Genomic DNA, 55,768 nt, shown 5'->3' on the forward strand with positions numbered 1-55,768 from the left:
TACGCGGGTGTTGTACATCAGCAGGTTCGGCCCCCACTGATACGGCGTGCCATAGACTTTACCGCCGACGTTAAACCACGCCCCCTTCGCAATACGCGGATCAAGGGAGCCCCAGCCGGCAATCAGCGCCGTGTTGATCGGCTGCACGCGTTTGCCCATGATCAGGCGCAGCGAAGCATCACCCGAGGCGGTGACCAGATCGTAGCCGCCTTTGGCCATCAGACTGACCATCTCGTCAGAGGTGGCAGCGGTTTTGACATTAACCTGGCAACCGGTGTCCTTTTCGAACTGACTCACCCAGTCGTACTGTTTGTCGGTCTGCCCGCGTTCGATATATCCCGGCCAGGCAATAATATCGAGCCGCCCTTCCGGTTTATCCAGCGAGGTGAGCGGCTCTGCCGCCTGAACGGTCAAACAAGCCATACCCAGCACATAAAGGCTGCAACGGGCAATTTTTTTGCTCATCAGGTGTTACTCCTGTCACAAAGGAATTAGCGGCAGCCGTGCCGTAAAAATATCTCCTGAAATAAGGGTAGTCAGCGGATTAACGCCCCCAGGGGAATTTATTCAGGTTGTGACCCGGGACGCATTACGTAAAAATCGCCAACACAAGCAGGACTTTATGGATTATAGACAACGAGTTAGGGAATGAGGAGGGGTATGCATATTTCCTATGGTGAGCGCCGGTAAAATAATGACCGGCCTCGATAAAAATCCTCTTTCGCTTATTTTCGCAGAATGTTTATGATGAGAAAAATAAACGACAGGGTCAGGCAAGCTGTTCGCGAATAAGCTCCCCCAGGCGCTTCACCCCCTGCTCTTCGCGTTCCCCCCAGCCCCAGGCGGTATTAAAACGGAAAAACGAGGTCCAGCTGTCGGAGGTGGAGAACATTTTCCCTGGGGCAATGCTGATGTGCGACGCCAGCGCCCGGGCGCTAAGTGCGCTAGCGTCGGCCCCTTCCGGTAGTTCGATCCACAGAAAGTAGCCGCTGTCGCTGTGGTGGACGATGACCTCCGGCGGCAGATGGCGCAGCAGCGCCTGCCAGGCCTGCTGTTTACGCTCCGCCAGCTGACGACGTAGACGGCGCAGGTGGGCGTCATAGCGCTTGGTGGACAGGTAATCCACCAGGGCTAACTGCATCGGCGAACTGGTGGAAAGCGTACTCATCAGCTGGAGCTGCTGGATCCGCCGCGCCTGTTTGCCGGCCGCCACCCAGCCGATACGAAAGCCGGGTACCAGACATTTTGAGAACGAGCTGCAGTGCAGCGTCATCTCCTGGCGATCCCAGAACTTAGCCGGTAACGGCTTTTCGCGGCCAAAATAGAGCTCGCTGTAGACATCATCTTCGATCAACATCACGTTATAGCGCGCCAGCAGCGCCACCAGCGCCGCTTTTTTTTCAGCGCTGAGTGTGAAGCCGAGCGGATTCTGGCCGTTGGTCATCAGCCAGCAGGCCTTCACCGGATAGTTTTGCAGGGCCGCCTCCAGCGCCGTCAGATCAATGCCTTCCCTGACGTCAGTGGCCACCGACAATGCTTTCAAACGCAGCCTCTCCAGCGCCTGCAGGGCGCCGTAGAAGCAGGGGTTTTCCACCACCACCCAGTCTCCCGGCTCGGTCACCGCCTGCAGGCTGAGGTTAAGCGCCTCCAGCGCCCCGGCGGTGATGACGATCTCGTCCGGCGAGACGTTCATCCCCTGCAGGGCATAGCGACGGGCAATGGCATGCCGAAGTTCTGCATTGCCCGGCGGCAGATTCTCAATGACGCTCATGGCGGTGGCGGTTTTACTCACCTGCGCCAGCGAGCGGTTGAGCTGCTGCAGCGGGAAGAGACGCGGGTCCGGAAAGGCCGAGGCAAAGGGCAGCATCGACGCCTGGCGGCTGGCCTGGAGCACCTCAAAGATATAGGTATTGATATCGACGGCTTCATCGCGAGTGACCTGGGCAGGCGGCGCCGGCTGGCGGAGCTTCACCGGCTGGGGGGCAACATAATAACCCGACTGCGGACGGGCGACGATGCGCCCCTGGCTTTCCAGCAGCTGATAGGCATGGCTGACGGTCATAAAGCTCATGCCGCTGCTGATCACCTGCTCGCGCAGCGACGGCAGCCGATCGCCAGGCAACCAGACGCCAAGGGCGATCTGCTCGGTCAGTTGCTGCGCTAACTGTTGATACTTTTTCATTGCGGCCGTCCCCGTACGATAACGTCCCATTATCATATATCAGTTATAAAAAAATCATAGTTTCCTGTAACTGTTATATCTGCAGCGGCGGCCGCGTCGCCGTGATAGCACGGGATGGGTTTAAAATATCACCACCCAGAATAGCGAGATTAAAACAAACCAGAAGATAATCATTACGCCAAGCGTAATGCACAGACTCTGTAATCCTTTTTCAGACATTGGCATTCCCTTTTATTTATTCCCGAGCTCATACAGTACAAATTAGCCGCGGAGCCGACAATTTATTATTATTTAATTTACGATTAACCGGCTCAGCGTTTTTACTTATTCTCATACTAATGAGTGACAATAAATCATAGTAAAAATCCGTGGCGGATTTCGTAAGCCAAAATATGAGCTACGGCGGGTGGTAAGGATATATTATGCCGACCAGGTGACTACGCCATACCGGCGGCAGGGCCGCGTAGCCAGCCGTTAGCAATAATATGACAGACAGCGGAATAGACGCCTAATCACCTTCCGCAGGGATTAATCAAGGTTGCGCAAGGATATTTTCTCGCCTTGGCAACAGCTGAAAAATCATAACAGCGGCCAACTGTTATGATAAAAAATGGCGTGACTGCCTCTGCCCCTCAGTCGTCACTCCACCTAAAATTGCGCTGAATCAATTTTGTTGTGGAGTCCTGCATGTTCGGTCTTGATGCATTCCATCTGGCGCGAGTTCAATTCGCTTTTACGGTCTCATTTCATATTATCTTCCCCGCCATTACCATCGGACTGGCCAGCTATCTGGCGGTGCTCGAAGGCTTATGGCTAAAAACAAAAAATCCCGTCTGGCGCTCGCTGTACCATTTCTGGTCGAAGATTTTCGCCGTCAACTTCGGTATGGGGGTCGTTTCCGGGCTGGTGATGGCCTACCAGTTCGGCACCAACTGGAGCGGTTTCTCACAGTTTGCAGGCAGCATAACCGGCCCTCTGCTGACCTATGAAGTCCTGACGGCATTTTTTCTGGAAGCGGGCTTCCTCGGGGTGATGCTTTTCGGCTGGAACCGCGTTGGGCCGGGGCTGCACTTTTTCGCCACCTGCATGGTGGCGCTGGGTACTATCATCTCCACCTTCTGGATCCTCGCCTCTAACAGCTGGATGCAGACCCCGCAGGGGTTTGAGATCGTTGATGGCCAAGTCGTGCCCGTCGACTGGCTGGCGGTGATCTTTAATCCGTCGTTCCCCTACCGATTATTGCATATGACAGTAGCGGCGTTTCTCAGTAGCGCGCTGTTTGTCGGCGCCTCGGCGGCCTGGCATCTGCTGCGCGGCAATCAGTCGCCGGCGATCCGTAAGATGTTCTCGATGGCGCTATGGATGACGCTGCTGGTCGCCCCCGTCCAGGCGCTGATCGGCGATATGCATGGCCTGAATACCCTGCAGCACCAGCCGGCGAAAATCGCCGCCATTGAGGGGCACTGGGAAAATCCGCCGGGTGAGCCAACGCCGTTGCTGCTGTTTGGCTGGCCCGATATGGACCAGGAGCGCACCCGCTACGGGCTTGAGATACCGGCCCTGGGCAGTCTGATCCTCACCCACAGTCTTGATAAACAGGTGCCGGCGTTGAAAGAGTTCGCTCCTGAGGAGCGCCCGAATTCTACTGTGGTGTTCTGGTCATTTCGCCTGATGGCCGGGCTGGGCATGTTGATGCTGCTGCTGGGCGTGCTGGCCCTGTGGCTGCGTCGCGGCGACCGGCTATACCACTCGCGGCCGTTTCTGCGTTTTGCCCTGTGGATGGGGCCATCCGGCCTGATCGCTATTCTCGCCGGCTGGGTGACCACCGAGGTGGGCCGCCAACCCTGGGTGGTGTATGGCGTTCAGCGCACCGCCGATGCCGTTTCCGCTCATGGCGATCTGCATATGTCGGTCAGTTTATTGACCTTTATCGTAGTGTACAGCGCCGTCTTCGGCGTCGGCTACAGCTATATGCTGCGCCTGATCCGCAAGGGGCCGCAGGAGATGCTCCCGGCGACAACCGGTACGCCCGCCCGCTGTCCGCCGCCACTGAAGGTTATCTGCAGAAGGAGTCCCGCTAATGGGTATCGAATTATCGGTGATCTGGTTCGTGATTATCGTCTTTGCCACGCTGATGTACATCGTCATGGATGGCTTTGATCTGGGCATCGGCCTGCTGTTCAGCACGGTGCGGGGCGGCGGGGATCGCGACGTAATGGTCAACAGCGTCGCGCCGGTATGGTATGGGATGGCAATGAAACCTGGCTGGTGCTCGGCGGCGCCGGCCTGTTTGGCGCCTTTCCCCTCGCCTACGCGGTGATCATCGACGCCCTGTCGATCCCCCTGACCCTGATGCTGATCGGCCTGATTTTTCGCGGCGTCGCCTTTGAGTTTCGCTTCCAGGCTACGCCGTCGCACCGGCCATTCTGGGATCGCGCCTTTTTTGGCGGCTCCCTGCTGGCAACCTTCAGCCAGGGCGTGGTGGTCGGGTCGGTGATCAACGGTTTCACCGTCAGCGGTCGCGCCTTCAGCGGCGGCATGTTTGACTGGCTGACCCCGTTCAGCCTGTTCTGCGGACTCGGACTATGCGTGGCCTATGCGCTGCTCGGCGCCACCTGGCTGGTGATGAAAAGTGAAGGCGCGCTGCAGCAGAGAATGCGCAGCGCATCGCGGCAGTTGCTGAGTGCCCTGCTGGCGGTGTTTGCCGTCATCAGCCTGTGGACTCCGCTGGCGCACCCGGCGATTGCTGCCCGCTGGTTCAGCCTGCCGAATCTCTATTTCCTGCTGCCGGTGCCGCTGCTGGTGATCCTCGTTAGCGGCTGGCTGTGGCGCACGCTGCATCAGCGCGACCGCCATGTTTCGCCCTTCACGCTGACGCTGGGCCTGGTCTTTCTCGGCTTCAGCGGACTGGGGATCAGCATCTGGCCGCATATTATCCCGCCGGCCATCACGCTGTGGCAGGCTGCCGCTCCCCCGCAAAGCCAGGGCTTTATGCTGGTGGGCGCCCTGCTGATTATTCCGGTCATTCTTGGCTACACCTGCTGGAGCTATTACGTGTTCCGCGGCAAAGTTCAGCCTGGGGAGGGATATCACTGATGCGTACTGCCTGGCCTAAACGTCTGCTGTGGCTGATCGCGCTCTGGGGAGGCAGCGTACTGACGCTGGCCGCCATAAGCCTGCTGTTTCGCCTGCTGATGACCGCCGCAGGGCTAAAAGTCTGAGTGGGATGCAGAGAGGTCCGAAAAGGGACTTCTCCATCTTATCTTCACTTTTGCCTGATGAAATACGGCGATACATCTGAAGAAAGGATATTGCTATGAAGAAGTTAGCTTTACTCTCCGCCGTAATGACGCTGGGAATGTCGTCATGGGCTTTTGCTGCCGACAACCCGCCGCCGCCGCCGGAAAAAGGCGCGCAGCATCAGGGTAAACCGCCGGTGAAAAACGGCCAACACGAAGGTAAGCAAGCGCAATACAACAGCAAACAGCCACAACGAGACGGCAAACAGCCGCAGCACGACGGTAAACAGCCGCAGCACGACGGTAAACAGCCGCAGCACAACGGCAAGCAGCCGCCAAAAGGGAGCGAGCACAGCGGGAAACCGCTGCCGCCGAAAGCGTAACACTCTGGCCTGGCTTCCGCGTCAGGCCTTTTTTCATCCTTCGTCAGCCATCGTTGACAAACTCTTGCCGTTCTTTGAGATGCCCGAAAAAAAGCCTGCATTGCGCCTGACATAGTATGTCCACGCCATTGTTCCGTCGAGAAAAGGTATGTTAAAGAGAAGCATAAGCGCCCTGCTGTTGCTGTGCGCATTATTTTCCGGGCATCTGTTGGCCCATCGTCAGGGACACGAGTACTTTCCGGTGCAAAGTCTCGAACAGCAGCTGCTGCACGAAGCGGATAGCGATGAGCTTCGCAGCCAGCACGAGGAGGCCGCCGCAGACCTGCGCGAACATCACCGCTGGCAGGACGACCGTAAACCGCGGGCATCCTGCCAATAGCATCGACTCGAATCAGGCCCCTTTGCGCTTCGGCAGCGTCTTCATCAGATCGTCCGGGCTGACGGAGGCCACAATGCTGCCCGGGTGCGGCATTTTGAGGATATGGTTTTTGATCTTGCCGACCACGTGCATTTCGCACGGACGGCAGTCAAACTTCAGGGTCAGGACCTCATCGCCATGGATCAGCTGCATCGGCGTGGCTTTCCAGCTCTTGATGGAGCCTTTCGCCTGCTTCGGGCAGAGGTTGAAGGCGAACCGCAAACAATGCTTAGTGATCATCACCGGCACATCGCCCTTCTCTTCGTGCGCTTCATAGGCGGCGTCGATCAGCTGTACGCCATAGCGCTGGTAGAACGCCCGCGCCTTGTGGTTATAGACGTTGGCGAGGAAGGAGAGATGGGTCTCAGGGTAGACCGGCGGCGGTACGGAGACCGGCTTGCGGGTGCCGCGCTGCCAGGCGTTGAGGCGCGCTTCATCCAGCATCTCCGCAGTTTCCCGACGCAGCTGGTTGAGCAGGCTGTTGGGCACAAACAGCGGCGGCAGATTAACCTGCACCTCGCGCGCATAGTAAATGGTTTGCCCCAGTTTTGTGACACCGTCACGCAGGTTGGTCAGCGCTTTCTCCGCCTGGTTAGCTTCGGCGAACTCCCCGTCAAGGGTGTGGGTCACGCTGACGCCATCTTCACAGGTCATGGTGAGAACCAGCTGCTCCTGCCAGCCGCTCAACGTCACATCTACCGCGATGCGGCGTTCGCTGGAGGTCTTTAGCAGCGCCTGTTGCCAGTTATGATCGAGGTTGCGGTTGAGCGGCTGATGGGGGCGCACTTTATGCAGATCCGCTGGCATCTCGTTCGGCCATACCCGATAACGGTTTTCGCCGGTTTTTTCCACGGTATTAGCACGGAAGCCCACCACTTCGCGCTTAATCATCACGTTGAGACCATCGCCGTTGGTTAACGGTTCACTGACTTCAACGTCGAGATGGTCTTTGCCTACCTTCAGAACTTCACCCACCGGCAGGCCGATAAATTTCGGCGAATCAAAGGCGCCGATATCGCCTTTGCGGGCATTAACAAAGTAGTCAGTGCTGCCGCGGTGGAAGGTTTTATCCGTGGACGGGATAAAGAAATGCTCGGTGCGTCCAGCCGAGGCGCGCGCCAGGTCGCCGCGATCTTCAATAATGGCATCCAGCATTTGACGGTAGTGCGCAGTGATGTTTTTCACATAACTCATGTCTTTGTAACGGCCTTCAATTTTGAAGGAGCGTACGCCAGCGTCGATCAGCGCCGCCAGGTTGGCGGTCTGATCGTTATCCTTCATCGACAGGAGATGTTTCTCATAGGCCACCACCCGCCCCTGATCGTCCTTCAGGGTATACGGCAAGCGGCAAGCCTGCGAGCAGTCGCCGCGGTTGGCGCTGCGTCCGGTCTGGGCGTGCGAAATGTAACACTGCCCGGAATAGGCCACGCACAGCGCGCCATGGATAAAGAATTCGATAGTGGCGTCAGTGTGGTCGTAAATGGCTTTGATTTGACTGAGGTTCAGTTCGCGCGCCAGCACGATCTGACTGAAGCCGGCGTCGGAGAGAAACTTCGCTTTTTCCACACTGCGAATATCGCACTGGGTGCTGGCGTGCAGCTCAATCGGCGGCAGATCCAGCTCCATGATCCCCATATCCTGGACGATCAGCGCATCGACGCCTGCGTCGTAGAGATCGGTAATCAGCCGCTGCGCCGGCTCCAGTTCATCGTCATGCAGAATGGTGTTCAGCGTCACAAATACCTTTGCGCCAAAGCGATGAGCGAAAGGCACCAGCCCGGCGATATCGCTCAGACTGTTGCTGGCGTTGTGGCGGGCGCCAAAGCCAGGTCCACCGATGTAAACGGCATCGGCGCCGTGAAGGATCGCTTCGCGAGCGATACCGGCGTCGCGGGCAGGACTAAGAAGTTCAAGACGATGATTGTGCAGGCGCATACGCGTGTTGTTATCCAGTATAAGGGGGTCGAAATGGCGGCTATTGTAGTCAGAACCGGGCGCAGACGAAAACCTTTTCCGCCGTCGCTGGACGACGAATTTTCACTTTTCAACAAAGTATTGACGGAAAAGATATTTCCCTCAAATCACGGCGAAGAGTACTGTCATCACGTATTCCGGATTTTCCTCGTCACGTTGTGAGTGGTTATCATCAGTCATCTTGTCTGGCCGCGGGTTCGCTCGCGGTTTTTTCTTTTGGATAATGGATAAGAGAATGGAAATGGGCCGCCTGGGCGCCGCGGTTACGATACGCATGCGTCGCGTCGCCGGCGAAACGCCTACCCTCACCCGCTTGCAGCGAGTGCCACTCCCCTTGTAAGCACAAATCCAGCGTACCACTTATCACTACCACATGCTCAATCACCCCTTTCTCATGCGGCGTTGATTCGCTCAGCGCGCCGGGGGCAAGGGTTATCGAAAAATGGTCAAAGCGCAGCTCGGGATCCCACGGGAATACTGGCGTCACCACCATCGCCTGCTGCTGCGGATCAAACGCGGAGGGCGCGGCGCTGGCGTCCGGGACGATGAACGCCGAAAACGGTACGTTCAGCCCGGTGGCAATCTTCCACAGCGTCGCCACCGTTGGACTTGATTCATTCCGCTCAATCTGCCCGAGCATGGCTTTCGACACCCCGGTCTCTTCCGCCAGTCGCGACAGGCTCCAGCCTCGCTGCTGGCGCAGGGTTTTAAGCGTTGCCGCCAGATGTTGCGCAATATTCATCCTTCCTCCCGTTTTTACTGCGCAAAGTATACCGCCATTTGTCTGATTTTTTCAGGACGTTTAACGGCATCGTACGCCACTGGCGGCGAGTTTTTCTCCCAGGGTAGCTGCGCGAACCACCGCTTGTGCGTTATAACGCACAATGATACAGTGAATGGATGTTATAACGCACATGAGAATCATCGATGCGCTCGTTTAGTCTTCCGCTTCCCACTCTGTTCGCTGGCTTCGTCGCCGTGTTGGTGGGGTACGCCAGCTCCGCCGCCATCATCTGGCAGGCCGCCGCCGCGGCCGGCGCTACCCCCGGGCAGATCGCCGGCTGGATGACGGCTCTTGGCCTCGCCATGGGCATCAGTACTCTCGCGCTGAGCGCCTGGCGGAAAGTTCCTGTGCTCACCGCCTGGTCAACGCCGGGCGCTGCGCTGTTAGTTAGCGGCCTGCAGGGGGTGACCCTCGCCGAGGCCGTGGGGATCTTTATTTTCGCCAACGCGCTGATCGTTATCTGCGGCGCCACCGGCCTGTTTGCCCGGCTGATGAAGATCATTCCCCATTCGCTGGCCGCCGCGATGCTGGCTGGGATCCTGCTACGGTTTGGTTTGCAGGCCTTCGCCGGCTTACAGGATCATCTGCCGCTGTGCGGCGGGATGCTCGCCGCCTGGCTGCTGTGTAAAGCGCTGTGGCCCCGCTTCGCCGTGGTGGCCGCGCTGGTGATTGGAGCGCTGATTGCGGCGGCGTCCGGGGACGTGGCTAGCGCCGCCGTGCCGCTGGCATTTGTGACGCCGGAATGGGTCGCCCCGCAGTTTACTCCGGCGCTTTTGCTCAGCGTCGGTCTGCCGTTCTTCCTCGTCACCATGGCCTCGCAGAACGCTCCAGGGTTCGCCACCCTGCAGGCATCAGGCTATACCGTACCGGTCTCCGCACTGATCGTCGTTTGCGGGGGGTTGGCACTACTGCTGGCGCCGTTTGGGGTTTATTCCATCTGCATCGCGGCGATCACCGCCGCCATATGCCAGAGCCCGGAGGCGCACCCGGATCCGAACCAGCGCTGGCTGGCGGCCATAGCCGCGGGCGGTTTTTATCTGCTGGCCGGTCTGTTCGGCGGGTCAATCACCGCCCTGATGTCGGCCCTGCCGCCGGCGTGGGTCCAGATGCTGGCGGGTCTGGCGCTGCTCGGCACCATCGGCGGGAGTCTGTTTCAGGCAGTGCATCAGGCCAGTGAGCGCGATGCGGCAGTGCTAACCTTCCTGGTCACCGCCAGCGGGGTGACGCTGGCGGGAATTGGCTCCGCCTTCTGGGGCGTGGTGCTCGGCGGGGTGAGTTACGGCGTGCTATCCGCGCTGCGCCGCCCGTAGCTGGGAGGGCGTCAGGCCGGTGGCGGCTTTGACCCGATGGCTGAAATGGCTGGGGGAGCTAAAACCACAGGCCAGCGCTATCTCGGTTAACGGCAGCGCGCTATGGCAGATCAGGTTTTGCGCCTTCGCCATTCGCTGCTGCATGACGTACTGATGCGGAGCCATATTTAGCGACTGACGAAACATACGAGCAAAATGAAACTCACTCAGACCCGCCTGCTGCGCCAGGTCGGCCAGGGTCAAGGGCTGATCGAGATGAGCATCGATCCAGGCCAGTACGTGACGCTTTACGCCTGGCGCCAGCCCGCCGGTGACCGTCGGCAAACGCCACTGCACGGTGGAATAGGGCTGGATCAGATGGGTAAGCAGTAAGCTGCTGGCGGCGCTGAGGGTCAGCTGGTTCGCCGGCTGCCGCCAGTCGTTAGCCAGCAAAAACTGACGATACACTGCGGTGATTTTATCATCGCTGGCGAAGGTCTTTTCCTGCAGGGTGAAGTTCGCCGGGCTGCGGTCCCACACCTCCTCGCCGACGCGACGCAGGTGCGCATCGGTACAGTAAAGATGCACAAACGACAGATCGCCGCGGATATCCCATACGCTTTCATCGCCTTTCGGCATCAGACAAAAACGATCCGGGCCGCCGCCATTTTTCCAGCCGTGCGGCGTCTTTTGATAGCTTTCGTAGCCATCAGCCACGTACAGACTTAAAGTATGATGGTCGCTGCGCACCGTCACGGTATCGCAATTGTTATACCAGGCGGCCAGTTGAATACCGGAATTCAGCTCCACGGTTCCCTTCAGCACCGCGTTCTGTCGCCGTAATGTTTCAAATGTCCCGTAACCCATCGTCTTCACACATTGTCTGTAAAAGCCCTAGTCTAGGGAGACTACGGCGCGGTTTCCAGTCCTCACCGCCAGCGGATAGCAAATAAGCGCAAGAATTTGCAAGCCGACAACAAACCGGTGAAAGCCGCAGCAGGCGGCAGCCGGCATACTCCTCCCATCAACAGGTAGAGGAGAACCAGGGTGAACGCATTACTCTATGCACTCGTTGTCGTGATCTGGGGTACAACGTGGATCGCGATTTTTTTACAACAGGGACCGGTGGCCGCGCCGGTATCGATTTTCTGGCGTTTCGCCGTAGCTAGCGTCACGATGCTGGCGATTCTGCTCGTCACACGACGCCTGCGGCCGCTGGGCGCGAAAGATCATCTCTGCTGCCTGCTGCAGGGCTGCTGCGTCTTCTGCTTTAATTTCTGGTGTTTTTATACCGCCGCCGCCTGGATCAATACCGGTCTGGAATCGGTGATCTTTTCGATGGCGGTACTGTTTAACGCCATCAACAGCTTTCTCTTTTTTCGCCAGCAGCCGCCGGGCCGCTTCTGGGCCGCCGCCGCGCTGGGTCTCGCCGGTATCGTCATCCTGTTCTGGGACGACCTGCTGGCCAACGGACTGAACGCCTCGCTGCTGTGGGGGATCGGGCTGAGCGCCCTGGGCACCTACGGTTTTTCGCTCGGCAATATGTTCAGTATTCGCCACCAGCGCCGCGGGCTGGAAACGCTGACCACCAACAGCTGGGCGATGCTCTACGGCACGCTGGTGATGGGGGCGATCGCTCTGCTGCGCGGCGATAACTTTATGCCAGAATGGACCGTCAGCTATCTGGGCGCCCTGCTTTACCTGGCGCTGTTCGGCTCGGTCATCGCCTTTGGCGCCTATTTCACTCTCGTGGGGCGCATCGGCGCCAGCAAAGCCGCCTACAGTACGCTGCTGTTTCCGCTGGTCGCCTTATCCATTTCCACCGTCTATGAAGGGTATGTCTGGCACAGCAGCGCCGTGATCGGGCTGGCGCTGATCCTGCTGGGTAACCTGGTGATGTTTGCCAAACCGGAACAGCTATTGCTGCGCCGAAGGCTGGCCTGAGGAGGCTGAAGAAAACCAGCGCCGTCGTCAGACGGCGCTGGCACGATTAACGCTGAGAGGGATCGAATTTAACGGCGTCGACCGCCATATCATCGATAACCTGCTTCAGGGTATCGACGGTCAGCGGTGTATTCTCATTCGCCAGGGTTTTGCCTTCCCCTTTACGTACGACCTTGATGACCGGCTTATTGGTGCTGGCGTCAATGACCTCCGCCTCAAAGTACAGATCGGTGTCCATGGTACGATGGCCGGTGGCGGCCTGGGTGCCGGCGACAATCATAGCGACCGGGATCACTTCATAGAACTGCAGCCCCTCTTTGCTGGAGTCCACCCCGGTGATCGCCCCGCGGAAGATGAGGCTGCGCTTGCCGGCGGTAGTGGCCAGCGGTTTACGCTCGGAAATAGCCTGTTTCAGCTCTTTGTTGGTGTAGTTAAGAATATCCTGCAGCGCCTTCTCCCCTACCTGGGTGGTCGGCTTCGGTACCGGATAGTAGGTCACCGGGTGATAAACGATATTGTCATAGTTGGCCGGATTGAAGTTCGGATCGATCCAGCGCAGCTCCGGCTTGCCGGAGGCAGAGGTCGTTTCTTTCAAACTGGAATAATCTTTTAAGAAGCCCGAATACTGATCCGGTTGCGCCACTTTCGCCGCGCAGCCGGTCAACGCCAATATTCCCGCCAGAGCGGCGACTTTCAGTAAAACGCGAGTACGCATAGAGAGATCCCTGTAAATGCAGTTTTTTTTCGGCAGACGTTATAGCAAATAGGACCCACTAGTTTTGTGACAAAAAAAGGGCTTCGTCAAGGAAGATTTATAAATATTGATGGCCTGAACATTACTTTAATAAATAATCACTTAAAAGGGGTATCGCGCGGTTTTCCAGGCTCATTTTCGCCGCAACGGGTCTCTGTCTTGCCCAGGCTCTGGCGGGGAATGCGGCGCGGGCCATGCTCAGCTTCCCACGCCGCGGCGAATCAGGCAGGCTTGCGCGCCAACAGGGTGGCGAAGCGCAATTTGATGCGATTGCCGTTGGCGTCGGTGCGATGCAGCTCGCCGACGTCCTCATTGTATTTCAGCAGCTCCCAGCCCTGGTAATAATCACGAAGCTCATCAGGTTTAAAGGCAAACGGGAAGCCGACGGTGCAGGGATAGTCTTCGGTATCCATCGCCGCCACAATCAGGTTATAGCCGCCGGCGGCGGTGCAGCGCTGCATATTGGCGATCAGGCCCGGGATGGTGTCAGGCTCGAGGAACATCATCACTACGGTGGAGAGGATCAGGTCATACTCGCCGTCAAAGCTCAGGCTGTTGAGGTCTTTCACCGCCGTTTGCAGATTATCCAGTCGCTCGGCGGCGCGAATACTTTCCAGATTGTTGACGCTCATCGGATTTTTATCCCACGCCGTCACCGCGAAGCCGTTCGCCGCCAGATAAAGGCTGTTACGCCCGTTGCCGCAGCCCAGATCCAGCGCCCGCCCCGGCGGCACAATCGTCGCGGCATGCAGCACCTCGGAATGGGTGCGGGTCAGGCTGTATTTTTGACTAAAATAATCCGCGTCACGCTTTGTCATGATCCTTCCTTCTTATTCAGGAGTGTTTCCCGGTCGACCTGGAGCAACAGTTTCCCGCTGACCAACAGCAACGCTGTACGCAGCAGCAGCAGGCCGACAACCAGATTGCTAAAAATAAATAGCGGCATCGCCAGATGATGAAAAAAGCCGTCTCCCCTGGCCTGGCCGAGATGCAGACCGGTGGTGGCCAGCGCGGAAATGCCGAACGAAAAGCTCCAGAAAGAAGCATTGAACGGCTGACGAAGATACCAGGGCATCAGACGGAGCATAAACAGCAGCTGCAGCAGGCCGTAACCAAACAGCAGCTTAGCGAAGGTATCGGCCTCCCCGCCGTTGACGCTGAGCCAGGCGCTGCAGGCCACCAGCGCAGGCGCCAGCTGGATCCCCAGCGAGGTGCGCAGCGGCGTCGGCAGCTCGCCTGCGCTGCGCAGACGCTGGAGGATCGCCGGCTCGAGGCTCAGCCAGGAGAAGACCCCGGCGCCGAGGAACACCAGTCCGGCATCGGAAAATCCCAGCGCGCCGCAGGCCATCGCGCTGATAAAATTATTGGCTACTGTCGGCAGATACAACCCCGGCGTGGTGGCCTCGCGAGGATGGTTCCCCCGCCATAGCCCACCGCTTTGCCAGGCGGCATAGGCGAGCTGCAGCGCCACGCCCGGCACAAACAGCCCGATCGCCAGCGGCCTGCACCAGGGAGCCAAACCAATCGCCACCAACAGCGTGGTGGCCGGAAACAGGCTGACGAAGCTGCTGCTCACCGGATGACGCATCTCCCGCAGCACGCTCGCCGGAAAGCGGATCGCCCGGCTGATAAACGCCATGCTGAGCAGGACCCACATCGCCATCGCCAGCGTCACCAGCCCATCACCAATGCTGCGGCTGACCGGCCAGAGGGTGCTGGCGTAACGCCAGGCGAAGCCCATTCCGATAGTGCCGAGCACCATGCCAAAATAACCCGCCGGCAGGTTTAGCACCTGCCGCGGCGTTTGCGTTTTATTCATTTTATTGATGATATCAATTTAATTTGAAGTTGCATTCTAAAGGAACCTTATCCCGCGCGCTATGGCGATCTTTGCTATGTTTATGTTAACCATAAGTAATAAGGATCGGCCATGCGTAAATACCGTCTCAGCGAACAGACCCGGCAGTATTGTTATGAGGAAGAGCATGGCAAACAAAGCGTCACCCTGCGCCAGATCGTGGCGCTTATTGATTTCGCTGACGTTAAAGCGGGCAGCGAAGGCGGCTGGGTGGATGAGGAATGCGCTCTCAGCCAGCAGGGGGAGTGCTGGATCTACGATGTCAACAGCGTGGTCTTCGCCGGGGCGCGCATCCGCGACGACGCCCGCTTAACCGGGTTCTGCGTGGTCAGCCATGAGGCCACCATCGGCGGACGGGCCTGCATTCACACCTCGCAGATCAGCCATCACGCGCAGATCAGTGACAACGTCACGGTTACGCAGAGCCAGGTGCGCGGTTATTGTCGCCTTGCCGACGAGGCGCGTCTTCTCCCCCACTGCCAGGTGATTGCCGCGCGCGGGTTAACCGCCGATCGCGACAAAGTCCTGCAGATCTATCAGCGAGCCACCGTCAGCGCCTCGCGCATTCTCCACCAGGCGCAAATCTACGGCGATGCCTTCGTTGAGCATGCGTTTGTCGAACATCGGGCGGAAGTGTTTGACCAGGCAAGACTTGAAGGGAACGAAGAAAACGACGTCTGGGTGTGCGATAACGCCCGGGTATACGGGAACGCGCGCCTGATCGCCGGTCGCGGAGAGGATGCCATTCCCACCGTACGCTACAGTTCGCAGGTGGCAGAGAATGCGGTGATTGAAGGCAACTGCCTGCTGAAGCATCGGGCGATGGTCGGCGGCGAGGCGCAGCTGCGAGGTGGTCCGATTCTGCTCGACGACGATGTGCTGATCCAGGGGCGGACAGTCATCATCGGCGATGTGATCGTTGAGCACCAGGTCTCCATCAATGACGAGGTGCAGATTGCCGCACAGGAGGGAGAGGCCATTCATCTGCGCGGCCCGAAAACGCTTGACGGCCAGCAGCACATCACCCGCACGCCGCTGTTAGGCGCGCTTTAATGCCTCATCGCGGTCAATAATGCGGGCGTAGATATTCTGATCGTCATAGCTACCGTTCAGATACTCGGCTTGTCGGAGACAGCCTTCCAGAACAAACCCGTTGCGCAACGCTACCTGGTTGCTGCGGGTGTTCGCCACCCGGCATTTGATCACAAACCGGCGCACCAGCCCGCTGGCGGCATAATGGCGGATAAAGGCCTGTAATGAACGGGAAAGCAGCCCTTGCCCCTGGTGCTCTTCATCGATCCAGTAGCCAATATAGGCCGTTTTATTCTGCGGCTCGATCTGATTGAACGACAGGACCCCGACTAGCTGCTTATCGAGAAACAGCAAAAACATTTTGGCGTAATCCCGCTGATGCAGCATCACGTTGCCCTGCACATGGCGGCGGGTCTCGTCTTCGCTGCGCACCTCGGCGGGCCAACTGAGCGACTGCTGTAGCCAGCGCTGGTTTTTGACCACCAGCTGGTGCAGGTCGCTAACGTAGCGCTCATCAATGGCGATTAGCGTCAGCGCGTCGGTTACCGGGATCGACTCAGGTACTGCTGGGATATCTGCGGTCATAGCGCTCTCTTCTGGCCCGCAGGGACTGCCTGCGGGCGTCGGGTGACTCAGGGTTATTTCATGATCCGATCGTCAACGTAGTTTCGTTTATCTGCTGCCGGCGGGAAATACTGATAGAGCCAGGTTTCGCTGATGGCTTCTCCCTGACAGCGCAGGAACAGACGCATCTCCACCGGGTCGGTTGAGTCGGTGGTCGGATACCAGTCGAAAAGGATCCGGTAGCCATCGAACGGCTCGACGTAGAGGATCTCAATCTGCTTCGCTTCCCCGCTGGAGAGGGTGATCACCGGTTCAATACCGCGCGGCGCGGCCGCCTTCAAATCGCCGCCGACAAAGTCGATGGCAAAACGACGCGCCCACTTATCCGGGTAGTGTTCACCCGGCGCCCATCCCTCGGGGAAGCCCCCCATCCCGGTGCGGGTGGCCAGAACGCGCGCCAGCGGAGTGCTCACCGGCGGCTGCGCGCTCCAGTAAAGACGGTAGCGGAAGTCCAGTTCGTCGCCCGCTTTCACCGCCTTTTCCGGCTGCCAGAAGCAGACGATATTATCCAGCGTTTCGCCGGTAGTTGGGATCTCCATCAGGCTGACCGCCCCTTTGCCCCACTGGTTACGCGGCTCAACCCACAGGCTGGGACGCTTGTTATACCAGCCCATCACATCCTGGTAGTGGGAGAAATCACGGTCCAGCTGCAACAGACCAAAGCCGCGCGGGTTCTTGTCCTGGAAGGCATTGAACTGCAGCTTCTGCGGGTTATTCAGCGGCCGGCAGACCCATTCCCCGTTGCCCAACCACATTGACAGCCGATCGGAGTCGTGGATTTGCGGATGGATGGTGTCGCACATCCGCCGCTCATTATTGCCGCAGCTGAACATACTGGTCATCGGCGCGATACCCAGCTGTTTGATATCCTTGCGGGCGTAAAGGTGGTTTTCCACGTCCATGATAACCTGGGTATCCTGGCAGTGGATGGTGAACTTGTAGGCGCCAGTGATGCTCGGGCTGTCCAGCAGCGCGTAAACGGTAAACACCGTGGCGTCCCCTTTGACCGTTTCGAACCAGAACGACGTAAAGTCGGGAAACTCTTCCGGGGTATCGGTAAAGGTATCCACCGCCAGACCGCGGGCCGACAAGCCATACTGATAGGTGCTGTCTACCGCGCGGAAGTAGCTGGCGCCGAGGAACGCCACGATATCGCGGCGCGCCAGCTCCGGCGCTTTAAACACCCGGAACCCGGCGAAGCCGAGGTCAGACTGTCCTTCCAGCTGACGGGTATCCACACCGGCGTCATTGTACTTAAACAGCTCCGGACGGAAGTGGATCTCGCGCGCCTGCTGGGTGCTGGCGTCTAAAGAGAACATCCGCACGCGGCGACGGAACCCCATCCCGACGTGGAAAAACTGGATGTCCAGCTTACGCTCTTCAATATTGTTCCACAGCGAGTGGTTGGCATCGTACTGGATGCTGTTATAGGCCTGCGGGGTGAGATTGGCGAGCGTCGGCGGCAGATCGCGCGGGGCGCCGCCCCATGGCTGGCGCGCCAGATCGTGAGCCATCGCCTGCAGAACAGCATAATCAAAACGACGCGTTTGCCCGTCGGCAATGCCCGCGTCTTCGGCAAAAGCGGCCTGACTGAATAAGGAAGCGACTCCTGACGTTCCGCATACGGCGGCAACAGCCATGGAAGATTTAAGAAAACGTCTGCGGTTCATGCCTGAGAAAGCGTCCTTCTGCACGGGTGAATTGATTCGCAACGCGTCATCACGCTGCGTGATAATTTCCGCCCACTCTAAACAAAAACGATTAATAATCCAATTGTTGCCAGCAGAAAAAAGGTAAAAAAGCCCTGTCCAGAGGAACAGCCTGTTTTTTTCATTTCCTCTGACGTGTAGCCTGGGCATACACGCTGCCTGCCGCTTTTTACCCCTGACTATTCAAGGGAAATCTATTCTCCAGTGCTGAATATTCACCCCATGTATCGCTCCTCGCCGCGCGCGTTTTTTCGGCACGATTCGCGCAAATTTCCATCGCGCCTGGTGCTAACTTTTCCCCGATAACCGCTATCTTTCTTCACGTTAGCGGCCAACAGGGGAGAGCCGTTCGGGCTGTCCCGCCACGCTCTCCAGGGAATTCATTCAGGAGTCATGCCATGCAAGTGAAAGCAGCCGTCACGCTGGGCTACCAGCAGCCTTTTGTCATCAAAGACGTCGAGGTCGCCCCGCCGGGGAAGGACGAGATATTAGTGAAAATTGTCGCCACCGGCGTCTGCCATACCGACGCCGTGATGCGCGACAACCCCGGGGTGGTGCCTATGCCGGCGATCCTCGGCCATGAAGGCGCCGGGATCGTTGCCAGCGTCGGCGAGGCGGTTAGCGGCATCAGAGTAGGAGACCACGTGGTGCTCAGCTACGCCGCCTGCCACCACTGCGAAAATTGTTTAAGCAACCACCCTTCGGCTTGCGAAGATTTTAATACGCTTAATTTTGGCGGCCGACGCGAGGATGGCACCACCCCCTACCGGCTGGGAGACCAGGATCTGTCCCTGTTCTTTGGCCAGTCGTCTTTCAGCCAGTATGTGGTCACCCGCGCCAGCAACGCGGTCGTGGTCGACCCGGAGGTTGATCTCACCCTGCTCGGCCCGCTGGGCTGCGGTATCCAGACCGGTAGCGGGACGGTGCTCAACCGCCTGAAACCGGTGGTCGGCGAATCGCTGGTGGTGTTTGGCTGCGGCGCGGTGGGGCTCAGCGCCATCATGGCAGCGAAATTAACCGGCTGTTCACAGATTATCGCGGTGGATATCCATGCCAGCCGCCTCGCCCTGGCGGGCGAACTGGGCGCCACCCATCAGATCAACGGCAAGGAACAGGATGCCGTCGCCGTGATTAAACAAATCACCGGTAAAGGCGCCCACTACGCGGTGGAAACGACCGGCGTCTCCGCTATCGTTCTGCAGGCCGTACACGCGGTGAAACCGCTGGGAACGGTGGCGATTGTAGGCTTTACCGGAGATATCACCCTTAACGTGCAGAACGACCTGATGGCGGAGGGAAAATCGCTGGTCGGGGTGATTGAAGGCGACGCCGTGCCGGCGCTGTTTATTCCGCTGTTGGTGCAACTCTATAAACAGGGAAAATTCCCTATCGATAAGCTTATCGCCCGCTATCCGTTGGCCGATATCAACCAGGCCTTCGCCGATTCGGCGTCCGGCAAGGTGATCAAGCCGGTGGTGGTCATGTGAGATAACGTCGCCACCGGTCGGTGGCGACAGTTGCGCATTATGGGATTTATTCCAGCGTCACGTGATGCTTCATCACCCGGCGAAACAGCGCCAGTCTGGCGCGCATAAAGCGGTTCTCCACTTTAAACCCGGCGCGCTTATGCAAGCCAATGCGCAACAGGCGATCCCGCCCGCGCAGGCACGCCGGCCAGCGCACCGCGCCGGAAAGCGTCTGCTCGCCGCTGGCGAGGCGGGCAAACTGCGTCCAGTAGTCAGCGACCTGAGCGGCGAAGGCCAGATCCGCTTCGCTGGCGTACTGCCGCACCGGGTCGGTCAACCGCAGGTTATCAAACACGTAGGGCACCTCGTTGCCATGCCAGGCCCCATGCGGGTAGGCGTCATGCTCCGCTTCCGCGACATAATCAAACCAGTAGCGCCAGCACGGCTGACCCACGCGCTGTTGCGCCTGCATCACTACATAACCAAGGGTGGTGAAGGCCATGTCGCGGCATACTTCCCGCCCCAGCGCTTCATCGCCCTTCACGCCGGGATAGAGGAGTTTGATCAGCCCCAGCCCCAGACGGCGCTCTCGGCGCAGCTTCTGGATCTGCCCGGCAATATCGACGCCGAACACGGCCATCACGCTGGCTTCATCGCTATTGGAGCCGATCATCACCGGTATCGGATGCTGGCGGCCGGCAAAGAAGGTCTCCAGCATCTGCTGCGGCAGCACCGCGTCTCCGGCAATAGGCGCTGGCCCGGTATTCAGCGGCGCGGTGAGCGACCAGAAGGCCTCCGCGGGGATCGCCCGCAATTCCTCAGCGCTGGCTTGCGGTAAGGCGAAGTGTTCCGCCAGCAGGCGCCCTTTGTCCAGCGCTTTTTCCCGCGGCAGATCGGGTAGCGTATACCCGCTCTGAATAATCGCTTTATGAAACAGCCCTTTCGCTTTCGGGGAGGCCATTAGCGACAGCACGCTGCGCGCCCCGGCGGATTCGCCAAACAGCGTGACGTTGGCGGCATCCCCGCCGAAGGCGTGGATATTCTCCTGAACCCACTGCAGAGCGGCAATCTGATCGAGCAACGCGAAATTATAGAGACGTTCGCCCGCCTCTTCTTCCAGCGCCGGATGGGCGAAAAAACCGAGATGGCCCAGCCGGTAGTTAACTGTCACCACCACCACGTCGCGGCTGGCAAGCGCTTTGCCATCGTAAGGCGGCAGGCTGCCGGCGCCGATGGTAAACCCGCCGCCGTGCAGCCAGACCATCACCGGCAGCGGCTGCGGCTGCGCTGCGCTGGCCGGGGCCCAGACGTTGAGATATAAGCAGTCTTCGCTGAAGGCGCCAGGATCGCCGCCGCCGAGCTCGCGGCAGTAGTCAATGTCCTGCCAGCTGGCGGCGGAAAAGGTCTCGGCTGGACGTACCCCCTGCCAGCGGGCGGCTGGCTGCGGCGCGCGCCAGCGCAGCGGGCCCACGGGCGGCGCGGCGTACGGAATGCCGCGCCAGATATGAATCCCCTGTTCTGCGCTCCCGGCCAGCGTTCCCTGACGGGTTTTCGCCAACGGTTTCGACGGATGTTGCATAACCTGCTCCCTGTAAGGCTGATGCCAGCAGGGTACTGATTTTACAGCAGACCGCAACGTCGTTTGCTGCGCTCCTCCGCCTGTCGGTATAGTTCAAACTCATCCTGCACCGGGCAGCCCAGAGCTGCCTCAAACGCCTCGCGACTGGCGTTCCCGTGGCTGCGCGCCTGGGTTTCGTTGCCCAGATTGGACTGAAAAATGCCCGCCGCGCTGACCGGTAAAAAATCTTCATAAATAATCGGCTGGGCGACCACCCACCCGCGCTCAATCAGCGGCTGCGGATCGTCGCCCGGGCGAAACGCCTGGCGATGTGCCTCACCCGTGGGCGTCAGGCGGTAGCGAAACCAGGCCAGCCCCTGCTGACGGAGCAGAAATTCGCTGTCGGGAAATTCGCTAAACACCTCCTGTAGATGCTGCTGGTGGCTGAGATTGTCTTTCCCGGTTCCTGCCGCCTGCAGCAGCCGATCGTACAGCGCGCGCCCTTTCGGCGTCAGCGCCACGCCCCGCTGCTCAATTTCGCCAAAGCGGGCGCTATGGGTGCCTCGGTGTTCTCCGGCGAACATCACCGGCTCCTCAAGCGCCTTAAAGCTGGTCTGCCGCAGGAGGATCGGGACCTCCCGGCGCGGTGGCCCTTCAATCAACGCTTTGGGTTCAATACCGCACTCCGGCATCAGGGACTGGACGCGGTCAATATCCAGCGTCCGCGGCGTGAGATGGTTGATATGACACCCCGGGAAACAGACCACATCGGCAATCAGGCGGTGCTCGCGATGCAGAGCATGGTAAGTCTCCTCATCGACGGTGGCTTGCCGGTGCCAGCGGAACGTCTCCAGCGCCTCCTGGACAAACTCGCGCGCGTCGGCAGAGGTGAATTCGCCCTCTGCTTCATACTGCGCAATCAGCGCCAGGCAGCGGGGGGTGAAGATTTTGCGCCGCGCGAGGATCGCCTCGGCCCGCTCGCGCAGGGCGCGATTTTCAATCAGCTCCAGGCGCAGCAGCGAGGTGAAAATCCGAAATGGATTGCGCGCCAGCGCGGCATCGTCGATGGGACGAAACGCCGTGGAGTGGACCGGCACGCCGGCCTGCGAGAGATCGTAATAGCTAACGGGATACATTCCCATGATGGCAAACATGCGACGGAGCGTCGCCAGTTCTTCCGCTGTGCCCACGCGAATCGCGCCGTGGCGCTCCACGTTTAAGCGCGCCAGCTCGTCAGCGTTAGCGAGCTGTTCATGCAGCTGCGGATTATTTTCCAGTACCGCCAGGTTGACGTCAGCCACCAGATCCAGCAGCGTTCCGTACTGCGGAACTTCCTGCTGGTACATGGCCGACATGGCCTGCGAAAAGTGCTCCCGAATCTCATCAGCCGTGATGGTGTTCGCCATGATGTGTTACCTCCAGTGAATACTTCCTGGAGTGTAGGAAAGCTGCCTCGCGGCGGGGGGAAGAATTTACAAACTGTGATGGCGATAACCTGCCGCCGGCCCAGGTCATTGCGCAAAACATAACCCATAGTTATGAAAAACACCCGGTAATTTCACTTTAAATTAACAATGCATTTACACACACTGCTTCTGGCGACATTACAACAATATGCCCCTCTACCGTCTACACGGAGTACCCTATGAACGACAAATGGTCCCCACGTGAGGTTGTCCATCGCGATTACAGTAGCCACCCGCCCGCTTACGCGCCGGGCTATAAAACCAGCGTCCTGCGCTCGCCAAAAAACGCCCTCATCTCTCTGCAGAACTCGCTGTCAGAGATCACCGGCCCGGTATTTAGCCGCGACGACCTCGGCCCTCTGGATAATGACCTAATCCTGAACTATGCCAAAGAAGGCCTGCCGATCGGCGAGCGGATCATCGTCCACGGTTACGTGCGCGATGGATTCGGCCGACCGATGAAAAATACGCTGGTGGAAGTCTGGCAAGCCAATGCTGGCGGTCGCTACCGGCATAAAAAAGATCAGTATCTGGCGCCGATTGACCCGAACTTTGGCGGCTGCGGCCGGGTGCTTACCGATGAAAACGGCTATTACTGTTTTCGCACCATCAAACCTGGCCCCTACCCCTGGCGCAACCAGGCCAGCGACTGGCGTCCGGCGCATATCCATTTTTCTCTCTCAGGCGACGCCTGGGCCCAGCGCCTGATCACCCAGATGTATTTTGAAGGCGACCCGCTGATTAAGCAGTGCCCGATCGTCAGGACTATTAATAATGACGACGCCGTGCGCACGCTGATCGCCGAGCTGGACGTGCACGCCGCCGTACCGCTGGATTGTCTGGCCTACCGCTTCGACCTTGTTCTGCGCGGCCACCGCGCCACGCTGTTTGAAAATCGCACTCAGGGGGCCGCCCGATGAAAGAGTATCTGCCTGAAACCGCCTCGCAGACGGCGGGACCCTATGTTCATATCGGCCTGGCGCCGGACGCCGCAGGCTTTCATATTTTTGAGAAAAATTTTGGCCCGGTCCTTGCTACCGCCGATACCGCCGGGGAGCGCATCACCATTGAAGGCCGGGTTATCGACGGCTCCGGGACGCCGGTCCGCGATGTGCTGCTGGAGATCTGGCAGGCCAACGCCGCGGGTCGCTATAACCATCCTGACGATCGTCAACAGCAGAAAGCCGTCGACCCGGCCTTCCGCGGCTGGGGGCGTACCTGCTCTGATTTCACCTCCGGCATTTGGCGCTTTGAAACCATCAAGCCGGGCCCGGTGGTCGGTCGCGATGGCCGGCTGATGGCGCCGCACGTCAACCTGTGGGTGGTGGCGCGGGGGATCAATATTGGCCTGAATACGCGGATGTACTTTGCCGATGAACACGAGGCTAACGCCAGCGACCCGGTGCTGAATCTCATCGAGTGGGAGGTGAGACGCAAAACCTTAATCGCCGAGCGCGAGGTTCGCGGTACGGAAGTGGTCTATCGTTTTGACATTCATCTGCAGGGCGAGAACGAAACCGTCTTTTTCGATATTTAGCCGTCGCGGTGACCACCACCTTCGCCCCGTTTCTGCGGGGCGAAGGCGTTTTCAACCACAGGGAAAGATCTTGTCATGTAACCAACTCAAATGTTAATAATATTTTGCTATCTGGTTATCAAATTTAAACAAGTTCGCTTGTCTCTTTCACCGCTGTGTTTTTAACATCATCTTACTATGGAAAAAAATGGTCTCTTCAGTCAGCGCATTCGCTTGCGCCATCTACACACCTTCGTGGCCGTCGCTCAACAGGGAACGCTGGGGCGCGCGGCTGAAACATTAAATCTGAGCCAGCCAGCACTCTCGAAAACGCTTAACGAGCTAGAACAGCTGACCGGTACCCGGCTGTTCGAGCGGGGTCGTCTTGGGGCGCAGCTAACCCTGGTCGGCGAACAGTTTCTGACGCATGCCGTTAAGGTGCTTGACGCCCTTAATTCGGCCGGCCAGGCGCTGAACCGCAAAGAGGGCCTGAATAACGATATCGTGCGCATCGGCGCGCTGCCCACCGCCGCGCTGGGGATCCTACCGACGGTGATCGGCCAGTTTCACAAGCAGCAAAAAGATATCACGCTGCAGGTCGCCACTATGAACAACACCATGCTGCTCGCCGGCTTAAAATCCGGGGAGATCGACATCGGCATTGGACGTATGTCCGACCCGGAGCTGATGAGCGGGCTGCATTACGAACTGTTGTTCCTTGAATCCCTGAAGCTGGTGGTTCGCCCGGGACATCCTCTGCTTCAGGAGACGGTGACCCTTAGTCGGGTGATGGAGTGGCCGGTGGTGGTCTCACCTAAAGGCACCGTGCCGCGGCAAAACGCCGAAGCGCTGCTCCAGAGCCAGGGCTGTAAGATGCCCGCCGGCTGCATCGAGACCCTTTCCGCCTCCCTGTCGCGCCAGCTGACGGTGGATTTTGACTATGTCTGGTTTGTCCCTTCCGGGGCGGTAAAAGACGATCTTCGCCGTGGCGTGCTAACCGCCCTGCCGATCGCCACCCAGGGCGCCGGAGAGCCCATCGGCATTTTAACCCGCGTCGATGCGACACTGACCCCGGGTACGCAGACGCTGCTCAGCGCTATCCGTAAGTCCATGCCTGCCTGACCCCCTTTCTCCCCGGCCCGCAGCGGCCGGGGAACCTGCAAACGCGCCGACGCCGCTCCCCATGACGTTAGACATATTCGGCAAAATAATCATTTAGTGCGAAATTATTTATTAACATTTGCGCAAACTTCTTTAACAGATCTATCATGTCTCGATTTCACCAAATGGTTCACTCGAAATCTAATCAAGCAACAAATACAGTTTTATGAAGGTTAAAACCACTTCATTCAAAAATGATTCAAAAGCAACATGTTTCATTTGGTTCGCAGTGAGGTGGCTGGTGTGGTTAAGGAGATTACATGGCAACTGGCAACGCGCCGCGCGGATTCCCCCGGATCCTGCAGTGGCTTCTCGCCGGACTGATGCTCATCATCGGTCTGGCTGTGGGTATTCTTGGGGCAAAACTGGCCCTCGTCGGCGGTACACTGTACTTCGCGCTGATGGGCGTGGTCATGGTCATCGCGGCGGTGTTGATTTTCCGCAACCGCCGCGGCGGTATTCTGTTATACGCCGTGGCGTTTATCGCCTCGGTGATCTGGGCGATTAGTGACGCTGGCTGGAACTACTGGCCGCTCTTCTCGCGCCTGTTTGCGCTCGGCGTACTGGCCTTCCTGGCCGCCCTGGTCTGGCCTTTCCTCGCCAGCCCACCGGCGAAAAAAGGCCCGGCCTATGGCGTCGCCGCCGTTCTCGCCGTGGCGCTGGCGGTGAGCTTTGGCTGGATGTTCAAATCCGCACCGCTGGTCAGCGCGACTGAAGCGGTACCAGTCAAGCCCGTCGCGCCAGGCGAACAGCAGAAAAACTGGGCGCACTGGGGCAACACCACCCACGGCGACCGTTTCGCCGCCCTCGACCAAATCAACAAACAAAACGTCAACCAGCTGCAGGTTGCCTGGGTAGCGCATACTGGCGATATCCCACAGAGCAACGGCTCGGGCGCAGAAGATCAGAACACCCCGCTGCAGATTGGCGATACTCTCTATGTCTGTACCCCTTACAGTAAAGTGCTGGCGCTGGATGTGGACAGCGGAAAAGAGAAATGGCGCTATGACTCCAAATCCTCTTCACCCAACTGGCAGCGCTGCCGCGGCTTAGGGTATTACGAAGATAGCCAGGCGCAAACCGCGCCAGCGTCAGGCACGCAGCCGGCCGCCTGTTCCCGTCGTCTGTTCCTGCCGACCATCGACGCCCGCCTGATCGCCATTGATGCCGATACCGGCAAACTGTGCGAAAACTTCGGCGATGGCGGTATTGTCGACCTCAGCGTCGGCATGGGTGAAGTGAAAGCGGGTTACTATCAGCAGACCTCCACCCCGCTGGTGGCGGGCAATGTGGTGGTGGTGGGCGGCCGCGTCGCGGATAACTACTCCACTGGCGAACCGCCGGGCGTGGTCCGCGCGTTTGATGTCCACACCGGCAAACTGGCATGGGCGTGGGATCCGGGCAATCCAGCGCTGACCGGTGTTCCGCCGGAAGGCCAGACCTACACGCGCGGTACGCCAAACGTCTGGTCGGCGATGTCCTACGACGCGAAGCTGAATCTGATCTATCTGCCCACCGGCAACGCCACGCCAGATTTCTTTGGCGGCGAACGTACCGCGCTGGACGATAAATACAGCTCCTCTATCGTGGCTGTGGATGCCACCACCGGCCAGGTGCGCTGGCACTTCCAGACCACACACCACGATCTGTGGGACTTTGACCTGCCTTCTCAGCCGCTGCTGTACGATCTGCCTGACGGCAAGGGCGGCACCACCCCGGTGCTGGTGCAGACCAGCAAGCAGGGCATGATCTTTATGCTCAACCGCGAGACCGGCGAGCCGGTGGCCAAAGTGGAAGAGCGTCCGGTGCCGGCGGGCAACGTCAAAGGTGAACGCTACTCGCCGACGCAACCTTACTCGGTAGGGATGCCGATGATCGGCAACCAGACGTTGACCGAGTCCGATATGTGGGGAGCGACACCGATCGACCTGCTGCTGTGCCGTATTCAGTTCAAAGAGATGCGCCATCAGGGCGTCTTTACCCCGCCAGGTGAAGACCGTTCCCTGCAGTTCCCGGGCTCGCTCGGCGGCATGAACTGGGGCAGTGTTTCGCTGGATCCAAACAACAGCCTGATGTTTGTCAACGATATGCGTCTGGGCCTGGCCAACTATATGGTGCCGCGCGCGAAGGTGGCGAAAGACGCCAGCGGGATCGAGATGGGCATCGTGCCGATGGAAGGCACGCCGTTTGGCGCGATGCGCGAACGTTTCCTGTCGCCGCTGGGCATTCCGTGCCAGAAGCCGCCGTTCGGCACCATGTCCGCGGTGGATCTGAAAACCGGGAAACTGGTGTGGCAGGTGCCGGTTGGCACCGTAGAAGACACCGGGCCGCTGGGCATACGTATGCACATGCCAATTCCAATCGGCATGCCGACCCTTGGCGCATCGCTGGCAACGCAGTCCGGACTGCTGTTCTTCGCCGGCACCCAGGATTTCTACCTGCGCGCCTTTGATACCGCGAACGGCAAAGAGATCTGGAAATCGCGTCTGCCGGTCGGCAGCCAGTCCGGCCCGATGACCTACGTCTCACCGAAAACCGGTAAGCAGTACATCATTATCAATGCCGGCGGCGCCCGCCAGTCACCGGTTCGCGGCGATTACATCATCGCCTACGCGCTCCCAGACCATCACTGATCGACATACACAAAAGGGCCCATCCGGGCCCTTTTTTATGGGTGACGATTCGCCTTCAGCGTCGGCGATTACTGGTCGCCAAAGTGGATCACGGTGCGAATCGATTTACCTTCATGCATCAGATCAAAGGCCTCGTTAATCTGCTCCAGCGGCAGGCGATGGGTAATAAACGGATCGAGGCGAATTTTACCCGCCATGGCGTCTTCCACCATGCCCGGCAGCTGACTGCGCCCTTTTACGCCGCCGAAGGCGGAACCGCGCCACACGCGGCCGGTCACCAGCTGGAACGGACGGGTCTTGATCTCCTGCCCGGCGCCGGCTACACCGATGATCACGCTCTCACCCCAGCCTTTATGGCAGCACTCCAGCGCCGCGCGCATCACATTTACATTGCCGATGCACTCGAAGCTGAAATCCACCCCGCCGTCGGTCAGCTCAACAATCACATCCTGAATCGGCTTATCGTAGTCGTTCGGATTGATAAAATCGGTCGCGCCCATCTCTTTAGCAAGAGTGAATTTATCCGGGTTGGTATCAACCGCCAGAATGCGCCCGGCCTGCGCCTGCACCGCGCCCTGGATCACCGCCAGACCAATGCCGCCCAGACCAAAGACCGCGACGCTATCCCCGGCCTTGACCTTCGCCGTGTTATGCACCGCGCCGATACCGGTGGTTACGCCGCAGCCCAGCAGGCACACTTTATCCAAAGGCGCCTGCGGATTGACTTTCGCCAGCGAAATCTCGGCGCAAACCGTATATTCGCTGAAAGTGCTGGTGCCCATATAGTGATAGATCGGTTCGCCATTGTACGAGAAACGAGTGGTGCCGTCCGGCATCAGTCCTTTACCCTGGGTGGCACGCACCGCCTGACAGAGGTTGGTTTTACCCGACTTACAGAATTTGCACTCGCCACATTCGGCGGTATACAGCGGAATGACGTGATCGCCCGGCTTAAGGCTGGTGACGCCCTCGCCTACTTCCACGACAATCCCGCCGCCCTCATGGCCCAGCACCGCCAGGAAGACACCTTCCGGATCGTCACCGGAGAGGGTGAAGGCATCGGTATGACACACCCCGGTGTGGGTGATTTTCACCAGAACTTCGCCTTTTTTCGGCGGCGCGACGTCAATCTCAACGATTTTTAACGGCTGACCGGGGCCGAAGGCCACTGCTGCGCGTGATTTCATAACTGTCTCTTCCTCGTCGTGATGTTATTTTAAATAGGATCGTAGCAGATGACCGACCTCTGCCATTCTCGCGGCCCGCTGCTCAGGGGTGGTGTCGCCGCTGACCAGCTCGTCCTGCAGGTGGATCTCCACCATTTCGCCCATCAGGCCGTTCGCCGCCCCGCGAATCGAGGCGATCTGCTGCAGAATAGTCATACAGGGCTCGCCGGACTCCAGCGCGCGCTCAAGGGCTTCGACCTGGCCGCGGATGCGTCTTACGCGGCTGAGCGCCCGTTTTTTATCTTCAGGTGAATGTGGCACGATTACGCCTCCGTATCATATAGGGGGGTATACTATATTCTATTAACGGTGAAGGCAAAAAAAAACCCCGTCGCGGGACGGGGTCAGGAAGTGAAAGAGGATGATTTAGCGCTTACGAGGCATCATTCGCAGCAGAGTATTATCCTTCCACCAGTAATGATGGAGCAGCGCGGCGAGAGCATGCAGGCCAATCACAAAGTACCCGGCATTGGCCAACCATTCATGGATCGCCTTCAGGGTATCCACCCGCTCAAAATCGCTCTGCGGGGCATACGGCATGGTCAGACCAAAGGCATACCAGGGGTTACCGCGCCAGTACATCATCACCATGCCGATCAACGGCAAGGCAATGAACAGCAAATAGATCGCCAGGTGACCAAGATGGGCGAAACCGGTCATCATCGGCGATGGTTTCGGTACGATCGGCGGCGCCGGCGATTTCAGCCGCACCAGCAGACGCGCCACCATCAGCACGAAAATGGTGATCCCGCAGGAAACATGCACCATATTAATCAATGGCCGTTCACTGCGGGGAAAAAACCCGCGCAGCTCCATCGCCGCATAGGCTACTACTACCAGCAAAAAAACCAGCCAGTGAATCCCAATCTGCAGGCCGGAATATTTATCGCGCATGGCATATCCTTTATGGAAAGTATGATGCTGCCAACATAGCGGCGTTCCCTTAAATTTTCATTAACCTTTACGTAGAATTAACAATTGATTACCGCTTTCTGCCGAGCCGCTATGCCACGCTTAACGCACGCTCTTTCCTGGCCGAACGACAAACCGTCCACCGGTCATTACAAAATTACACAGTTTTGTTACTTACCGCGCTACTGCCGCCGCTATAGTACAGAATGTCTGGCAGACCACACGGCCCTGGGAGATAAGAATGAAGGAAATCGGCTTACCGTTATTGCTACTGACCGCGCTGGCCAGTCCGGCTTTTGCTGCAGACTGTCAGCCAAACGGCATTGGCGGCTCTTTTTGCATTAACGATGACGGTACGACTACCGACACGGTGCCTAACGAAGTCAACGGCATGGATACGTACTCGAATAATGGCGGCTATACCAGTTCCCTGCCCGATCGGTCAGGGGCGGATGAAGCACTGGAAGGTTCATCGCTGTCGACGCAGCAAGGCGTCGGCAGCGGACAGAGCGACAGTGCGCTGGCGGGTCGCGACTGGCATTCGCCCGCCAATCTGAATGATGGCGCCGCCACCTCCAGTATGAGCCTGCTGGATAAACCCTGAGGCCAGCGGCTAAGCGAGACTCCAGCCTGCGGCGCCGATGGCGAGGGCGAAAAGCAGGCAGGCCAGCGCCGTCTTGCGTAACAGCATGGTATAGAATGAAATTGCGACGCCAATGAATACCACCAGCAGAATCGGCCACATGCTTAATAACAACAGCAGAAAACCCTCAATATTGTTATGGATTACGCTCTCCACATCCGCATCCTTGCCTCATCGTCGATAAAGTAAGCAGAATTTAATATGTAACATGAATACATTCAAATAAAATATAATTGTAAATGGTTATGCACCGCCTCCTGCGGTTGGCGGTGGGTCACTTTCACGCGTCCGGAGCTTTGGCATCAGAAGCAGTTCGCAAAAAAACACGTCAGGATTGTTCCATGACCCTTTAGCGGTACGCTCGTATTCTCGCTGGTATCCTGCAAATTCTTCACGCCATTATTCGGCGCGGGTATCGGACACAATGCGCCGGCGATGACAGTCGCCTGGTTGCAGTTTATCCCCCTGAGCGGAACGCACATCCAGATACTGAAGGGGCTGGCCGTGCGCGTTATCCAGCAGGACCGAATAGGTTTCCCCTTGCTCAAACATATAACGCTCTCCCCATTGCCGCAGCGCCACAACAATGGGAAACACGGAGCGCCCCTTTTCAGTCAGGACATATTCCTTGTATGCGCTGCCATCCGATGCCGGTAAAATCTCGAAAATACCGATATCAACCAGATGCTTCAGCCGCGAGGCAAGGATATTTTTGGCCAGCCCCAAATTTTTTTGAAACTCGCTGAATCTCCGCACATCGTCAAATGCTTCGCGGATAATCATCAGGCACCAGCGTTCACCAATTGATTCCAACGTTCTCGCCACCGGACATTCACTGGTTCTAAGTGATTCCTGCTTTGCCATCTGCGCGCTCCTTATCAATTTATCTACTGATCTAGCTTAATCCTCACCTTTACCAGTTGCAAAAAAAAACCAGCAAGGCTAATTCTATAGGTACACTAGTTTTAAAAAGCAACCAGACAGAGGATCTCTTATGAAATGTAAGGCAAGTAGATGTACCGGCCAAAGGATCCAAACTGCGTCAGTCCCTGACACGATGCTGACCACAGGGATAACGGCGTTGTTTTCACTAACCTGCGCGCTGGCAGTAGCCAATGTTTATTCAGCACAGCCTTTACTCGACTCGATGGCGGTCAGCCTGAAGGTGTCGCCAGGCATGATTGGCAGCGTCATCACCGCTACGCAGGCGGGCTATGCCATTGGCCTGCTGTTCCTGGTTCCGCTCGGGGACTGGTTGAACCGTAAATACGTGGTGATGAGTCAACTGTTGCTTTCAGTAGCGGCGTTAGTCGCGGCAGGGTTATCCCCCAATATAGCAACTCTGCTTGGCGCCATGCTGATCGTCGGCCTGATGGCCGTTGTGGTGCAGGTGCTGGTGGCCTGGGTGGCAATACTGGCGACGCCGCAGAAACGAGGCCAGGCGGTGGGTACCCTGACCAGCGGCATTGTTTCAGGCATCCTGTTATCTCGGTTTATCTCAGGCGCGATAGCCGATATCGCCGGCTGGCGAGCCGTGTATCTCACGGCTGCCTGTCTGATGTTGATGATTGCCGGGATCGTCTGGAAAATCATGCCTTCGCCCCCGCAGCAGCCGCAAAAGCCGACTTACCTTTCCTTATTGAAGTCCGTGTTTCAGCTGTACCTCACCGAGCCGCAACTGAGAAAGCGCGGGATCCTGGCGCTATTTATCTTCGCCGCTTTCAGCATGCTATGGACGACCATGGTCATGCCGCTCACCGCCCTTTCCCTCTCGCACACCCAGACGGGGATGTTTGGCTTAGCCGGCTTCGCTGGCATGCTGGCCGCCGCCAGAGCGGGCAAGTGGGCTGACCAGGGATGGGCTCAGCGCACTACCGGCCTGGCGCTGGCGCTGCTGACCATCTCATGGCTTCCTATCGGCTATGCCGAAACCTCTCTGCTTTGGCTGATAGCTGGCGTCATTGCGCTGGACTTTGCGGTACAGGCCGTTCATGTCTCCAGCCAGAGCCTGATCATTGCCGCCAGGCCTGCAGCGGCAAGCCGCCTGGTTGGGGCTTACATGTGTTTTTATTCGCTGGGCAGCGCGGCAGGGGCTATCGTTGCCACACAGCTTTATTCCCACTGGGGATGGCAGGCGGTCTGCCTTGCGGGCGCCGCGGTCAGCGCGTGTGCATTTCTGATCTGGTCAGGATCGCGTCAATCATGATATTCGTTCTGCGTTTTAAAGGGGCCAGTCAAAAAGACCGTAACACTGACCTGATTGCTGCCAGCTATTTGTATCGCATACATTTTTTCAATGCTTTTAAACAGTTATGTTCATGTTGTATAATGACGTGCACTTTAACTAAAAAAGAGTGCGACCATGATTGATTCCTCATTGCCATTAACCGACATTCATCGTCATCTTGACGGTAACATCCGGGCCCAAACCATCCTCGATCTTGGCCGCGAATTTAATATCGCTCTTCCCGCAACCACCCTCGACACGCTGCGTCCGCACGTCCAGGTCACCAGCCTTGAGCCCGATCTGGTTAGTTTCCTCGCCAAGCTCGACTGGGGGGTAAAGGTCCTGGCCTCGCTGGAAGCCTGTCGCCGCGTGGCGTATGAGAACGTCGAAGACGCGGCGCGAAATGGCCTGCACTACGTTGAGCTGCGCTTCTCTCCCCGCTATATGGCGATGACCCACCGGCTGCCGGTCGACGGCGTGGTAGAGGCGGTAATTGCCGGGGTTCAAGAGGGATGCCGCGATTTCCAGGTCGACGCCCGGCTGATCGGTATTCTGAGCCGCACCTTCGGCGAAGCCGCCTGTCAGGAAGAGCTGGCGGCGCTGCTCGCCCACCGCGAGGGCATCACTGCCCTCGACCTCGCAGGCGATGAGCTCGGCTTCCCGGGTACGCTGTTCCGCAACCATTTTAACCAGGCCCGCGACGCCGGGTGGCATATCACCGTCCACGCGGGCGAAGCGGCCGGCCCGGAAAGTATCTGGCAGGCCATTCGTGAGCTGGGCGCGGAGCGCATCGGCCATGGGGTTAAAGCGGTAGAGGATCCAGCCCTGATGGACTACCTGGCCGAGCACCGCATCGGGATTGAATCCTGCCTGACCTCGAACGTGCAAACCAGCACCGTGGCCTCCCTGGCCCAGCATCCGCTGAAGCAGTTCCTTGAGCACGGCGTGCTGGCGAGCCTCAACACTGACGATCCGGCGGTCCAGGGTGTGGACATCATTCACGAGTATACCGTGGCGGCGCCGGCGGCAGGGCTGAGCCGGGAGCAGATCCGTCAGGCGCAGATCAACGGCCTGACCCTGGCGTTCCTCGGCGAACAGGAAAAAGCCGCCCTCATTCAGCGGGTTGCCAAAGGCTGATAACCGGCCCGGCAGCCGTGCTGCCGGGCTCCTCCTCAGACCAGGCTGAGCGTGGCGCGATGTCTGGCCGACTCGATACCCAACTCAATCAGGGTCATTATCTGAATCGCCTCGCTGGCCGGGACCGGGTTTTCCCCTACGCCGTTAAGCGCGTCGCGGATAGCGGCATAGTAAGCGGGATAATTACCCGGTAGCGTCAGCCATTTCTCCTGACTACGTTCATCCCCTTCCGCGCGGGTCAGGGTACCGTCGCGCATATCATATCCCCAGTCCTCCTGCGGCAGCCGTTCACCGTTTTTTAGCCGCTCCTCCTGCGGGTCAAGGCCGTACTTAATATAGCTGGCCCGCGAGCCGTGAACGATAAAGCGCGCGCTCTCCGCGGCGGCGAGTAACGTACCATGCAGTACTACCCGCCGCTGCGGATAGGCCAGCACGGCGTGAAAATAGTCGGTGGATTGCGCGCCGGGCCGAAGCTGCGCGAGGTCCACCGTGATGCTTACCGGCAGGCCAAACAGCACCACGACCTGGTCGAGCAGATGCGGCGCGAGGTCATACCATATGCCGCTGCCAGGACCTGCCTGCTCACGCCAGCGCTGGCGCACCTGTGGTCGGAAGCGATCGAAATGCGACTCGAAGTAACACACCTCCCCCAGCTGACCTTCGTTGATCAACGCGCTGACCGTTAAGAAATCGCTGTCCCAGCGCCGGTTATGAAACACCGAAAGTATCCGACCGCAGTGCTTCGCCAGGCTTTCCAGCTCGCGAGCTTGTGACAGTGTCACGGTAAAGGGTTTATCCACCACAACATGCTTTCCCGCCTCCAGCGCCGCTTTCGCCAGCGGAAAGTGGGTGTCGTTCGGGGTGGCGATGACCATCAGATCGATATCCGGGTCGTCCAGCAGATCCCCCGGCGCACTCATTACCTTCACGCCAGGCCAATCGGCATGGACCTTATCGGCGTCGCTGCTGGCGACCGCCTTCAGCGCCATACCCGGCGTGCCGCCGATCAACGGCGCATGAAACGTTTTGCTGGCGTAACCGAACCCCACCAGCCCCACCCGGATCGCATCGCTCATCTTACCGCCTCGCTTATGCAACTGATATCAACACCAGGTTAATGAGAATAATTTTAAAAACCGTGAGCAAAACTTATCATTCCTTACTTTGCGACTTACATGCAAGTGTGAGAAATCAGACAGATACCCCTTGTGATCTGCTGACCATCGAGTAACATTTCACGCTGTGTTCAAAGGATATTGAAGTGTTATGACAACTGTTTTTACCCGTATTGTAGAACTTATTGGCTGGGTTGTTTTTGGTATTTCGGCACTGCTTTTGGTTATCGCACACCATATAGATAACTATCAGTCCCCACCGCCAGCGGATGTGGTGCACACGAAGTAGCTCCGCGTTAAAACAGTGACCCGCCTCGCAACTGTGCAACCGGTTTCAGAAACCGGTTGCACGTATGCTCGCGCTTTTATTACACTCCCTTTATCATCAGACAGGGAGCTTTTTCATGGCCGCTTTTCCGCACAATTTCTTATGGGGTGCCGCTACCGCAGCGTATCAGGTTGAGGGAGGACACGACGCCGACGGTAAAGGACCGTCAATCTGGGATATCTACTCTCATCTGCCGGGTACCACCTTTGAAGGCACCACCGGCGATATTGCCGTCGACCACTATCACCGTTTTCGCGAAGACGTGGCGTTAATGGCCGAAATGGGCCTGCAAAGCTATCGATTCTCCATCTCCTGGCCCCGCCTGCTGCCCGCCGGGCGCGGTAAGGTGAATGAAGCGGGAGTCCAGTTTTACAGCGATCTGATCGACGAACTGCTGGCGCACAATATTGAGCCGATGATCACCCTCTATCACTGGGATCTGCCGCAGGCCCTGCAGGATGAGGGCGGCTGGGAAGCGCGCACTACCGCCGAGGCCTTCGCCGAGTACGCCCGCCTGTGCTATGCGCGCTTTGGTTCACGGGTGAAGCTGTGGGCTACCTTCAACGAAACCATTGTCTTCATTGGGCACGGCTACATTAACGGCCTCCATCCCCCGGCGGTCCGCGATCCGGCGCGTGCTATTCAGGCCTGCCACCACGTATTTATCGCCCATGCGCTGGCGGTGAAGGCCTTTCGCGAGATGGCTGTGGCCGGCGAGATTGGCTTCGTCAACGTACTGCAACCGCATACCCCGCTCACCGACAGCGAGGCGGACATTAAGGCCACCGAACTGGCTGACGCCATCCATACTCACTGGCTGTACGATCCGGTGCTGAAATGCACCTATCCTGCCGACCTGCTGGCGCAGACCCAGGCGCTGTGGGGGGTACCTCGCTTTGCTCCAGGCGACGACGCGCTGCTCCGTGACAACCGCTGCGACTTTATCGGTCTGAATTACTATCGCCGGGAAACGGTATCTGCCCAGCCGCCTGAGATCGCTACCGGCGGTGAGCCTGGCGTGGAGGGATTATTCTATTTCGTGCGTAATCCCCAGAGTACATATACCGAATGGGGCTGGGAAATCTGGCCGCAGGGGCTAACTGACGGCATTATGATGATTAAGGCGCGCTATGGCGATATTCCGATATATATCACCGAGAATGGCCTCGGCGCGAAGGACCCGATTATTGACGGGGAAGTGGTCGACGACCCGCGGATTGATTATCTCAGCAGCCATATTGGCGCCCTCGAAAAAGCGCTGGCGCTGGGGGCAGATGTGCGCGGCTATTACCCCTGGTCATTTATCGATCTGCTGAGCTGGCTCAACGGCTATCAAAAGCAATATGGTTTTGTCTATGTCGATCACCAGCAAAATCTGGCGCGGAAACGAAAGAAGAGTTTTTATTGGTACAAATCTGTTATTGCCAGTCACGGCGAACAGCGTTAATCTTCTCTTGCGGGCGCCATTCGGCGCCCGGTCTGATTTTAGAATATTCTTAAACTTCTCCCTGCTCTTCAAGGCTGGCTTTGCCCCTTGTCATGGGTTTATATAACCTGATTCATTCCACGCGGCCCCAGCAGAAGGCGCCGTTGGTTGAGAGTAGGTTTAGTGAATGCTGATAATATTCAACGCAATAATTCCGATTATAAAATGGATACGAAAATGACCGTGCTGGACTACTTATTAAAATTTCGCAAAATCAGTTCGCTGGAAAGCCTTGAAAAACTATTTGATCACCTTAACTACTCCCTGACTGACACCCAGGAGATCGTGAATATGTATCGCGCCGCCGATCATCGTCGCGCAGAGCTGGTCTCCGGTGGTAAATTGTTCGATGTGGGCCAGGTTCCTAAATCCGTTTGGCGATTCGTGCAGTAAGGCTGTCATCCTTCACGCCAGTTGCTTATACTTCCCGGCCTGATTTTATTCACTGGCGTTGAATAGGGGAGAAACATGACGTCTCAATCTGCAGAGCGCATCGGCGGATGGCTGCTGGCTCCGCTGGCCTGGTTGCTGGTGGCGCTGCTGAGCGCCTCGTTATCGCTGCTGTTTTTTGCCAATGCGCTGATGTCGCCGCAGACCTATACACTACTGCGCGCCATGAGCGCGGGCCATATGGCGCTGTGGGTCGCCTCGCTGCTGTTTGCCCTCGCCATGTGGTATTACACGCTCTGGCTGACTATCGCCTTTTTCAAGCGGCGCTCGGTGGTGCCGAAACACTACATTATCTGGCTGCTCATCACCCTGCTGCTGGCGATAAAGGCTTTTGCCTTCTCGCCGGTCTCGGATGTGCTTGCCCTGCGTCAGCTGCTGTTTCCGCTGCTGGCCGCTGCGCTGCTGGCGCCCTATTTTCGCCGTTCGCAGCGGGTAAAACGGACTTTTGTTAATCCGTAATACCCCCACACTTAACCTGTTGTCGCTGGTATCGTTTTATTCGATAATAAGCGGCTTTTTTTCGTTTCAGGTCGCATGATGGCTGATTATTTACTGCTCTTTATTGGTACAGTCCTGGTCAATAACTTCGTTCTGGTGAAGTTTCTTGGTCTGTGCCCGTTTATGGGGGTTTCCAAAAAGCTGGAAACCGCAATGGGGATGGGGCTCGCTACCACCTTCGTGATGACCCTGGCCTCTATTTGCGCCTGGCTGATTGATACCTGGATCCTTATCCCGCTAAATTTGGTTTATTTGCGTACCCTGGCCTTTATTCTGGTTATCGCCGTGGTGGTTCAGTTTACTGAGATGGTGGTGCGTAAAACCAGCCCGGCGCTCTATCGCCTGCTGGGGATCTTTCTACCGCTGATCACCACCAACTGTGCCGTACTCGGGGTAGCGCTGCTGAATATTAATCTGGGCCACAATTTCCTGCAGTCGGCGCTGTACGGCTTTGCCGCCGCCGTCGGCTTCTCGCTGGTAATGGTGCTGTTCGCGGCGATCCGTGAACGCCTGGTGGTGGCCGATGTCCCCGCGCCGTTTCGCGGTAATGCCATCGCGCTGATTACCGCCGGTTTAATGTCTCTGGCCTTCATGGGCTTTAGTGGTTTGGTGAAGTTGTAATGAGCGCAGTCTGGATAGCCGTGATCGCCATCAGCCTGTTAGGGCTGATTTTCGGCTTAATACTGGGATACGCCTCGCGTCGTTTCGCTGTGCAGGACGACCCGGTGGTGGAAAAAATTGATGAGCTATTGCCGCAGAGCCAGTGTGGGCAGTGCGGGTACCCTGGGTGTCGCCCCTATGCGGAAGCAGTCGGCGTGCAGGGTGAGAAAATAAACCGCTGCGCGCCGGGTGGCGAAGCGGTGATGTTAAAAATCGCCGCCTTGCTGAACGTCGACCCGCAGCCTGTCGACGGTGACGCACAGGAAGCGGAGCCGGCCCGCATGCTCGCGGTAATTGACGAGCCGAACTGCATTGGCTGTACCAAGTGTATCCAGGCCTGTCCGGTGGATGCCATCGTTGGGGCGACCCGCGCCATGCATACCGTGATGAGCGACCTGTGCACCGGCTGCAATTTGTGCGTCGCCCCCTGCCCGACCCAGTGCATTTCACTCGTTCCGGTGGCCACCACCCCGGAGACCTGGAAATGGGATCTGCATACGATCCCGGTGCGAAATATTCCTGTGGAACAACATGTTTAAGCTATTTTCCGCTTTCCGAAAAGACAAGGTCTGGGATTTCAACGGCGGTATTCACCCGCCTGAAATGAAAACCCAGTCTAACGGCACCCCGCTGCGTCAGGTTTCCCTGCCGCAGCGCTTTGTTATCCCGTTGAAGCAGCACATTGGCGCCGAAGGCGAACTGTGCGTTAAAGTGGGCGACCGGGTGCTGCGCGGCCAGCCGCTGACCCGCGGCTGGGGAAGAATGCTGCCCGTTCACGCCCCGACCTCCGGCACCATTGCCGCCATCGCTCCGCACACTACCGCGCACCCGTCGGCGCTGGCGGAGATGAGCGTGATCATTGACGCCGACGGCGAAGACCGCTGGATCGAGCGCGATGGCTGGAGCGACTATCAGACCCGCACGCGTGAAGCGCTGATCGAGCGTATCCACCAGTTTGGCGTTGCTGGCCTCGGCGGCGCAGGCTTCCCCACCGGCAGTAAACTGCGCGGTGGCGGAGATAAAATTAAAACGCTGATCATTAACGCCGCCGAGTGCGAGCCCTATATCACGGCGGATGACCGCCTGATGCAGGACTGCGCGGCGCAGATTGTCGAGGGTATCCGCATCCTCGCTCATATACTGCAGCCTGAAGAAGTGCTGATCGGCATTGAAGACAATAAGCCGCAGGCCATCTCAATGCTGCGGGCGGTGCTCTGCGACGCCCATGGCATTTCGCTGCGCGTGATCCCCACCAAATATCCCTCCGGTGGCGCCAAGCAGCTCACCCAAATTCTCACCGGCAAACAGGTACCGCACGGCGGTCGTTCATCGGACATTGGCGTGCTGATGCAGAACGTCGGTACGGCTTATGCGGTGAAACGCGCGGTGATTGACGGTGAGCCGTTAACCGAGCGCGTGGTCACCCTCACCGGCGAAGCGGTAACCAGACCGGGCAATGTCTGGGCGCGTCTTGGCACGCCGGTGCGCCATCTATTGAACGATGCCGGCTTCTGCCCCAGCGCCGAGCCAATGGTGATCATGGGCGGCCCGCTGATGGGCTTTACCCTGCCGTGGCTCGACGTCCCGGTGGTGAAGATCACCAACTGTTTGCTGGCGCCTTCCGCCAGCGAGATGGGCGAACCGCAGGAAGAGAAAGGCTGCATTCGCTGCAGCGCCTGTGCTGACGCCTGCCCGGCCGATCTGCTGCCGCAGCAGCTGTACTGGTTCAGCAAAGGTCAGCAGCACGATAAAGCCACTGCCCATAATCTGGCGGACTGCATCGAGTGCGGCGCCTGCGCGTGGGTATGTCCAAGTAATATTCCGCTGGTGCAGTACTTCCGTCAGGAAAAGGCCGAGATCGCGGCGATTCGTCAGGAAGAGCAGCGCGCTGCGGAAGCCAAAGCCCGATTCGAGGCCCGACAGGCGCGCCTGGAGCGTGATAAAGCCGCGCGCGCCGAGCGGCATAAAAAAGCCGCCGTTCAGCCTGCCGCCAAAGATCAGGAGGCGATTAGCGCCGCCCTGGCCCGGGTACGGGATAAACAGCGCGATGCCGCGCAGCCGATCGTGATCCAGGCCGGCGCCAAACCTGACAACAGCGAGGCGATTGCCGCCCGCGAAGCGCGTAAGGCTGAGGCCCGGGCGCGCAAAGCGCAGCAGCAGGCCGCGCCGATGGTAGCCCCGGCCGCCGAACCGGTCGATCCACGCAAGGCGGCGGTGGAAGCCGCTATCGCCCGCGCCAAAGCGCGTAAAGCCGAACAGCAGGCCGCGCCGGTGGAAGCCCCGGCCGCCGAACCGGTCGACCCGCGCAAGGCGGCGGTGGAAGCCGCCATCGCCCGCGCTAAAGCGCGTAAAGCCGAACAGCAGGCCGCACAACAGGATCTCGCGTCAGCCGCAGCCAATGACGACCCGCGCAAAGCGGCCGTCGCCGCGGCTATCGCCCGCGTTCAGGCGCGTAAAGCAACACAGCAGGCAGTTAACGAGGAATAAATGGTTTTCAGAATCGCAAGCTCCCCCTATACCCATAACCAGCGGCAGACCTCGCGTATTATGCTGCTGGTGCTGCTCGCCGCTGTGCCTGGCATTGTGGTCCAGACCTGGTTTTTCGGCTGGGGCACCGTACTGCAGATTGTCCTCGCCGCCCTGACGGCCTGGGCGACCGAAGCCGCTATTCTCAAACTGCGTAAACAGCCTGTTGCTGCCACGCTGAAAGATAATTCCGCCCTGCTCACCGGCCTGCTGCTGGCGGTGAGTATTCCGCCACTGGCCCCGTGGTGGATGGTGGTGCTCGGCACTGCCTTTGCCGTAGTCATTGCCAAGCAGTTGTACGGAGGCCTGGGCCATAACCCCTTCAACCCGGCAATGATCGGCTATGTCGTGCTGCTGATTTCGTTCCCGGTGCAGATGACCTCCTGGCTGCCTTCCTATGAGATAGCCGCCCATATCCCGGCATTCAGCGACGCGCTGCAGATGATCTTCACCGGTCATACCGCCGCCGGAGGCGACATGGCCAGTCTGCGGCTGGGTATCGACGGCGTCAGCCAGGCCACCCCGCTGGATACCTTTAAAACCTCCCTGCATGCCGGACATAGCGTTCAGCAGGTGCTGCAATTGCCGGTCTACGGCGGCGTGCTGGCAGGTCTGGGCTGGCAGTGGGTGAATATCGCCTGGCTGGCAGGCGGCCTTTTCCTGCTGTGGCAGAAGGCGATCCGCTGGCATATCCCGGTCAGCTTCCTTGTTAGCCTCGGCCTGTGCGCCACCCTCGGCTGGATTTTTTCGCCGCAGAGCCTGGCCTCACCGCAGATGCATTTGCTCTCCGGGGCGACCATGCTTGGCGCCTTCTTTATCCTGACCGATCCGGTGACGGCCTCAACAACCAACCGCGGCCGTCTGATCTTTGGCGCCCTCGCTGGCCTGCTGGTCTGGCTCATCCGCAGCTTCGGTGGTTATCCGGACGGCGTGGCGTTTGCCGTTCTGCTGGCGAATATTACCGTGCCGCTGATCGATTACTACACGCGCCCGCGCGTATATGGCCACCGTTGAGAGAGCAATGATGTTAAAAACGATGCGTAAACACGGCGTCACGCTGGCGCTGTTTGCCGCCGGTTCCACCGGGCTGACGGCGGCGATCAATGAGCTGACCAAAAGCACCATCGACCAGCAGGCGGCCCTGCAGCAAAAGGCGTTATTCGACCAGGTTTTACCTGCCGACCGCTATAATAACGATCTGCTTAAGAGTTGCTATCTGGTCAGCGCCCCGGCGCTGGGCAAAGGCCAGCATAAAGTGTGGATCGCCAAAAATAACGATCGACCGATCGGCGCGGTGATGGAAGCCACCGCGCCGGACGGCTACTCCGGAGCAATACAGCTGCTGGTTGCCGCCGATTTTAGCGGCACGGTCCTCGGCACCCGCGTAACTGAGCATCATGAAACGCCGGGCCTGGGTGATAAAATCGAACTTCGCCTGTCGGACTGGATTACCCATTTTGCCGGGAAAGTCATCCACGGCCAGGGCGATAGCCACTGGGCGGTCAAAAAGGATGGCGGCGATTTTGACCAGTTCACCGGCGCCACCATCACCCCCCGGGCGGTGGTCAATGCCGTTAAGCGCGCAGGCTTATATGCACAAACGCTGCCTGCGCAACTTCCTGAATTCACCGCCTGTGGAGAATAACCATGAGCGAAGTTAAAGACGTCATCGTCCAGGGCCTGTGGAAAAATAACTCCGCCCTGGTTCAGCTGTTAGGTATGTGTCCTCTGCTGGCGGTCACCTCGACCGCCACCAACGCCCTCGGGCTGGGTTTGGCCACCACCCTGGTGTTAACCCTGACCAACCTGACCATCTCCAGCCTGCGCCGCTGGACGCCGGCGGAGATCCGGATCCCCATCTACGTAATGATTATCGCCTCGGTGGTGAGCGTCGTGCAGATGCTGATCAACGCCTATGCCTTCGGCCTCTATCAGTCGCTGGGGATTTTCATCCCGCTTATCGTGACCAACTGCATCGTGGTCGGCCGCGCCGAAGCCTTTGCCGCCAAAAAAGGGCCGGCGCTGTCGGCGCTGGACGGTTTCTCGATCGGCATGGGCGCTACCTGCGCGATGTTTGTGCTGGGCTCCCTGCGCGAGATCCTTGGCAACGGCACCCTGTTTGACGGCGCCGACAGTCTGCTTGGCAGCTGGGCGAAGGTTCTGCGCATCGAGGTTTTCCACACCGACACCCCTTTCCTGCTGGCTATGCTGCCGCCAGGCGCCTTTATTGGCCTCGGCATGATGCTGGCGATTAAATACCTTATCGATGAACGTAGCAAACAGCGGAAGGCGCAAGCGGCCCGGGCCGTCTCTGTCGCCCCGTCCGACGTGACAGGGAAAGCATAATATGAACAAAGCCAAACGCCTGGCGATCCTTACCAGGCTGCGGGAAAACGATCCCCACCCCACCACCGAACTGCATTTCAGTTCGCCATTCGAGCTGCTGATTGCCGTCCTGCTTTCTGCGCAGGCCACCGACGTAAGCGTCAACAAAGCGACAGCCAAACTCTATCCGGTGGCCAATACGCCCGCAGCGATGCTGGCCCTGGGGGTGGATGGGGTGAAATCGTATATCAAGACTATCGGCCTGTTTAACAGCAAAGCGGAAAACGTCATCAAAACCTGCCGCATCCTGTTGGAGCAGCACAATGGTGAGGTGCCGGAAGACAGAGCGGCGCTGGAGGCGCTGCCCGGCGTGGGCCGTAAAACCGCCAACGTGGTGCTGAATACCGCCTTTGGCTGGCCGACCATCGCCGTGGACACGCACATCTTCCGCGTCTGCAATCGGACGCAGTTCGCCCCGGGCAAGAATGTTGAACAGGTGGAAGAGAAGCTTCTGAAGGTGGTCCCCGCCGAGTTTAAGGTCGACTGTCATCACTGGCTGATCCTGCATGGGCGTTATACCTGTATTGCCCGCAAGCCGCGCTGCGGCTCCTGCCTGATTGAAGATCTTTGCGAATACAAAGATAAAGTCTACGCCTGACTGTCTCGTCTCTATTGCGGTCATAGCTTAACTCTGGGTTATGGCCCGCATTCATCTATTTCACCGGCCATTAACACCACATAATCATCATGATTATGGATGATTATCCGGTTATATAACAAACAACTAGTTCATTCATTTTTTATCAGCGCAAAATTTCTATGCATTTGTGATCCAGATCATGCTCGCAACTTTATGTTGATTGAATGTTACTGGAATGAAAATAAATGTCAGGCAATACAACGGATGAGTAAAGATCGTCAGGATAATGACCCATGATTTTTTAAGATAATGGACCATATCACTATGCTTACGCCAGATCAGTAGAATATATCGCCTTTTCCCGGAAAACCGGCGAACCCAAAAGATAAAAATACCAACGATATCGAAACGGTAAAATTTAACGCTGTATAACATTCATATGTCCGGAGCATTATACCACCCTGATTATGTGTAACAGATTATTACAAAAGCCTTGCCTGATGCGCCAGGATAGTGAACATTACTTGCCGTTTTCCCTCCAAGAATAACTATAAAGGCGGCGGTCCAACGAGATTGCGCCCCGAACACCCCCAGTAAATATGGGATGTAAAAAAAGAGGTATATGTGTCTACTGCAAACAATAAACCAGCAGAAAGCGTGAGTCTGAACGCTTTCAAACAACCACGCGCGTTCTATCTCATTTTCTCGATCGAGTTGTGGGAGCGTTTTGGTTACTACGGCCTGCAAGGGATCATGGCCGTTTACCTGGTAAAACAGCTGGGTATGTCGGAAGCGGATTCCATTACTCTGTTCTCCTCCTTTAGCGCGCTGGTTTATGGCCTCGTCGCCATTGGCGGCTGGCTGGGTGATAAAGTGCTGGGTACCAAGCGTGTCATCATGCTGGGCGCTATCGTGCTGGCGATTGGCTATGCGCTGGTGGCCTGGTCCGGCCATGACGCCGCTATCGTCTATATGGGTATGGCGACCATCGCCGTCGGTAACGGCTTGTTTAAAGCCAACCCGTCCTCCCTGCTTTCTACCTGCTATGACAAAAACGACCCACGTCTGGACGGTGCATTTACCATGTACTACATGTCCATCAACATCGGTTCGTTCTTCTCTATGCTGGCAACCCCGTGGCTGGCCGCACGTTTTGGCTGGAGCGTAGCGTTTGCCCTCAGCGTGGTGGGGATGGTGATCACCATTATTAACTTCGCCTTCTGTCAGAAATGGGTTAAACAGTACGGCTCTAAACCGGACTTTGCCCCGGTACACATGGGTAAACTGCTGGCGACGATCGCTGGCGTGGTGGTGCTGGTCGCTATCGCCACCTGGCTGCTGCATAACCAGGGTATCGCACGTATGGTGCTGGGCGTCGTCGCACTGGGTATCGTCGTGATTTTCGCCAAAGAAACCATAGGCCTGAAAGGCGCTCCGCGTCGTAAAATGATCGTCGCTTTCCTGCTGATGGTAGAAGCGATTGTCTTCTTCGTGTTGTACAGCCAGATGCCGACCTCGCTGAACTTCTTCGCCATCCGTAACGTGGAGCACTCGATCCTCGGTCTCGCCTTTGAACCGGAACAGTATCAGGCGCTGAACCCGTTCTGGATCATGATTGGTAGCCCGATTCTGGCCGCCATCTACAACAAGATGGGCGACCGCCTGCCGATGCCGCACAAATTTGCTATCGGTATGGTACTGTGCTCTGGCGCATTCCTCGTCCTGCCTTTAGGGGCGAAGTTCGCCAGCGACGCCGGTATCGTCTCGGTCAACTGGCTGATTCTGAGCTACGCGCTACAGTCTATCGGTGAACTGATGATTTCCGGCCTCGGCCTGGCGATGGTCGCTCAGCTGGTTCCTCAGCGTCTGATGGGCTTCATCATGGGCAGCTGGTTCCTCACCACGGCAGGCGCGGCGATCATCGCCGGGAAAATCGCTAACCTGATGGCAGTCCCGGAGAATGTCACCGATCCGCTGGTGTCGCTGGAAGTGTACGGTCACGTATTCCTGCAGATTGGTATCGTCACCGCGGTTATCGCCGCCCTGATGCTGCTGACCGCGCCGAAACTGAATCGTATGACTCAGGACGACAGCGCGGACATTAAAGCACGCGAAACCGCGGCTGCCTGACGCCGCAGGGAAAACTAATTATTTTTAAGCCGCTAACGTTAGTTTAGCGGCTTTTTTTTACCCCTGGCAGGACTAACATACAGAAAACTGCAGCCACGAGGAGTCACGCATGAAACTGTTCTACAAACCCGGCGCCTGTTCCCTTGCCTCGCATATTGCCCTGCGCGAAAGCGGTCTGGATTTTACCCTGCAGAGCGTGGATCTGGCCCAAAAACGGCTGGAAAACGGGGAAGACTATCTGCTGATCAACCCGAAAGGTCAGGTGCCGGCGCTGCTGCTGGATGATGATATCCTGCTCACTGAGGGCGTAGCCATCATGCAGTACATCGCAGACCAGGTGCCGGATCGTCATCTGCTGGCGCCGGTGGGCTCGATTGCGCGCTATCAGACTCTCGAATGGCTGAACTATGTGGCCACCGAGCTGCATAAAAGCTTTACCCCGCTGTTCCGCCCGGATACCCCGGAGGACTATAAGCCTGTCGCGCGGGGGCTGCTTGAGAAAAAGCTGCAATACGTTGATGCAGCGCTGGCAGACAAACAGTGGCTGACCGGCCATCGCTTCACCATTGCCGATGGTTATCTGTTTACGGTGCTGCGCTGGGCCTATGCTATAAAACTGGATATGGCTGCCTATGGTCGTATCGGCAGCTGGATGACGCAGGTGGCAGCGCGTCCGGCGGTGGCGGCCGCACTGGCGGCTGAAGGCTTAAAATAAGGCCTGAACCTGCCCGGCGGACCGTCGGGCAGGCCCTGGGAGTTACAGCCGGGTGGCGCTGAAGCAGTGCTCCGGTACGGCGATGCGATCCTGCGCCGCTACTACCTGCAGTTCGTATTCCTGCATATTTTTGGTGGCGAGCATAATCTCGTACACCGCGGCGGTGACGTGTTCCAGCGCATCGCGCAGACTTGCCCCCTGCAGCAATTTAACCAACAGCAGACCGCTGGTCACATCGCCGACCCCCACCGGCTGACGCAGGCCGAAATCCACCAGCGGCCGACTAATATGCCAGGCTTCTTCGGCCGTCACCAGCAGCATCTCAAAACGATCCATACTCAGACCCGCACGGGCAAGATGCTTAACTAATACCACTTCCGGCCCCTGGGCAATCAGCTCCCGCGCGGCGGCCACTGCCTCGCTGACGCTGGCGACCGGATGACCGCACAGGATCTCCAGCTCAACCAGATTCGGCGCAATAATATCGCTGGTCGGCAGCGCATAGCGCACGTGGAACTCCGCCACGCCCGGCGCGACGATGCAGCCCTTCTCCGGGTGACCCATCACCGGATCGCAAAAATATTTCGCCGCCGGATTGGCCGCCTTAACCTGACGCACGATACCGAGGATATGCTCTCCCTGCTCAGCGGAGCCAAGATAGCCGCTCAGTACCGCATCGCAGGTCTGCAGCTTGTCGATATCGGCAATGCCCTGAACGATCTCCGTCAAATGCGAAGGCGGCATGACGCAGCCGGTCCATTTGCCGTACTGCGTATGGTTAGAGAACTGTACGGTATTCAGGGGCCAGACATTGGCGCCCAGACGGCGCATCGGAAATTCGGCGGCACTGTTGCCGGCATGGCCAAACACAACGTGAGACTGAATGGCGAGGATGTTCTTCATTTTCTTACCACAACCCTAAAAAGAAAAAGGGCGTGGTTTCCCACGCCCTGGCAGTATTTTTTTATTTCCAGCAGACCAGGCAGTAATTTTTCTTACCGCGACGCAGCAAGGTGTAGCGGCCAAACAGGCGATCGCTGTCACTGAATACATATTCCGGGTCGGCCTGTTTTTCGCCGTTGATGGTTACCGCGTTAGAGGCAACGGTTTTACGCGCCTGACCGCGGGACGGCTGCAGCTCGGAATCAACCAGCGCCTGCAGCAGATCGGCGCCTTTTTCCATTTCGATCATCGGCACGCCATCCTGGGCCAGCTGTTCGAAGTCTGCTTCGCTCAGGTCGCTCAGGTTACCGTTGAACAGGCTTTCGGTAATGCGCTTCGCCGCTTCCAGGCCTTCTTCACCGTGAACAAGGCGCGTCACCTGCTCTGCCAGCACGTACTGGGCGCGCGGCGCTTTACCGCTGTTTTTGTCTTCTTCTTCCAGGGCATTGATCTCCGCAATGTCCATAAAGGTGAAGAATTTGAGGAAGCGATAGACATCAGCATCCGCGGTGTTGATCCAGAACTGGTAGAATTTGTACGGACTGGTTTTCTTCGGATCCAGCCACACGGCGCCGCCTTCGGTTTTACCGAATTTGGTGCCGTCCGCTTTGGTGATCAGCGGTACGGTCAGGCCAAACACCTGGTTCTGATGCAGACGACGGGTCAGATCGATGCCGGAGGTGATGTTGCCCCACTGGTCAGAACCGCCAATCTGCAGCGCCACGCCGTGCAGCTTATTCAGGCAGGCAAAGTCGTAACCCTGCAGCAGATTGTAAGAGAACTCGGTAAAGGAGATACCCTGATCGTCACGATTCAGACGCTGCTTCACCGCTTCTTTGTTGATCATCTGGTTAACAGAGAAGTGTTTACCGATATCGCGCAGGAAGGTCAGCACGTTCATGCTGCCAAACCAGTCATAGTTATTCGCCGCGATCGCCGAGTTGTCGCCGCAGTCAAAATCAAGGAACGGAGCCACCTGTTTGCGGATTTTATCCACCCACTCCTGCACGGTATCCTCGGTGTTTAGTTTACGCTCAGCGGCTTTGAAGCTTGGGTCGCCAATCAGACCGGTTGCGCCGCCCACCAGCGCCACAGGTTTATGACCTGCCTGCTGGAAGCGTTTCAGGCATAACAATGGAACAAGATGCCCCAAATGCAAGCTGTCAGCGGTAGGATCGAAGCCGCAATAGAGCGCGATCGGGCCTTGCGCCAGTCGCTCTGCTAACGCTTCCTCGTCCGTCACCTGGGCTACCAGCCCCCGCTCTTGCAATTGTTTAATCAAGTTACTGCTTGCCATCAAATTCTCCATGTATAAACGACTGCACCTCTGCCGGTACACGACTTTTCGCCAGATGCGAAAAGTACATAGAATAAAGCGCCGGCCCTTTCAGCGCCAGCGCTTCGATAACTAATTTCGGCGTTTACGGCGCCAGACGGTCTATTTTCCAGGCGCCGCTATCGCGCTGGTATAAAAAGCGATCGTGCAGACGGTGTTCTCCCCCCTGCCAGAACTCCATCTGCTCAATGCTGACGCGGAATCCGCCCCAGAAGCTCGGCAACGGCACTTCACCCTGCTGGAACTTCTGCTTCAGCTCAAGGAATTTGCTTTCGAGGATGCCGCGGGCTGAGATCCGGCTCGACTGCTTCGAGACCCAGGCGCCAATCTGGCTGTCGCGCGGACGGCTGTGGAAATATTTGACCACTTCCAGCGTCGACAGACGCTCCGCTTTGCCGATTACCATCACCTGGCGCTCCAGCATATGCCACGGGAAAAGCAGGCTGACCTGCGGGTTGTTTTCAATTTGATGCGCTTTGCGGCTGCCAAGGTTGGTATAAAACACCAACCCTTTTTCGTCGTAGTGCTTCAGCAGCACAATGCGCTGGTAGGGCTGGCCGCGCTCATCGACGGTGGCAACCACCATAGCCGTTGGGTCGGCAAGTTTCGCATCGCAGGCCTGACGCAGCCAGCGTTCAAACAGCGGCAGGGGTTCAGCAGGAAGATCGTGGCGACGCAAACCGCCACGGGTGTATTCACGGCGCAAATGCGCAATTTGCTGGAGTTCGTCGTTATCAGACATGGCCATTGAGGATGTAGTCATAAGGTGGCGTTATTGTGCGCCCCCCGGACAGAAATCTCAACGTTTGGCCGTCTGCAGCTGACAGTTATCAAGGACGATGCGGTCGCGCTTATAGACGGTGGCGGTATCGCCTTTTGACCAGAACACATAGACGCCGTCGGTGTAGCGCGCCCCGGAAGCCGACAGCCCCTCAGACAGGTTCAGTTGCTGATTATCATAGATAAAACTGACCTGCTGGCGTGCGTTATTGCGATGGACCGTCAATGGTTTCTGGTCGCATTGATACTCCAGCGTGTCCGTCTGCATCCGCTCGACAAACTGGTTGTAGTAGCTACAGCCCGCCAGCATAAAAGGTACAACTGCGATAAGAATTTTTTTCATTCGTTTGCCTTCGACTTTCCCGGTCACGGCGGGCACTCCGCCCTCCGCTTAACTTGTCCAGTTTACCGGTCGCGTCGTATTTAAGATTTCAGTTAACTCCGATTCTGCGGCGGGTTAGCCGGAAAAATGGCGCCCAGCACCGAGGCTTCGCTGGCGCCGGTCACGGAGGGCAGATTGCCCGGCAGACCAGCCAGCGTTCGCCAGGCCAGCCAGGCAAAGGCCAGCGCTTCCATATCATCGCCGCTGATCCCCGCCTCATCGGTGGTGGAGACCTCGGTTCCCGGCAGCAACGCCGCCAGGCGCGCCATTAACAAGGGGTTACGCGCGCCGCCGCCGCACACTAACAAACGCTCGCAGCCGCCGCTTAACAATACCTGCTCACTGATGGTGACGGCGGTCAATTCCGCAAGCGTAGCCTGAACATCCTCCCCGCGTAGCCCCGGATAGCGGGCCATATGCTGCTCCAGCCAGCCGTAATTGAAATATTCCCGACCGGTGCTTTTTGGCGCCGGCAAGGCAAACCACGGATCGCTCAGCATGTCCTGCAGCAGCGGCAGCAGCACTTTACCTTCGCTAGCCCATTGGGCGTCCTTGTCGTACGGTTTGCCCTTCTGGCGCCAGATCCAGGCGTCCAGCAACATATTTCCCGGCCCGGTATCATAGCCGCGCACCGGCTGCCCTGGCGCCAGCAGCGACACATTAGCGATCCCGCCGATATTGAGCACCATACGTCGCTCAACGGGGTGGGCCAGCAGCGCATGATGAAAAGCCGGCACCAGCGGCGCCCCCTGCCCGCCTAGCGCCATATCCCGGCGACGAAAATCCCCCACTACGGTTATCCCGGTGTGGGCGGCGATCTGGTTGTTATCACCAATTTGCAGGGTATGCGGAGCCTCTCCCTGCGGTTCATGCCATACGGTCTGTCCATGGCAGCCGATGGCGATGACGTCGGTGGGTTTGAGACTTTCCTGGCGCATCAGCGCCAGTACGGCATCGGCAAACAGCCGTCCCAGACGGGTGTCCAGACGACCTAGCTGCGAAAGGGTCAGCGACTGCCCCTGGCAAATCGCCAGAATCTCTTCTTTTATCGCGTGTGGAATGGGCCAGGTGAGACTAGCCTGCTGCGCCACCATGTTTTCAGTAATGGTGGCCAAAACGACATCGATACCATCCAGGCTTGTACCAGACATAACGCCAATAAAGCGACCCGATCTCATACGTTTTCCTTCATTCCATGACCCTTGTATGCCCTTCACTCCATCATAAAGTGTCGGTTAATGCTATGTTGTACTAATACTTTTTAACAATAGAGCGACAAATCAGAGAACATCGTAAAGAACCGGTGTTTAGTTGAGGTTGAAGCACCAGTGTTTATTATTTTTTGTATAGTCCAGGGAGAACCTATGCCCGCCGACGACTAAATGCCATATAATTAACCGTATGGACGTTCAATTGAACACCTTCGGTGAACAGGAGATTCATAAATGATTTTACGTGTTTTGGCTGTATCGATGATTGGTTTTACGCTCGCAGGCTGCGTGAGCAGCAGCGGCCTGTCCGGCGACGTTTATTCCGCATCTGAAGCCAAACAGGTGCAGAGCGTGACTTACGGTACTATCGTGCATACGCGCGCCGTACAGATCCAGAGCGGCGACGATAGCAATGCCATCGGGGCCATTGGCGGTGCGGTACTGGGCGGGTTCCTTGGAAACACCATCGGCGGCGGTACCGGACGCTCTCTGGCTACGGCGGCAGGTGCGGTCGCGGGCGGCGTAGCCGGTCAGGGCGTTCAGGGCGCGATGAATAAAACGCAGGGCGTTGAACTGGAAATCCGTAAGGACGATGGCAATACCATTATGGTAGTGCAGAAACAGGGCAGCACTCCGTTCTCCGTTGGTCAGCGCGTGGCCATTGCCGGCAGCGGCAGCCAGGTCACCGTCTCTCCGCGATAATTTCCCTTACGATGCGGCCGGTTGCGCCGCATCGTATTTTTCAGCCACGTTTATTTCGCCGTAATAAATTCGTAGTAACCATCAGACATCTTTATTTTAATATTCCATGAATCATTGCGCCTGCGCAATATCTTATCTGCCCGCCCCTATTACCCTCAAGAACGTAAATTAGCCCTGGTGACTCATCGTCGCTGCCGTTGCCTTTTATGTGGAATATTGCCTATGCCCGAACATGTGCATCATATCGTTAAACGTCTAATCCTTTATATTTGCATTTGTTTACTGGCCGGGATTGGCATTTCCGGGATGACTGCGTTTTTTCATACCAGCTTCAGTAGTACTTCCTCAATATTATTTCCACTGCTGACCAGTTTCCTGATGGTTTTTCATATTACCATTGCCTGTTTTATGGGCATGAAATACTGGAGCAGCAAGCGGCGTCTCTACCTTACTCCAGTCTCTTTCGGGTTTGCCTGCTCAGCGCTGCTGATGCTTGGCACGCTCAGCAGCTATCCGGACTGGCTTACCTGCAATCCGGCCCCGGTCGTTAATCAAAATGACGCCGTTATCTATTATTTCTTCCGCAATATAATGATGGCTGTGTTATTCATGTCATCTATTATTTTGTACTATTTTCGCCAGCGCATCATGCATTCGTGGAAAGCACACGTTCTTACATTTACAGCATGTATACTTTTTACGTTGACCATTATTGTTTTATCATGGCTATACTCCAGCCATTCGCCGTGGCTGAGCGTCAATTTTATCGACGATCTGAGCCATACCTTTACCCCGTTGTGGCAAAGTATTATCGGCTGGCTGCTGATGGCAGTTTGGTTAATCACGCTGATTTTATTAATTAGCTTGAGTAAACTGCGTAATATTTTTTGGTTCAGCGGCGCTTTTTTTTGCAGCGCTTATTTGTTCACGCTTTTCCAGCTGCTCTCCACCGCAGGGGAGCTGGATCAGACCTGGTACCAGGCGCGTTTTTTCGAAACGCTATGCACCTTGTTCCTGATTCTGGTGCTACTGGTTGACGTCTTTATCCTCTATCGCGAGTCTAACCACAAATATGTTCATTCGTATCAGAATTCGATCCGCGACCCGTTGACCCGCCTCTACAACCGCAGCTTCTTCTACGACACCCTTAACCAACAGCTGGCGAAGGTGAATGCCCAGCATCCGCTGTCGGTGCTCATCAGCGACCTCGACCATTTCAAACGCATCAACGATAGCTACGGCCATGTCGCCGGCGACAAAGTGATCCAGTTCGCCGCCTCGGTGCTGGAAAGCCATTCGCGGGTAGATGACGCCGCCGCACGCATCGGCGGTGAGGAATTTGCTCTGCTGCTGGTCAACACCGGTGAAAAAGAAGCGCAAGCGATCGCCGAGCGTATCCGCCTGGCGGTCAGTGCCGGGGAGAGCCATTTACCGGAGCGAATGACCATCAGCATGGGGGTGTATACCACCCACGACAATAGCGTGACAGCGGAAGCGTGCGTTCAGCGCGCGGACGAAGCCATGTATGAAGCAAAGAATAACGGACGTAACCAGGTGATCGTCTGGCATCGGCAGGGAGGGTGAAAAAAGGCCCGGATTAGCCCGGGCCGCAAAGAATTAATCTTTAGCCTGGAGATCGAGGATATTTTGTTCAAGTTTACGGATTAAGTGGAGCAAGGTTTCCACTTCCTGCTTCGAGACCCCTGAGAGGATTTCATCACGGGTCTTACCTATCACCTCTTCCATCTCGTTGATCAGCGGTTCGGCTTTTTCCGTCAGCTTGATGCGTTTGGCCCGCCGATCGCTTGCGCAGGTCTGGCGAGAAATGAGCCCTTTCTCCTCCAGCTGATCGAGCGTGCGCACCAGCGACGGCTGTTCAATACCGATAGCTTTCGCCAGCTGGATCTGCGACTGCTCAGGCGGCAGCTGGTGGATGTTATGCAGCGTGACCCAGTGGGTCTGCGTTAACTCCAGAGGTTTCAGGCGATGGTCGATTAGCGCGCGCCAAACGCGAACTAAACGTGCCAGATCAGAACCAAGTGGCGATTCCAATTTCATCTCCTTATAATTAGCTTGCTAAGTTATTATACTGATTTTAGAATAGTGTGCAGCATTTGAATTATCAAAACAAATGAATTACTTGATTCAACAAAAACCAAAACAATGATTTACACTGTTAAAGAGTAGCACGTCCTGAGGTTACCCCTGTAATGGCAAAGGATTTTTGCTTGTGAAACTGAGTCTTAACACATCCGGATTGCCGCTGCAGGACCTGGTGTTCGGCGCATCCGTCTATTTCCCTCCGCTGTTCAAAGCCGTCTTGTTGGGTTTCTTTATCTGGTTGTTTTTACATCGCCAGCTGCGTGACTGGATGTATGCGGGCGACATCTGGCACCCGCTACTAATGGATCTCTCCCTGTTCGCGCTCTCGGTCTGTCTGGCCCTGGTATTGCTCATTGCCTGGTGATCTCCCTGTTATGAAAAGATTAAAATATCTGTCAACGCTGCTGGTCGCGGCCGTCGCCCTGATTGCCGCATGGTTGTTATGGAATTTCTACACACAGTCACCCTGGACCCGCGACGGCAAAGTGCGCGCCGAGCAGGTTGGGATCACCCCTCAGGTCTCCGGCAGTATTCTGCAGTTGAACGTAACCGATAACCAACGGGTCAAAGCCGGGGAAGTATTGTTTACCATCGACGACACCCCCTATCGCATCGCGGTGCTGAACGCCCAGGCGCAGCTGGCGAAAGCCCAGGCGGAGGTGGCGAAAGCGCAGGCGGAGCAAAGCAAGGCCGCCAGCGAGGCTCGCCGTCGCCGAAGCCTGTCGCAAAATGCCATCTCGGCTGAAGACCTTGAGAACGTCAATACCGCCCTGAATACCGCCACCACCACCCTGGCTGCCGCCAGAGCGGGGGTCGGCGTAACCGAAGCGGCGCTGAAACATGCGCAGTGGCAGCTCAGCCAGACGGTTGTCAAAGCGCCGGTGGATGGCTGGGTGACCAACCTTTCCACCCGCGTCGGCGATTACGCTACCACCGGCCATCCGGTCTTTGCCCTGGTGGACAGCCATTCGTTTTACGTACTGGGCTACTTCGAAGAGACCAAACTGCGCCACATTCGCATCGGCGATCCGGCACAAATTATTCTCTATAGCAATCAGCAGACGCTAAAGGGCCATGTCGCGAGCATCGGCCGCGCGATTGTCGACCAGAGCGTGGAACAGGGAACCGGGCTGGTGGCCAACATCAAACCAAATATCCCCTGGGTTCGTCTCGCCCAACGCGTTCCGGTGCGAATTGCCTTTGATACGCTGCCGGCCGATGTCACCCTGGTCTCCGGCACCACCTGCACTGTCTCAATTGGCGGGCAGTAATGAACCTGCAGACCCTGTCGTGGCGCACACTCC

At 57.6% G+C, this 55,768-nt stretch carries 57 protein-coding genes and 2 pseudogenes (2 of these 59 cut by a window edge); 35 read left to right on the forward strand and 24 right to left on the reverse strand.

Annotated features, from left to right (window positions below; all coding sequences use genetic code 11):
* Together ydcS and DR88_RS13440 are read right to left on the reverse strand one after the other, a co-directional pair.
* Positions 1-465, reverse strand: the beginning of a protein-coding gene (gene ydcS, locus DR88_RS13445; protein ID WP_002907384.1) for a putative ABC transporter substrate-binding protein YdcS. The gene continues 681 nt to the left of window position 1, outside the view; the window shows 465 of its 1,146 coding nt (coding positions 1-465); its start codon is at positions 463-465; the stop codon falls past the left edge of the window.
* 304 nt (positions 466-769) lie between these two features.
* A complete protein-coding gene (locus tag DR88_RS13440; protein WP_004180141.1) occupies positions 770-2,182 on the reverse strand; it encodes an aminotransferase-like domain-containing protein in 1,413 nt (470 codons plus the stop codon).
* A 687-nt stretch (positions 2,183-2,869) separates the two neighbouring features.
* On the opposite strand from DR88_RS13440, the pseudogene DR88_RS13435 reads away from it, so the two are divergent.
* From DR88_RS13435 to DR88_RS29810, 5 genes and pseudogenes are all read left to right on the forward strand, one after another.
* Positions 2,870-4,263, forward strand: a pseudogene (locus tag DR88_RS13435) (cytochrome ubiquinol oxidase subunit I).
* Positions 4,263-5,278 (forward strand): annotated as a pseudogene (gene cydB / locus DR88_RS13430) (cytochrome d ubiquinol oxidase subunit II). Before DR88_RS13435 ends, cydB begins: the two co-directional pseudogenes overlap by 1 nt.
* Positions 5,278-5,403 (forward strand): DUF2474 domain-containing protein, encoded by a 126-nt coding sequence (locus DR88_RS13425; protein WP_004180143.1) that lies wholly within the window; start codon positions 5,278-5,280, stop codon positions 5,401-5,403. Before cydB ends, DR88_RS13425 begins: the two are co-directional and overlap by 1 nt.
* A 95-nt stretch (positions 5,404-5,498) precedes the next feature.
* On the forward strand, positions 5,499-5,804 hold the full coding sequence (locus DR88_RS13420) for a hypothetical protein (protein ID WP_004148558.1): 306 nt from the start codon (positions 5,499-5,501) through the stop codon (positions 5,802-5,804).
* 148 nt (positions 5,805-5,952) lie between these two features.
* Positions 5,953-6,183, forward strand: a complete 231-nt coding sequence (locus tag DR88_RS29810; protein ID WP_004143781.1) for a DUF2554 family protein — start codon at positions 5,953-5,955, stop codon at positions 6,181-6,183.
* 12 nt (positions 6,184-6,195) lie between these two features.
* Here the strand turns inward: DR88_RS29810 and DR88_RS13410 are convergent, their stop codons facing one another.
* Complete coding sequence (locus DR88_RS13410; RefSeq protein WP_004214980.1) at positions 6,196-8,157, reverse strand: peptidase U32 family protein; 1,962 nt, start codon at positions 8,155-8,157, stop codon at positions 6,196-6,198.
* A gap of 33 nt (positions 8,158-8,190) precedes the next feature.
* On the opposite strand from DR88_RS13410, the gene DR88_RS0125890 reads away from it, so the two are divergent.
* Positions 8,191-8,358, forward strand: coding sequence for a hypothetical protein (locus DR88_RS0125890; protein ID WP_020806151.1), 168 nt, complete (start codon positions 8,191-8,193; stop codon positions 8,356-8,358).
* A 10-nt stretch (positions 8,359-8,368) separates the two neighbouring features.
* Here DR88_RS0125890 and DR88_RS13405 read toward each other — a convergent pair whose 3' ends face one another.
* Entirely contained in the window at positions 8,369-8,938 is a 570-nt protein-coding gene (locus tag DR88_RS13405) for a helix-turn-helix domain-containing protein (RefSeq protein WP_002907473.1), read from the reverse strand.
* Between the two features lie 185 nt (positions 8,939-9,123).
* Here DR88_RS13405 and DR88_RS13400 point away from each other — a divergent pair, with 185 nt between their 5' ends.
* Positions 9,124-10,290, forward strand: a complete 1,167-nt coding sequence (locus tag DR88_RS13400; RefSeq protein WP_004148561.1) for a benzoate/H(+) symporter BenE family transporter — start codon at positions 9,124-9,126, stop codon at positions 10,288-10,290.
* Here DR88_RS13400 and DR88_RS13395 read toward each other — a convergent pair.
* Positions 10,267-11,136, reverse strand: a complete 870-nt coding sequence (locus DR88_RS13395; protein WP_025861895.1) for an AraC family transcriptional regulator — start codon at positions 11,134-11,136, stop codon at positions 10,267-10,269. The genes DR88_RS13400 and DR88_RS13395 overlap by 24 nt on opposite strands.
* 180 nt (positions 11,137-11,316) lie before the next feature.
* On the opposite strand from DR88_RS13395, the gene DR88_RS13390 reads away from it, so the two are divergent.
* Entirely contained in the window at positions 11,317-12,213 is an 897-nt protein-coding gene (locus DR88_RS13390; protein ID WP_004180146.1) for a DMT family transporter, read from the forward strand.
* Positions 12,214-12,259: 46 nt separating this feature from the next.
* Here DR88_RS13390 and DR88_RS13385 read toward each other — a convergent pair whose 3' ends face one another.
* From DR88_RS13385 to tehA, 3 genes are all read right to left on the reverse strand, one after another.
* Entirely contained in the window at positions 12,260-12,928 is a 669-nt protein-coding gene (locus DR88_RS13385; RefSeq protein ID WP_004184252.1) for a DUF3313 domain-containing protein, read from the reverse strand.
* A gap of 260 nt (positions 12,929-13,188) precedes the next feature.
* A complete protein-coding gene (gene tehB, locus DR88_RS13380) occupies positions 13,189-13,785 on the reverse strand; it encodes a tellurite resistance methyltransferase TehB (RefSeq protein ID WP_002907481.1) in 597 nt (198 codons plus the stop codon).
* Positions 13,782-14,786, reverse strand: a complete 1,005-nt coding sequence (tehA, locus tag DR88_RS13375; RefSeq protein ID WP_002907483.1) for a dicarboxylate transporter/tellurite-resistance protein TehA — start codon at positions 14,784-14,786, stop codon at positions 13,782-13,784. The genes tehB and tehA overlap by 4 nt, the downstream gene beginning before the upstream one ends.
* 111 nt (positions 14,787-14,897) lie before the next feature.
* Here tehA and ydcK point away from each other — a divergent pair, with 111 nt between their 5' ends.
* Positions 14,898-15,878, forward strand: coding sequence for a YdcK family protein (gene ydcK / locus DR88_RS13370; protein ID WP_004148564.1), 981 nt, complete (start codon positions 14,898-14,900; stop codon positions 15,876-15,878).
* Here ydcK and rimL read toward each other — a convergent pair.
* Positions 15,864-16,442, reverse strand: coding sequence for a 50S ribosomal protein L7/L12-serine acetyltransferase (gene rimL, locus DR88_RS13365; protein WP_002907487.1), 579 nt, complete (start codon positions 16,440-16,442; stop codon positions 15,864-15,866). The genes ydcK and rimL overlap by 15 nt on opposite strands.
* Positions 16,443-16,495: 53 nt before the next feature.
* Positions 16,496-18,151 (reverse strand): glucan biosynthesis protein D, encoded by a 1,656-nt coding sequence (locus DR88_RS13360; RefSeq protein ID WP_002907489.1) that lies wholly within the window; start codon positions 18,149-18,151, stop codon positions 16,496-16,498.
* A 437-nt stretch (positions 18,152-18,588) separates the two neighbouring features.
* Between DR88_RS13360 and DR88_RS13355 the strand changes: the two genes are divergently transcribed.
* The gene (locus DR88_RS13355; RefSeq protein ID WP_002907491.1) at positions 18,589-19,677 is read left to right on the forward strand and encodes an NAD(P)-dependent alcohol dehydrogenase; all 1,089 of its coding nucleotides are present in this window, start codon (positions 18,589-18,591) and stop codon (positions 19,675-19,677) included.
* Positions 19,678-19,723: 46 nt separating this feature from the next.
* On the opposite strand, the gene DR88_RS13350 is transcribed toward DR88_RS13355, so the two are convergent.
* Together DR88_RS13350 and hglS are read right to left on the reverse strand one after the other, a co-directional pair.
* The gene (locus DR88_RS13350; protein WP_004148566.1) at positions 19,724-21,235 is read right to left on the reverse strand and encodes a carboxylesterase/lipase family protein; all 1,512 of its coding nucleotides are present in this window, start codon (positions 21,233-21,235) and stop codon (positions 19,724-19,726) included.
* Positions 21,236-21,276: 41 nt separating this feature from the next.
* Complete coding sequence (hglS, locus tag DR88_RS13345) at positions 21,277-22,620, reverse strand: 2-oxoadipate dioxygenase/decarboxylase HglS (RefSeq protein WP_004148567.1); 1,344 nt, start codon at positions 22,618-22,620, stop codon at positions 21,277-21,279.
* A 239-nt stretch (positions 22,621-22,859) separates the two neighbouring features.
* Here hglS and pcaH point away from each other — a divergent pair, with 239 nt between their 5' ends.
* The 4 genes from pcaH (at position 22,860) to DR88_RS13325 (ending at position 27,990) form a co-directional block, all read left to right on the forward strand.
* Complete coding sequence (gene pcaH / locus DR88_RS13340; protein ID WP_016946516.1) at positions 22,860-23,600, forward strand: protocatechuate 3,4-dioxygenase subunit beta; 741 nt, start codon at positions 22,860-22,862, stop codon at positions 23,598-23,600.
* Positions 23,597-24,217, forward strand: a complete 621-nt coding sequence (pcaG, locus tag DR88_RS13335) for a protocatechuate 3,4-dioxygenase subunit alpha (protein WP_025862146.1) — start codon at positions 23,597-23,599, stop codon at positions 24,215-24,217. Before pcaH ends, pcaG begins: the two co-directional genes overlap by 4 nt.
* A 177-nt stretch (positions 24,218-24,394) precedes the next feature.
* Positions 24,395-25,318, forward strand: coding sequence for a LysR substrate-binding domain-containing protein (locus DR88_RS13330; protein WP_004143800.1), 924 nt, complete (start codon positions 24,395-24,397; stop codon positions 25,316-25,318).
* Positions 25,319-25,617: 299 nt separating this feature from the next.
* Entirely contained in the window at positions 25,618-27,990 is a 2,373-nt protein-coding gene (locus tag DR88_RS13325) for a membrane-bound PQQ-dependent dehydrogenase, glucose/quinate/shikimate family (protein ID WP_004148570.1), read from the forward strand.
* Positions 27,991-28,058: 68 nt separating this feature from the next.
* Here the strand turns inward: DR88_RS13325 and DR88_RS13320 are convergent, their stop codons facing one another.
* The 3 genes from DR88_RS13320 to cybB form a co-directional block, all read right to left on the reverse strand.
* Positions 28,059-29,177, reverse strand: a complete 1,119-nt coding sequence (locus DR88_RS13320) for an S-(hydroxymethyl)glutathione dehydrogenase/class III alcohol dehydrogenase (protein WP_025862147.1) — start codon at positions 29,175-29,177, stop codon at positions 28,059-28,061.
* A gap of 24 nt (positions 29,178-29,201) precedes the next feature.
* Positions 29,202-29,477, reverse strand: coding sequence for a metal/formaldehyde-sensitive transcriptional repressor (locus DR88_RS13315; protein WP_002907563.1), 276 nt, complete (start codon positions 29,475-29,477; stop codon positions 29,202-29,204).
* A gap of 105 nt (positions 29,478-29,582) precedes the next feature.
* Positions 29,583-30,110: a cytochrome b561 gene (gene cybB, locus DR88_RS13310; RefSeq protein WP_002907640.1), complete on the reverse strand. Its 528-nt coding sequence runs from the start codon at positions 30,108-30,110 to the stop codon at positions 29,583-29,585.
* Positions 30,111-30,369: 259 nt separating this feature from the next.
* Here cybB and DR88_RS13305 point away from each other — a divergent pair, with 259 nt between their 5' ends.
* Positions 30,370-30,732 carry a hypothetical protein gene (locus DR88_RS13305; RefSeq protein WP_004143806.1) on the forward strand — a complete coding sequence of 121 codons (363 nt, stop codon included), beginning with the start codon at positions 30,370-30,372 and terminating at the stop codon, positions 30,730-30,732.
* Between the two features lie 9 nt (positions 30,733-30,741).
* Here DR88_RS13305 and DR88_RS13300 read toward each other — a convergent pair whose 3' ends face one another.
* Both DR88_RS13300 and DR88_RS13295 read right to left on the reverse strand, forming a co-directional pair.
* Positions 30,742-30,927 carry a hypothetical protein gene (locus DR88_RS13300; RefSeq protein WP_002907644.1) on the reverse strand — a complete coding sequence of 62 codons (186 nt, stop codon included), beginning with the start codon at positions 30,925-30,927 and terminating at the stop codon, positions 30,742-30,744.
* 243 nt (positions 30,928-31,170) lie between these two features.
* The gene (locus tag DR88_RS13295) at positions 31,171-31,635 is read right to left on the reverse strand and encodes a winged helix-turn-helix transcriptional regulator (protein WP_004180158.1); all 465 of its coding nucleotides are present in this window, start codon (positions 31,633-31,635) and stop codon (positions 31,171-31,173) included.
* A gap of 193 nt (positions 31,636-31,828) precedes the next feature.
* Between DR88_RS13295 and DR88_RS13290 the strand changes: the two genes are divergently transcribed.
* Both DR88_RS13290 and add read left to right on the forward strand, forming a co-directional pair.
* A complete protein-coding gene (locus DR88_RS13290; protein ID WP_025862148.1) occupies positions 31,829-32,977 on the forward strand; it encodes an MFS transporter in 1,149 nt (382 codons plus the stop codon).
* Between the two features lie 156 nt (positions 32,978-33,133).
* Entirely contained in the window at positions 33,134-34,135 is a 1,002-nt protein-coding gene (gene add, locus DR88_RS13285; protein WP_004151209.1) for an adenosine deaminase, read from the forward strand.
* Between the two features lie 35 nt (positions 34,136-34,170).
* On the opposite strand, the gene DR88_RS13280 is transcribed toward add, so the two are convergent.
* The gene (locus DR88_RS13280; protein ID WP_004148580.1) at positions 34,171-35,211 is read right to left on the reverse strand and encodes an oxidoreductase; all 1,041 of its coding nucleotides are present in this window, start codon (positions 35,209-35,211) and stop codon (positions 34,171-34,173) included.
* Positions 35,212-35,401: 190 nt separating this feature from the next.
* On the opposite strand from DR88_RS13280, the gene blr reads away from it, so the two are divergent.
* From blr to gstA, 13 genes are all read left to right on the forward strand, one after another.
* Positions 35,402-35,539, forward strand: coding sequence for a division septum protein Blr (gene blr / locus DR88_RS28145; protein ID WP_004898594.1), 138 nt, complete (start codon positions 35,402-35,404; stop codon positions 35,537-35,539).
* 115 nt (positions 35,540-35,654) lie between these two features.
* Positions 35,655-37,025 carry a GH1 family beta-glucosidase gene (locus DR88_RS13275; RefSeq protein WP_032443893.1) on the forward strand — a complete coding sequence of 457 codons (1,371 nt, stop codon included), beginning with the start codon at positions 35,655-35,657 and terminating at the stop codon, positions 37,023-37,025.
* A 216-nt stretch (positions 37,026-37,241) separates the two neighbouring features.
* Positions 37,242-37,457 (forward strand): transcription modulator YdgT, encoded by a 216-nt coding sequence (gene ydgT, locus DR88_RS13270; RefSeq protein ID WP_002907652.1) that lies wholly within the window; start codon positions 37,242-37,244, stop codon positions 37,455-37,457.
* A 75-nt stretch (positions 37,458-37,532) separates the two neighbouring features.
* Positions 37,533-37,973, forward strand: coding sequence for a DUF2569 domain-containing protein (locus DR88_RS13265; protein WP_002907654.1), 441 nt, complete (start codon positions 37,533-37,535; stop codon positions 37,971-37,973).
* A 78-nt stretch (positions 37,974-38,051) separates the two neighbouring features.
* Positions 38,052-38,633 carry an electron transport complex subunit RsxA gene (gene rsxA, locus DR88_RS13260; protein ID WP_002907658.1) on the forward strand — a complete coding sequence of 194 codons (582 nt, stop codon included), beginning with the start codon at positions 38,052-38,054 and terminating at the stop codon, positions 38,631-38,633.
* On the forward strand, positions 38,633-39,211 hold the full coding sequence (rsxB, locus tag DR88_RS13255; RefSeq protein ID WP_004143816.1) for an electron transport complex subunit RsxB: 579 nt from the start codon (positions 38,633-38,635) through the stop codon (positions 39,209-39,211). The genes rsxA and rsxB overlap by 1 nt, the downstream gene beginning before the upstream one ends.
* Positions 39,204-41,159 carry an electron transport complex subunit RsxC gene (gene rsxC / locus DR88_RS13250; RefSeq protein WP_032443894.1) on the forward strand — a complete coding sequence of 652 codons (1,956 nt, stop codon included), beginning with the start codon at positions 39,204-39,206 and terminating at the stop codon, positions 41,157-41,159. Before rsxB ends, rsxC begins: the two co-directional genes overlap by 8 nt.
* Positions 41,160-42,212, forward strand: coding sequence for an electron transport complex subunit RsxD (gene rsxD, locus DR88_RS13245; protein WP_002907730.1), 1,053 nt, complete (start codon positions 41,160-41,162; stop codon positions 42,210-42,212).
* Between the two features lie 10 nt (positions 42,213-42,222).
* Positions 42,223-42,843 (forward strand): electron transport complex subunit RsxG, encoded by a 621-nt coding sequence (rsxG, locus tag DR88_RS13240; RefSeq protein WP_002907731.1) that lies wholly within the window; start codon positions 42,223-42,225, stop codon positions 42,841-42,843.
* Positions 42,844-42,845: 2 nt separating this feature from the next.
* Positions 42,846-43,544, forward strand: a complete 699-nt coding sequence (locus DR88_RS13235) for an electron transport complex subunit E (protein WP_002907733.1) — start codon at positions 42,846-42,848, stop codon at positions 43,542-43,544.
* Between the two features lies 1 nt (position 43,545).
* Positions 43,546-44,181 carry an endonuclease III gene (gene nth / locus DR88_RS13230; RefSeq protein WP_002907734.1) on the forward strand — a complete coding sequence of 212 codons (636 nt, stop codon included), beginning with the start codon at positions 43,546-43,548 and terminating at the stop codon, positions 44,179-44,181.
* Positions 44,182-44,787: 606 nt separating this feature from the next.
* Positions 44,788-46,293, forward strand: coding sequence for a dipeptide/tripeptide permease DtpA (gene dtpA, locus DR88_RS13220; RefSeq protein WP_004151206.1), 1,506 nt, complete (start codon positions 44,788-44,790; stop codon positions 46,291-46,293).
* A 109-nt stretch (positions 46,294-46,402) separates the two neighbouring features.
* Positions 46,403-47,008 carry a glutathione transferase GstA gene (gstA, locus tag DR88_RS13215; RefSeq protein ID WP_025861976.1) on the forward strand — a complete coding sequence of 202 codons (606 nt, stop codon included), beginning with the start codon at positions 46,403-46,405 and terminating at the stop codon, positions 47,006-47,008.
* Positions 47,009-47,050: 42 nt separating this feature from the next.
* On the opposite strand, the gene pdxY is transcribed toward gstA, so the two are convergent.
* From pdxY to anmK, 5 genes are all read right to left on the reverse strand, one after another.
* Positions 47,051-47,911 carry a pyridoxal kinase PdxY gene (gene pdxY / locus DR88_RS13210; RefSeq protein WP_025861977.1) on the reverse strand — a complete coding sequence of 287 codons (861 nt, stop codon included), beginning with the start codon at positions 47,909-47,911 and terminating at the stop codon, positions 47,051-47,053.
* A gap of 61 nt (positions 47,912-47,972) precedes the next feature.
* Positions 47,973-49,247 (reverse strand): tyrosine--tRNA ligase, encoded by a 1,275-nt coding sequence (gene tyrS / locus DR88_RS13205; protein WP_002907740.1) that lies wholly within the window; start codon positions 49,245-49,247, stop codon positions 47,973-47,975.
* 124 nt (positions 49,248-49,371) lie between these two features.
* On the reverse strand, positions 49,372-50,028 hold the full coding sequence (pdxH, locus tag DR88_RS13200; protein WP_002907742.1) for a pyridoxamine 5'-phosphate oxidase: 657 nt from the start codon (positions 50,026-50,028) through the stop codon (positions 49,372-49,374).
* Between the two features lie 57 nt (positions 50,029-50,085).
* Positions 50,086-50,409, reverse strand: a complete 324-nt coding sequence (mliC, locus tag DR88_RS13195) for a C-type lysozyme inhibitor (RefSeq protein WP_002907744.1) — start codon at positions 50,407-50,409, stop codon at positions 50,086-50,088.
* 92 nt (positions 50,410-50,501) lie between these two features.
* On the reverse strand, positions 50,502-51,626 hold the full coding sequence (anmK, locus tag DR88_RS13190) for an anhydro-N-acetylmuramic acid kinase (protein WP_004143831.1): 1,125 nt from the start codon (positions 51,624-51,626) through the stop codon (positions 50,502-50,504).
* Positions 51,627-51,893: 267 nt separating this feature from the next.
* Between anmK and slyB the strand changes: the two genes are divergently transcribed.
* Both slyB and DR88_RS13180 read left to right on the forward strand, forming a co-directional pair.
* Positions 51,894-52,361 (forward strand): outer membrane lipoprotein SlyB, encoded by a 468-nt coding sequence (gene slyB / locus DR88_RS13185; protein WP_002907749.1) that lies wholly within the window; start codon positions 51,894-51,896, stop codon positions 52,359-52,361.
* A gap of 222 nt (positions 52,362-52,583) precedes the next feature.
* The gene (locus DR88_RS13180) at positions 52,584-53,945 is read left to right on the forward strand and encodes a sensor domain-containing diguanylate cyclase (RefSeq protein ID WP_023282654.1); all 1,362 of its coding nucleotides are present in this window, start codon (positions 52,584-52,586) and stop codon (positions 53,943-53,945) included.
* A 33-nt stretch (positions 53,946-53,978) separates the two neighbouring features.
* On the opposite strand, the gene slyA is transcribed toward DR88_RS13180, so the two are convergent.
* The gene (slyA, locus tag DR88_RS13175; RefSeq protein WP_004143833.1) at positions 53,979-54,419 is read right to left on the reverse strand and encodes a transcriptional regulator SlyA; all 441 of its coding nucleotides are present in this window, start codon (positions 54,417-54,419) and stop codon (positions 53,979-53,981) included.
* Between the two features lie 172 nt (positions 54,420-54,591).
* Here slyA and DR88_RS13170 point away from each other — a divergent pair, with 172 nt between their 5' ends.
* The 3 genes in view from DR88_RS13170 to DR88_RS13160 are tightly spaced (at most 10 nt apart) and all read left to right on the forward strand, a layout consistent with a single transcriptional unit that may run on beyond the window.
* Positions 54,592-54,828 carry a DUF1656 domain-containing protein gene (locus tag DR88_RS13170; RefSeq protein WP_004143834.1) on the forward strand — a complete coding sequence of 79 codons (237 nt, stop codon included), beginning with the start codon at positions 54,592-54,594 and terminating at the stop codon, positions 54,826-54,828.
* Positions 54,829-54,838: 10 nt separating this feature from the next.
* On the forward strand, positions 54,839-55,735 hold the full coding sequence (locus tag DR88_RS13165; RefSeq protein WP_004143835.1) for an efflux RND transporter periplasmic adaptor subunit: 897 nt from the start codon (positions 54,839-54,841) through the stop codon (positions 55,733-55,735).
* Positions 55,735-55,768: the start of an FUSC family protein gene (locus tag DR88_RS13160; protein ID WP_004148596.1), read on the forward strand. Its footprint extends 1,991 nt past the window's final position; the window shows 34 of its 2,025 coding nt (coding positions 1-34); the start codon lies at positions 55,735-55,737; its stop codon lies beyond the right edge, outside the window. Before DR88_RS13165 ends, DR88_RS13160 begins: the two co-directional genes overlap by 1 nt.

This window comes from Klebsiella pneumoniae (assembly GCF_000742135.1).
Taxonomy (GTDB): domain Bacteria; phylum Pseudomonadota; class Gammaproteobacteria; order Enterobacterales; family Enterobacteriaceae; genus Klebsiella; species Klebsiella pneumoniae.

What these genes read in the sequence shown, in the direction of transcription:
- DR88_RS13440 (WP_004180141.1), bottom strand. Translation starts at nt 2,182, where the DNA reads ATGAAAAAGTATCAACAGTTAGCGCAGCAACTGACCGAGCAGATCGCC.
- DR88_RS13425 (WP_004180143.1), top strand. Translation starts at nt 5,278, where the DNA reads ATGCGTACTGCCTGGCCTAAACGTCTGCTGTGGCTGATCGCGCTCTGG.
- DR88_RS13420 (WP_004148558.1), top strand. Translation starts at nt 5,499, where the DNA reads ATGAAGAAGTTAGCTTTACTCTCCGCCGTAATGACGCTGGGAATGTCG.
- DR88_RS29810 (WP_004143781.1), top strand. Translation starts at nt 5,953, where the DNA reads ATGTTAAAGAGAAGCATAAGCGCCCTGCTGTTGCTGTGCGCATTATTT.
- DR88_RS13410 (WP_004214980.1), bottom strand. Translation starts at nt 8,157, where the DNA reads ATGCGCCTGCACAATCATCGTCTTGAACTTCTTAGTCCTGCCCGCGAC.
- DR88_RS0125890 (WP_020806151.1), top strand. Translation starts at nt 8,191, where the DNA reads ATGGCGGCTATTGTAGTCAGAACCGGGCGCAGACGAAAACCTTTTCCG.
- DR88_RS13405 (WP_002907473.1), bottom strand. Translation starts at nt 8,938, where the DNA reads ATGAATATTGCGCAACATCTGGCGGCAACGCTTAAAACCCTGCGCCAG.
- DR88_RS13400 (WP_004148561.1), top strand. Translation starts at nt 9,124, where the DNA reads ATGCGCTCGTTTAGTCTTCCGCTTCCCACTCTGTTCGCTGGCTTCGTC.
- DR88_RS13395 (WP_025861895.1), bottom strand. Translation starts at nt 11,136, where the DNA reads ATGGGTTACGGGACATTTGAAACATTACGGCGACAGAACGCGGTGCTG.
- DR88_RS13385 (WP_004184252.1), bottom strand. Translation starts at nt 12,928, where the DNA reads ATGCGTACTCGCGTTTTACTGAAAGTCGCCGCTCTGGCGGGAATATTG.
- tehB (WP_002907481.1), bottom strand. Translation starts at nt 13,785, where the DNA reads ATGACAAAGCGTGACGCGGATTATTTTAGTCAAAAATACAGCCTGACC.
- tehA (WP_002907483.1), bottom strand. Translation starts at nt 14,786, where the DNA reads ATGAATAAAACGCAAACGCCGCGGCAGGTGCTAAACCTGCCGGCGGGT.
- ydcK (WP_004148564.1), top strand. Translation starts at nt 14,898, where the DNA reads ATGCGTAAATACCGTCTCAGCGAACAGACCCGGCAGTATTGTTATGAG.
- rimL (WP_002907487.1), bottom strand. Translation starts at nt 16,442, where the DNA reads ATGACCGCAGATATCCCAGCAGTACCTGAGTCGATCCCGGTAACCGAC.
- DR88_RS13360 (WP_002907489.1), bottom strand. Translation starts at nt 18,151, where the DNA reads ATGAACCGCAGACGTTTTCTTAAATCTTCCATGGCTGTTGCCGCCGTA.
- DR88_RS13355 (WP_002907491.1), top strand. Translation starts at nt 18,589, where the DNA reads ATGCAAGTGAAAGCAGCCGTCACGCTGGGCTACCAGCAGCCTTTTGTC.
- DR88_RS13350 (WP_004148566.1), bottom strand. Translation starts at nt 21,235, where the DNA reads ATGCAACATCCGTCGAAACCGTTGGCGAAAACCCGTCAGGGAACGCTG.
- hglS (WP_004148567.1), bottom strand. Translation starts at nt 22,620, where the DNA reads ATGGCGAACACCATCACGGCTGATGAGATTCGGGAGCACTTTTCGCAG.
- pcaH (WP_016946516.1), top strand. Translation starts at nt 22,860, where the DNA reads ATGAACGACAAATGGTCCCCACGTGAGGTTGTCCATCGCGATTACAGT.
- pcaG (WP_025862146.1), top strand. Translation starts at nt 23,597, where the DNA reads ATGAAAGAGTATCTGCCTGAAACCGCCTCGCAGACGGCGGGACCCTAT.
- DR88_RS13330 (WP_004143800.1), top strand. Translation starts at nt 24,395, where the DNA reads ATGGAAAAAAATGGTCTCTTCAGTCAGCGCATTCGCTTGCGCCATCTA.
- DR88_RS13325 (WP_004148570.1), top strand. Translation starts at nt 25,618, where the DNA reads ATGGCAACTGGCAACGCGCCGCGCGGATTCCCCCGGATCCTGCAGTGG.
- DR88_RS13320 (WP_025862147.1), bottom strand. Translation starts at nt 29,177, where the DNA reads ATGAAATCACGCGCAGCAGTGGCCTTCGGCCCCGGTCAGCCGTTAAAA.
- cybB (WP_002907640.1), bottom strand. Translation starts at nt 30,110, where the DNA reads ATGCGCGATAAATATTCCGGCCTGCAGATTGGGATTCACTGGCTGGTT.
- DR88_RS13305 (WP_004143806.1), top strand. Translation starts at nt 30,370, where the DNA reads ATGAAGGAAATCGGCTTACCGTTATTGCTACTGACCGCGCTGGCCAGT.
- DR88_RS13295 (WP_004180158.1), bottom strand. Translation starts at nt 31,635, where the DNA reads ATGGCAAAGCAGGAATCACTTAGAACCAGTGAATGTCCGGTGGCGAGA.
- DR88_RS13290 (WP_025862148.1), top strand. Translation starts at nt 31,829, where the DNA reads ATGCTGACCACAGGGATAACGGCGTTGTTTTCACTAACCTGCGCGCTG.
- add (WP_004151209.1), top strand. Translation starts at nt 33,134, where the DNA reads ATGATTGATTCCTCATTGCCATTAACCGACATTCATCGTCATCTTGAC.
- DR88_RS13280 (WP_004148580.1), bottom strand. Translation starts at nt 35,211, where the DNA reads ATGAGCGATGCGATCCGGGTGGGGCTGGTGGGGTTCGGTTACGCCAGC.
- blr (WP_004898594.1), top strand. Translation starts at nt 35,402, where the DNA reads ATGACAACTGTTTTTACCCGTATTGTAGAACTTATTGGCTGGGTTGTT.
- DR88_RS13275 (WP_032443893.1), top strand. Translation starts at nt 35,655, where the DNA reads ATGGCCGCTTTTCCGCACAATTTCTTATGGGGTGCCGCTACCGCAGCG.
- ydgT (WP_002907652.1), top strand. Translation starts at nt 37,242, where the DNA reads ATGACCGTGCTGGACTACTTATTAAAATTTCGCAAAATCAGTTCGCTG.
- DR88_RS13265 (WP_002907654.1), top strand. Translation starts at nt 37,533, where the DNA reads ATGACGTCTCAATCTGCAGAGCGCATCGGCGGATGGCTGCTGGCTCCG.
- rsxA (WP_002907658.1), top strand. Translation starts at nt 38,052, where the DNA reads ATGGCTGATTATTTACTGCTCTTTATTGGTACAGTCCTGGTCAATAAC.
- rsxB (WP_004143816.1), top strand. Translation starts at nt 38,633, where the DNA reads ATGAGCGCAGTCTGGATAGCCGTGATCGCCATCAGCCTGTTAGGGCTG.
- rsxC (WP_032443894.1), top strand. Translation starts at nt 39,204, where the DNA reads ATGTTTAAGCTATTTTCCGCTTTCCGAAAAGACAAGGTCTGGGATTTC.
- rsxD (WP_002907730.1), top strand. Translation starts at nt 41,160, where the DNA reads ATGGTTTTCAGAATCGCAAGCTCCCCCTATACCCATAACCAGCGGCAG.
- rsxG (WP_002907731.1), top strand. Translation starts at nt 42,223, where the DNA reads ATGTTAAAAACGATGCGTAAACACGGCGTCACGCTGGCGCTGTTTGCC.
- DR88_RS13235 (WP_002907733.1), top strand. Translation starts at nt 42,846, where the DNA reads ATGAGCGAAGTTAAAGACGTCATCGTCCAGGGCCTGTGGAAAAATAAC.
- nth (WP_002907734.1), top strand. Translation starts at nt 43,546, where the DNA reads ATGAACAAAGCCAAACGCCTGGCGATCCTTACCAGGCTGCGGGAAAAC.
- gstA (WP_025861976.1), top strand. Translation starts at nt 46,403, where the DNA reads ATGAAACTGTTCTACAAACCCGGCGCCTGTTCCCTTGCCTCGCATATT.
- pdxY (WP_025861977.1), bottom strand. Translation starts at nt 47,911, where the DNA reads ATGAAGAACATCCTCGCCATTCAGTCTCACGTTGTGTTTGGCCATGCC.
- tyrS (WP_002907740.1), bottom strand. Translation starts at nt 49,247, where the DNA reads ATGGCAAGCAGTAACTTGATTAAACAATTGCAAGAGCGGGGGCTGGTA.
- pdxH (WP_002907742.1), bottom strand. Translation starts at nt 50,028, where the DNA reads ATGTCTGATAACGACGAACTCCAGCAAATTGCGCATTTGCGCCGTGAA.
- mliC (WP_002907744.1), bottom strand. Translation starts at nt 50,409, where the DNA reads ATGAAAAAAATTCTTATCGCAGTTGTACCTTTTATGCTGGCGGGCTGT.
- anmK (WP_004143831.1), bottom strand. Translation starts at nt 51,626, where the DNA reads ATGAGATCGGGTCGCTTTATTGGCGTTATGTCTGGTACAAGCCTGGAT.
- slyB (WP_002907749.1), top strand. Translation starts at nt 51,894, where the DNA reads ATGATTTTACGTGTTTTGGCTGTATCGATGATTGGTTTTACGCTCGCA.
- DR88_RS13180 (WP_023282654.1), top strand. Translation starts at nt 52,584, where the DNA reads ATGCCCGAACATGTGCATCATATCGTTAAACGTCTAATCCTTTATATT.
- slyA (WP_004143833.1), bottom strand. Translation starts at nt 54,419, where the DNA reads ATGAAATTGGAATCGCCACTTGGTTCTGATCTGGCACGTTTAGTTCGC.
- DR88_RS13165 (WP_004143835.1), top strand. Translation starts at nt 54,839, where the DNA reads ATGAAAAGATTAAAATATCTGTCAACGCTGCTGGTCGCGGCCGTCGCC.